Origin of the sequence: Cyclobacterium lianum (genome assembly GCF_900143075.1) — a bacterium.
Classification (GTDB): Bacteria; Bacteroidota; Bacteroidia; order Cytophagales; family Cyclobacteriaceae; genus Cyclobacterium; species Cyclobacterium lianum.
Genome location: NZ_FRCY01000015.1, coordinates 1 through 57,551 on the forward strand (window position 1 = coordinate 1; position 57,551 = coordinate 57,551).

Here is a 57,551-nt window from a genome sequence, read left to right on the forward strand (position 1 = left end):
GATTGTGGAGTTGTTCAGCCGGGAAAGTGTGGAAAAAATACTGGAAATCCTGGTCAACAAGATAGCCCGAAAGCAGGTAGCGGTAAAGAAGGGAAGGAAATTTTCTAGAAAGGGTCTGGGAAAATCGGCAAGGACCAACCAATACTATAAATAGCAAAAAAGGGAAGGAAAGAGAAGAAAATACAACATATCGCACCAAAAATTGACACCTGCTTCAGGAGTAAGGAAGCCTATGCCCGAAACCTGATAAAAAGCTCGCCAAGATACCGAAACCGGCAGGGAAAAATCAAAATTATTCCATTTTGAAACCAAAATAACAAACCAAAAAGCTTAACTTAATAGCATTGGGGAGGAGGCCGATGAATAAGAGGCAGGCAGTATGGCTACCGAAAAATTGTATCCTGAAGAGGGGGGAAATCCTGCCGGATAATGCCGGCGGGATTTTTTTTTGGGTAACGGTCAAAAGAAGTACCTTTCTTTGAAGATACGCCATTGAATTTTTTAGAGTATCAGAAGGATATAAAAACTAAAAGGGCGGTTGAAAGAAATATTGAAATTATTGGGGAGGCTGTAAATCGCATTCTTAAAGTGGAAAAAACTGTAGAAAGAAAAAAGCATCACATATCGACCACGAAAAGTAAAGTAAGGAAAAGGTATACCTTCAAACTTACAGAAAGTCGGCTTTTCGAATCCTAAAAACTAAAAAATCAATTTAAAAAGGACGAATAAGCCCCAAAAATGCTTAACTTAATAGCATTGGAGCCACCCCTTAGCGATGCCAACCATGCGATTACCTGGGCCAGTAAACCAACCGGATAGCTATTTCCAACCACCGTTTAGTGGATATATCCCCTGCTCGCGTTACTTTCCAGGCCAAATTTACCGCGACAAAGCCAAAACCAAGCCGGTACGTTTGCCGGGAATAAAGTTTTTGCGGCGTTTCCGCCATTATGTGTTTCCATAGAGGATGATACGCATCAGGCGTTATTTCTCGATATTAACTGTATTTACAATAATAACATTAAACAATTAAATTAATTTAGTATTTTGTTCTCGTGGTCAAGTATAGGTAGTATCATACGGCATCACATACCCTTTTTAATAAACAATTCAGGCAAATGATGAAGAAAAAGTGATGACATTTGATACAATAACCGATATAGTTATATAATCATAAATGACGAGCATATGAAACAATTAAAACTTCTGTTAGGGGTAATAATTCTAATGGGATGGTCTTGTAATAATGACGAAACAAAATATGTAGGTACAGTGAATTTGGAAGCCAGTGGACTAAGCGATGGCAAGTTAGCTATTAACAATGTGGCTACTTTTACAGCAACCGTAACCGACTATTATGGAGATGTTGCTAATCTTAACTACCGATGGACCTTGGATACCGAAAACGGTGAACTCTCTGACGGCGTAAACACACTTGCTAATTCCACCATTGCAGGGCACTCCATGCGATGCATTGGAAGAATTAGCGGCGATGAGCGCATAATTGTAGAAGTAATTACTGAAAACAATACGATTATTGCCTCGGCATATGTTGATTTTACTATTATCCCTTTTGCTGATACTCCCGATGGCCTGGGCTGTTATGACCAACCTAAAATTATTTACCAGTATGGAAATTCATCCTTTTATGTTTGTAATTTTGATGGATCTAATGCTGAATATATGGGATTTGGTGGTTTAAGTGTAGCGATATCGCCAAATGGCAAATGGATTGCTTACAACAAATTTGATGATGACCGAATGGGCTATTTTGCCTATTTAAGGAATTGTGAAACCAACGAAACAATAGAAATCCCCGGAGGAGATGGGGACGATTATTCACCTGAATTTTCATACGATAGTAAGATTTTATATTTTTTAAGGCCGGAACCTTCGCTTGAGGAGAATCATGCAGGGGGCCGCCCGGAAGATATTGCAGCATACAATATCGAAACAGGAGAGGATTATTTCCTAACCACATTGCATCAGTCCGATGAGCGTGTTTCCAAATTTACGGTCTCTCCGGTATCTAACGAAATTGCATTTATCCGAGCAGGTGAGGATATACAACCACGGCTTTCTATTCTTAACACGGAAAGTGGTTTAATTACAGATGTGTTGACGTTAAGTTTTACTCCAAATAGTAGTATGGATTGGTCTCCAAATGGTGAAGATATTATTTTTTCAAGCTCCAACATCCAAGCAGGAAAGGGCATCTTTCGCATGAGTCTTGTTGATGGCATAGGGCCACAGTTGATATTTACCGATCTTTCGCCACAATCACAGGCGCCTATAAATCCGCATTATTATGCCAATGGCACTCATATTGCCTGGACTGGCCAGGAAAATGGTCAGAATAACTTCAATATTTGGAGCATTGATGTAAATGGCAATGACCTGGAACAGATAACCAGTACCAGTGGAAATGATCTTGTACAAGGTGTATTGGAGTAAAGTCTTTAATGGAGATTATTAACTAGAACCCTGTAACCAACGGATATGTGGGGTAGTTGCACAACGCTCCTGCGCAATTACACCTCAAATGACTGTGTTCTTTCCATGAGCAGATGCAGCAGGCGTACGCTACTCCCTGCGTGGTGTTTGGCGAGCATCCCCTCAGCGATGCCCGCCAAGTAATTCATTACATGGGCCAGTACAGCCACCGGGTGGCTATTTCCAACCACCGCATAAAGGATATATCGGACACCCACGCTACTTTCCAAGCCAAAGATTGCCGCGACAAGGCAAAAACGGTACGCCTGCCGAGGGTGGAGTTTCTACCTATCCGGCCGATAAACCCCATCTTCCAGGAATTCTAAATAATGACTATAGGAAAAGCCATCGCCTACACACATAAAAGATGGGCAGGATTGAGTGCATACGCACTGCACGGGTAAATGGAAATTGATAATAATTTAGTTGAAAATGCAGTGAGGCCCCTGGCTGTCGGCAGGAAAGCCTTTTTGTTCGCAGGATCACATCAGGCAGCAGAAATGACCGCAACCATGTACTCTTTCATGGCGAGCTGCAAAAGGAACAAGGTAAATGAATTTGACTGGCTTAAGGATGTGTTCGAAAGAATCCAGAGTCATAAACAGAAGGACCTCTACCAGCTACTGCCCTCCAATTGGGAGCCTGCCTGCCGATAGGCAGGGAATACAGAACCAAGGCATAAACATTACCTGCTATAATTCCTAGATAAATCTAATGGGGTCCTCGGATGGATACCAAGCTTTGCCACTTGCTTTGCTTCGGGTAACAGCTTGTCCAGATTTTTATCGGGAACCCCGCGCGTAAGGGATACCGAGAAATCGGCACAGGCGTTTCACCCTCTGGAATAATTTGGTATCTTCGATACCAGATGCTCATGCCGGACACACACAGCGATTATAGCAAATGGGGGCTGAATGCCAAAAAAATTAAGATATTACAACTAAACAACATTCGGTCGGGCGTACAAAGATTCGGTTTCAAAATGCCACAGCCAGGGCCGTTGCAGGGAAGTTGAAGAAGAACCAAGTATATTGGAAATCAGTTCTATGATGTAATTTCATATAATTATTAAAATTTAGGTTTTGACACATGCAGAACGCCATATCATTGAAACTCATTCTGAGCTTTTTGAAAGTTTGAGTTCAGGAAGCAAATTAGAGCTACTTGAACGACTTGCGAAATCTATAAGGAAGGGCAGAAAGTCTAACGAAAAGGATTTTTTCAGTTCCTTCGGTGGATTTTCTACAGAAATTCCCGCGAAAGAAATCATAAAAGGTATCAGAGAAAGTAGGAAATTCAGATCAAAAGACTTGAAAATTTGATAAATTCAATATTTGCTTGATACAAGTACATGTGTCTTTTTTTTGAGAGGGGAACTCCATCTTGATAAAATTATCAGGGAAAAAGGTCTTGAGAATATCTTCATCTCTGAAGTAACAGTTTTTGAACTGAAATACGGAGCAGAAAACAGCGCTAATCCAAAAAAATCTCACAGAGCGGTTGATAAATTTGTAAAAGGGTTGACCATCATACCGATTTTTGGAATAGTAGACCAATATACCAATTACAAAGTCTTGCCAAGAAAAAACGGAAAACCGATGCATGTTGAATTTGATTTGATCATTGGAGTTACTGCACTTGCAAACGAAATGATTTTGGTAACTGACAATAACCACGATTTCAGGTACTTAGAAAACCTGAAATTGGTAAACTGGTTGGAAAGAAAATAACCTTCCTGTAATCGAGAAGCCCGACCTTAGCCATTTGGCTCAGGATGAGGCGCTCACATTTATCTGTCGCTGAAATGACCTGCGTACGTAGGGGTCTGGTATACGGTAGTTCACTGAAATGTACCGCGCATAAGGATACCGATTATAATCAGCACAGGCTTCCCACCCATTGTACAGGTCAACTTTTTGACCTATATTCACCTTTGCAGGCGTACAAAATGGATGTTAACAGAATGCTTGCGGTGACTTCCTGAAAGATAAGGTTTATCGGACGGCCACGAGCGATGGATATACCGGGGCATATTGCCCCCCTGAAGTTGATTTTGGCTTCTTGCAGTAAACAACCCGGTAAGGAAATCAGATCTGCATCTAACTGCGCACAATCAAAACACAAGGTGTAGCTCTGTGAAAAAATACCTATTACCGCAACTCAAGCCCTGCAATAGCAGAAAATATTTCCCTACCCTGCTAAAAGGGATTCCGTTGTCAGAATCCGAATCACAGATAAGCCGGCTCCTGCTGGCTCAGGCAATGAAAGGATCCTAAGCCCCAGATCAAATCCCAGGAATCTACCCCCACTACCTCCCTGTCCGGAAAACAGCGGCTGAGTATATCCAGTGCTTTTTCATCATTTTTATCCCGGAAGGTGGGCACAATCACATGTTTGTTGGCGATGTAAAAATTGGCATAGCTGGCGGGTAGGCGGGTATCTTCATAGATCACCGGAGCAGGCATGGGCAACTCAACAATATCCAGCGCTTGCCCATCCGGCAGGCGAAAAGCCTGCAGGAGCTCCAGGTTTTCCTGCAATACCTGGTAATTCTCGTCCTTCTTGTTTTGTTCCACCACCGTCACGACTTTTCTTTCACTGACAAAACGGGTGAGGTCGTCTACGTGCCCGTCTGTATCGTCTCCCACTATGCCATCCTTCAGCCAGAGCACCTGTTGGATACCGTAATACTCCATTAAAAAATGTTCGATCTCTGCTTTGTCGTATTGGGGGTTCCTGTTTGGATTCAGCAGGCAGGCTTCTGTGGTGAGCAAGCTGCCCTTTCCGTTGAAGTCTACCGAGCCTCCCTCCATAATGATGCCGGGCTTAAAGGAGGGTATTTTAAGGAGGAGTGCTACCTTTTCCGGGATCTGGTTATCGAGGTCAAAAGGAGGGTACTTATTGCCCCAGGCATTGTAGCCCCAATCCACGATGGCCTTTCCCATTTCCTGATGCTCATTCAATAAAAAACAGGGGCCATGATCCCTGCACCAGGCATCGTTGGTCGGGAAATGGTAAAAAAACACCTGATTCAGATCTGCTCCGGCCCGTGCCAGGTGAGCAGTGGCAAAGTCCTGCATTTTTTGATTCGCCAGCATGATATTTACTTTCTCCCCCTGTGCCAGGTAAGCGACAAACTCACTGTAGGCCGGATAGATGCTTTCAATTTTTCCGGGCCAGGAGGCTTCCTTGTGTGGCCAGCTCAGCCAGGTGGCCTCATGGCGGTGAAATTCCGCCGGAAAGAAATAGCCCAACGCCGAGGGACATGCGGGGTCGCTGCCTGTACGGGTCTTAAAGTTAAACCGGGGATCAATTTTCATCCAGATAACGCTTTAATATTGGATCATAGCTTTCAATCCTCCTGTCCCTGAGAAAAGGCCAGTGCGTCCGGTACCTGTCGGACTGCGCCAGGCTCACGGGCACTACTTTGATGGCCTCATCCAGGTGTGGTGCCTGATAGGTTACTTTTCCAAAAGCATTGGTAACAAAGGATCCGCCCCAAAATTGCAATTCACCTTCTTTTCCGGTGCGGTTTACTGCCACTACCGGCACCCCGTTCGCTACGGCATGGGACCGCTGTATGGTTTGCCAGGCCTGGTATTGCTCTTCATTGGTGGCTGGATCCTGCGATTCGTGCCAGCCTATGGCTGTGGGATAAAACAAAACATCAGCCCCAAGCAGGGACGTAATTCTCGCTGCCTCAGGGTACCATTGGTCCCAGCAAATGAGTATGCCCAGTCTGCCGTATCTGGTAGGAAACACCTTGTATCCCAGATCTCCCGGTGTGAAATAAAACTTTTCGTAAAATCCCGGATCATCGGGAATGTGCATTTTTCGGTATTTGCCCAGATAGCTGCCGTCGGCATCCAATACTGCCGTGGTATTGTGATAGATTCCTTCAGCCCGCTTTTCAAATAAAGAGGCGATGATCACGACTTTCAGCTCTTCCGCCAGATTAGAAAAGATTTCCGTACTTGGTCCCGGGATAGCCTCTGCAAGAGAAAAGTTTTCGTAAGCCTCTACATCACAAAAATAAAGCGACCTGAAGAGTTCCTGAAGGCAGACTACCTGCGCTCCCTGTGCGGCAGCTTCTTTAATCGCGGCAATCGTTTTTTCAATATTTGCTTCGGGATCGGCACTGCAAGTCAGTTGGACCAATCCAATATGTAAATTCTTGTCTGTCACGAAAATGGCATTAATGGTTAACTTACTACAAAAGTATCAAAAAAATCCGTTCAACGCGAGACTGCTAGGTGGCCAAAAGCTGCATCTTCTCCTTGTGAATGACCGGATTGGCATACATGGCCAGAAAATTCTTTACCGCTACCGGATTGTTCAATGCAAGCCCGGCGCTCATTCTCTCCTCAAATTCCATTTTCTCCTGTAAGCTATATTGCCCTTTGTGAGCTTCGGACTGGTTGAGCAAATCCAGTGCTATATAGTTGGTAGGCCATAAGCGATAGTTTTTTACAATTTCTCTGTCCAAGACGCCTGCCAATGCCTGGAGTTGCTTGTTGACGGTTTTTTCTTCCTTGAAAATCGACCTGATTTCATCGTCCAGAAAGTCACCTACTGAAATGTGGATGCGTTTTTTCTGCCCCATGATCCCGCTCATCAGGGTCCTGAAGTCCTCATTTTTCTGTTTGACATAGGTTTCTTCCCTGGCTTTAGCCAGCAGCTCCGGCATTTTCAACATATCAGTGGGGTCATTTTCGTAGGAAATGGACACCGGAACGATTTTTAGTTTGATCAGGTAATCTTGTAAGGGCAGATCTCCTGCTGCCTTGGAAAGCATCTTCAACACCCCCTTCTGGGTCAGGTCCATACCATCCTTGGTCCTCCCTTCACGCTGGGCGATCCATACAGACCTGTTTTGCGAAAATATTGCGTCCCGTATATATTCCGAATTTAACAGGGAATATTCCAGCATGGCTTTACTACTGAGCCCCCTGTGCACGATAAAATTTCTGGTGAGCCTGGATAGGGTTTTCAAAAAGGGCTTTTTCACCAGATTATCGCCAATAGCAGAGGTAGTCATGAGCAGCCCATGCTCATAGAGGGTAGTATTGAGTAAGGAGGTGTCCAGGATTATATCCCGGTGATTGGAAATAAACAGATAAGCCGTATTGGGCTGCAGTTTTTCAAAGCCAGAGGTCGTCAGGCCACTGGAACTTACTGCCAGTACTTTCTGCACGGAATGGTAGATAAAGTTAATCTGGAAATCCCGTATTGAATGGGTTTTTAACAACTGGCCGGTCCATTCTTCATCCTTTTTCTCCGGAAAAGTGAAATTCATCATTGCCTTCATCATGGGATGGGCAGCCACTTCCTTTAAAGCTCCGTTGACTTCACTATCGTAAAAAGGTCTTATCGAATCGAATTTGGACATACTTTTTGTATTAACAGCGTGCAAATTACAAAAAATGGCCCAAAGCTCCCTTCCTTTTGTCAAACAATAGTAGGGAACGCAAAAAAGCCCCGCTTGATACAGGGCTTTTCTGTGTTAAAGACTCATCAGGGTCAATTTCCTTACAAAGTTTCTTACAGGGTTTTTACCTTGATATCTTTCCAGGAAATTTTTAGTCCTCCACCGCTATGGATCTGCAGGGCGATCTGGCCCTCGCCGTCTCCTATCTTCTCATCGGTATAGTCGACCATTTCCACTCCATTTAACCAGGTGGTCACATGATCTCCCTGCACCCTGATCTTGATATCGTTCCATTCGCCGAATTTCAGGTTTTTGTCCTTCTCCGGATCAGGCTTGATCAGCCAGCCCCTGCCGTAAGATTCGTAGATCCCTCCGGTATCATTGCCGGGAGGCGCCACTTCTACCTGCCATCCGGACACTTTGGTACCCTCAAAGGTGGATCGGAAAAATATGCCGCTATTTCCATCCTGATCTTGCTTGAATTGTGCTGTCAACTCAAAATCCTTGTAATTCTCCTCCGTGCCGAGATATCCGTATTCGGCATCAGGGCCACTTTCGGAGACCAGGATCCCATCTTCGACATACCATTTCTCAGTTCCATATACGGTCCATCCCGACAGATCTTCCCCGTTGAAAAGTTCCTTTTCGTTTGAAGAAGTGCAGGACAATATCAATGCCATGGCCAGCATCAATGCGCTGTTTTTTACGATTAATTTCATCATTTGCTATGGGTTTTATTTATCTGTTTGAAGGTTAAACCAATTTCATGTTTACAGGATCCCATTGGATAAATTTGTCCTGAAAATAGCTGTCATTGCACAGCAAAGCAGGTGCAGCGGCACGAAACGCAAAGACAGGATCCTCGGTCACCTGTCCGCCCTCGCGAATTGCCCGGAAGAAGTTTCCGAAATGATCGTAGTGCGCGCCTTTGTAGCCAGGCTCTACTTTATATACCATTTCATTGGGAGGCAGAATTCTCTTTCTGTCGGCTGCAGCCCCCCGCATCCTGGCCTGGGCCTCCATGAAAGGATCGTCGCTAGCGGTCTGCTGATTGGTCTTCACCACTACCTCATCCCATTTCACATCCATAGATCCCTTACTACCTACAATCTTCAGGTAGGTGGACCCGCTGGTACCGTCTACGAAGTTGCACCGCAGTGAGAGATTAAATCCGGGATGCTGCTCACTGTCTGGGTATTGAAACATGCCCAGCAATACGTCCGGTACTTCCCTTCCGTCCTTCCAGTATCTCAAGCCACCCATGGCTGAGATCTTGTCCGGACCCAGTGAATTGGTAATGAAATGTAAACTGGTAAACAAGTGTACAAACAAATCTCCCGACATGCCCGTACCGTAATCCAGGTAGTTTCTCCACCTGAAAAAACGCAGCGGATCGAAATCCCTACTCGTGGTATTGGAGATGTACCGCTTCCAATCGACGGTTTTTTCCGATGCATCATCAGGCACCAGGTACTGCCATGCGCCCTCAGGGGAATGCCGCGCCCAGAATCCCTCAGCATAATTGATATCCCCTATCACACCGGCTGCCAGAAGCTCCTTTGCTTTTTCATTCCCTAAACTGGAAATTCCCTGGCTGCCCACCACAAACACTTTTCCGGACTTCCTCCAGGCATCAATTACCTCTTTGCCTTCGCTCACATCATGTACCATCGGTTTTTCGCAGTAGACATGCTTGCCTGCATTGAGTGCATCCACGCTGATCTGTTTGTGCCAATGGTCAGGAGTCCCGATCAGCACGGCATCAATATCAGCTCTCTTGAGTATTTCCTTGTGGTCTTTGGTCAGAAATAAATGATTCCCCCACTTTTCTTTGGCCGATTCCAGGCGCCCGTCATACAGGTCGCACACAGCCGTAATCTGCACATTATCGTGCTCAAGAGCCGTATTCATGTCCTGTGTACCCATGATGCCGGCACCGATCAGCGCTATTTTCAGCTCCCTGTCTGCCGGCATGGGATTCTCTCTTCGCATGGACTCAAATTCTCGTGCCTCCTGACGCGCAAAGGCTGCAGGCGCAAGCGCTGAGGCCGCCCCTGCCATACCCAGTCGTCTCAAAAACTTCCGTCGGTTATTTTCCATTTTTTATAGTTTGATCGAAACAGGCAATAAATATAACCAATTATTAAGACATATTTTTACTCAATAAAATAAACTTAATAAATAATTTTGGCTATCTCAGCGGCAATCGACATTTATTGTACTCCTACACAAAAAAATCTCTTTCCGGTAGAAAGAGATTTTCATCTTATAGTTAAGTTGGTTTAGCTTGTCTTTTTCAAGACTACTAGCCCAAAAACGGTGCCAGAGATGTGGATGATGCCTCCTTATATATGAGCGCGCTGTCGAGACAGCATGCTCAGAGCGCCAGCCGATGGGGCAATCCCATTGCCTGGCTATTACCGGTTTGGCCGCTCCTGATTGGGCTGGTTCTGATATCGGTTGTTGTAATCCGGGTTATTCGGATCCATGATCCGCTGCTGGGGCCATTGAGGAGCCAATTCCTTTTCCTCGAGACTTACAAGCTCATCGTTTTCGAAGGTAGCCAGCAGATAAAAACGCTCATCTTTATTGATCCGGTACACTTTTTTTTCATTGTTGAGCTGGCTGATGACCGCATCTTTGTTTTGCCGCAGAAATTTGCTTTCAGACATGCCCAATTGGTAGGGAATCCTCGGCTGAAACAAAGTACAGGATCCCATTAAAAATATCAAACTCAAAATTCCCAGTTTTTTAATCATTTTGCTCAGTTTTAATTAAAGAAATTTTATCCTTTTACTGCTCAGGTCACTGACCGGATTGTTTGGAAAGTAAATGCATCGACTACCCCGTGAAAACAACAATAATACTGCCAATAAATTTCCCCCTGATACCAAAGAGTTTGCTCTGCCCTATTTATTTTTCTTTGCAGATGAAGTTATTTTATTTACCTTTGTGGTGAGCGGCACGACCAGCTCCTGCTAAATCCCCCAGGTCCGGAAGGAAGCAAGGGTAGGCGGTTGTAGCGGTGCGATGCCGCTTATTTTTTTATCCTTTTCCCAATCGGATCCTGCTTTTAATTTATTTTGCATTAAATTTACCGGCAAACCAAGACTTAAATTATCGGACATGAGGCAAACGACAGCGGGGATGGTTTTTGAAAGTTGGGGAATACTACATTTTACATCTTCAAGAATCGCTCTGAATTACGCCTTTGCAGTCAATGCAACAACAAATAAACACCTATACACACATGAAATTCTTTATTGATACAGCGAATTTAGATGAAATAAAAGAAGCCTATGAATTGGGGGTATTGGACGGAGTGACGACCAACCCATCCCTGATGGCCAAAGAGGGCATCAGCGGAGAGGAGCGCGTCAATGCCCACTACAAAGCGATCTGTGACATAGTAGATGCAAACGTAAGCGCGGAAGTGATCGCTACGGACTTTGACGGCATGATCAGGGAAGGAAAAGCGCTGGCTAAAATCGATGATAAAATCGTGGTTAAGGTTCCCATGATCAGGGAAGGGATCAAGGCGATAAAGTATTTTTCAAGTGAGGGCATCCGGACAAACTGCACCCTGGTTTTTTCCGCCGGGCAGGCCATATTGGCGGCAAAGGCAGGAGCAAGTTACCTTTCTCCTTTTATCGGTCGCCTGGATGACATTTCTTTCGATGGCCTGGACCTTATTGCACAGATCGTACACATTTACCAGAATTACGGATTCGAAACAGAAGTACTGGCAGCTTCTCTGCGCCATACGATGCACCTGGTCAAGTGTGCAGAGCTAGGTGCAGATGTGGTGACCTGTCCTTTAAAAGTCATTACCGGATTATTGAACCATCCACTTACCGATAAAGGGCTGGCACAATTTCTGGCAGACCATGCCAAAGCCAATAAATAAACTGATCGGAGGGCAGGATAAGTACCTGCCCTTTTTTGGCTGCCGTTTGTTCAATAGCTGCATATATTTCAAACTAATCCACTGGCCATGTATATCATTAAAGTAAAGGGTAAGGCCAAAATCCCGGACTACATCCAGATCAGAGACGAAAATTTTGTGCTGGTAGCCTATTTCAGGGCGGACCGTCCATTGAAAAACATGGAAAAGTTTGGCCTGGAAGGAAAAGAAGCGGCGTTGGAACAACTGATCAGGGAACTCCCCTTTGGTAAACTCAAAAAACTCAGCCTCTGATATGATTTTCTCCAACGAGCCTGTGGTCAAGGTGAGCAATGCCTGTATTTTTCAGGGCATCAATACTATCCTGAAAAATGTAAATTTTAATATTGAAAAGGATGAATTTGTTTTTTTAATCGGACGTACCGGTAGTGGCAAAAGTTCTCTGCTCAAAACCCTTTATGCGGACCTGCCATTGATCATGGGCGAAGCCGAGGTGGCGGGGTACAGCATTTCAAGCATTAAGAAAAAAGAGATTCCTTTTCTCCGGCGCAAGCTGGGTATCGTTTTCCAGGATTTTCAATTGTTTCCCGATCGCAGCGTAGCAGAAAACCTCTACTTTGTACTACGTGCCACCGGCTGGAAGGACAAGATAAAAATGAAAAACCGGATGATTGAGGTATTGATGGGTGTGGGCCTGGGGGGAGCTGCCACCAAAATGCCGCATCAGCTTTCCGGTGGAGAACAGCAGCGTGTGGTGATCGCGCGGGCCCTGTTGAATGAGCCCTCTATTCTTTTGGCCGATGAGCCTACAGGAAATCTTGACCCTGATGTTTCAGATGGAATTTTCAAACTGTTCCAGGAAATCAACAAAAAAGGCACGGCTATTCTGATGGCCACCCATAACTACGAACTGCTTAAAAAATATCCATACCGCATTCTTAAATGCGAAAACGGACATGTATTGGATAGCAAAACTGCGGATATTTCCCTCTCTGGTAGCGGCCTCTGATCCGCACCGTTATGTACCGTAACTTATTTTCCCCTGTTTGCCTGCTCTGAGCATTTCACCATCGCCGGTAGCTTCCTGCGCTACCCTGCAAATCTATTCCTTCCACAAATATCCTTGTTTCCGGCAACTTTTGACCTCCCAATGGAGTAGTAAACAATAAGCAACCCAGATATACCGATGGAAATTGAGCATTATTTTCAGTGCCCCTACTGCCTGGCCGAAATCTCCATGTTGTTGGATCCAAGTGTAGCGCAGCAAGAATATATAGAGGATTGTGAAGTTTGCTGCAATCCGATACAGGTAGCTTATGGAATAGAAAATGGAGAACTTCACTGGTTTAATGCATCTGGCATAGAACAGTGAAATTTTATTGAATTTAGCCTTGAAAATCCTGTTCTAGCCCTTATTTTAGGTGAAAAATCGGATAGGGATATGGTTAAAATTTTACGTTTTTTATTCATTTTTGTAAGTTTTTCACATTCCATTCAGCTCTATGCTCAGATCGAGGAAGAAATCAGAACAGCCGGACAGATTTACGCCTATGCGCAGTTGCACGGGGATCATGAGATCCTGCTGGATTTTACCTACCCCACGCTGATCGAAAAAGCAGGCGGAAGAGATGCCATGAAAAATATACTGAAGCAAATTCAGGAAACCAAAGAGAAAAAAGGGCAGCATCTGACCTCAGTAGAATTCGGAGAGCAGATCGAGGCCGTCACGGTTGCGGATGAAATCCATGCAATCGTACCCATCACCCTGGTCACCAAGGTACCGGGAGGCACCCTCACCAATACCAGCAACCTAATCGCCGTGGGTACCGAGAATCGCGGAAACTGGTACTTCATTGAAACCACTTCGCTGGAGGAAAGAAATATCAAAAAGGTTTTGCCCAATTGGGACCATAGCCTAACGCTTCCTTTTAAAAAACCCCCGGTATTTAAAGAGGACAAGCGCTAGTCCGGAACAGCTGATTCTTGCTACCGGTTCTTTCTTTTCTTTTCCATGTCGTCCCAGACGCTGTTGCTGACCGCTTTGAGTCCATTAAACTGACCTGCACCCTGCAGCCACTCCCCACCGTCAATGGTGATGATCTCCCCATTGACATATGAGGCATACGGAGAAATCAGGTAGGCAGCCAGGTTGGCCAGCTCCTGGTGCTCACCTACACGTCCCAGAGGCACGCGCCTGGCAGGGTCAAACTGCGCTGCAAACTCGCCGGGCAAAAGCCTCTCCCAGGCACCCTCAGTGGGAAATGGTCCCGGGGCAATGGCATTGCTCCGAATCCCATAGGAAGCCCATTCTACGGCCAGGGATCTGGTCATGGCCAGCACGCCGGCCTTTGCCGCCGCACTAGGCACCACATAGGCGGAGCCGGTAAAAGCATAGGTGGTCAGGATATTCAGGAACACTCCAGCCTGTTTCTTTTCTATCCAATCTTTTCCCGCAGCAAGGGTCACATTCGCAGTTCCTTTTAGTACGATGTCCAGGATAGTGTGAAAGGCATTTGCGGAAAGCCTCTCGGTAGGGGAAATAAAATTGGCAGCGGCATTGTTGACGACCACGTCAATATTCCCATAATGCTGCCTGCCCGTTTCGAACATCTGTTCCACCTGACCGGTATCTCTGATATCACAGGACAGGGGCAGTACTTCTCCCCCTGTCTGTTCCCTCAACTCTGCTGCTGCCCGTTCCAGAACGTCCATCTTCCGGCTGCTGATGAGCAGCTTTGCCCCCAAACTCAAAAAATATCTGGCCATAGATTTACCAAGTCCGGTACCTCCCCCCGTCAGGAGCACCACCTGGTCTTTGAGCGCATCGGGTACAAGCATTCCTTGATTTGATTTCATTTATTGACAATTAGTTAAAGACCGTCAGATGTCCGCCCGGATGATACCCGGTCGATGGACAATATGTAACGATTAAACCTATCTTTTCACTGTATATTTGAGGATGATATTAATCGTACAATATCCATAAGATTTCGGTGTACCTGTCAAATTTTCCTTAAAATAGCTAAATTTGTGGGCATTAAAATGATATGCCGCTCGTTTATTTATCTTTGCAGCAGAGTATGGTGCCGAGAACACAACACAAGATTGAGGTGTGCTTTTAAAAAGTGTCTGTCTCAGGCAGGCAGGGCACAGTATGGGATGATTGCCCAACCCAGTATATGTTTCTGACTATCAAGGCCTTCATACCGGCATAGAGACCGGGGCAGATTATGCCTTTAAAATACAAAACATTAACAGATGAAGTCTTTTCTCAGGTTCAGTTTTTGCTTTCTTTTTCTTTCCTGTAATCTGGATGTAAACCGGGAATTGCAGATCGATCAGTCGTATGAGGGGGAGGAGGCTTATTGGGTTTCAAAATCCCTGGATGAGCACCTGCACCTGGCTTTTTACGAACCGGGTGCTTACAAAAAAAAGTCATTCACAGATAGTCTTCCGGGATGTCCGGTGGTTTCCTTTTCGGAAGATTCCCTGAGCATTACCCTTGATTATGATCAAAGCAATTGTGAAGATACCGGTTTACCAGACATAGAAGGGTCCATTCTGCTGCAATACAGCCTGCCGTCACCCGGCAGCACGGACACCGTCCACATGGTCTTTCAGGATTTCCGGCAAAGCCAGACTAGCTTTAACGGAACCCGTCGTTTTCGCGTTGCTCAAAAACGGATCGACAATAAATTGATGGTAGAATTTACGGATTCGCTGTTGCTGAAAAACAACCTTGGTTCAAGCACCCGGCTGAAGCCCCGGTTGGAACACCAGGTCAACTATGAATCTGGAATGGTATCGCAAATAAACACCAGGGGGGCCATGGGTGGCAGAAACTGGAGTGGTAACGAGATCAGTGTAGACCTGACCAAAACCCTGGGGGCCGAATGTCTGGCCAGTTTTATTTTCAGACCGTCTACCGGCATTGAAACCTGGACAGTGTTGCGGACGGGAGCACAAGCCGTTGACCATGAGTTAGTTTATTCCAAAACCGGCGTTTGTGACACCAAAACTACCATTCGGCTGGCGGAAGGAGTCGTGATGGAGAAAAAACCCTGATAATGCATTAGGGCGCCCGCAGTGCTTTAAGCAGGGCTTCTTTTTTTCGGGTAGACACCTCTATCTGTGACCCATTGTCCAAAACCAGGGTTCCACCCTTACCTTTTCGAAATTGTCTGACCTTTGACAGGTTGACCAGATGGCTGTTGTGCACCCGGAAAAAGCCCAGGCTATGTAACATCAGCTCAAATTCCTTCAGGGTTTTCGCTACCGTCACTTTTTGTTTGTTTTGGAAGTGAATAACAGTATAATTCACGTCGGCCTGTAAATGGCTGATTTCGTCCGGATCCACAAAATTCAAGCCTTCCTGGGTGGGAATAGGAATTCGCTTTTTTGGGCCATAAAGCAGATCCGGCCCATCATTATTTCTGGTCCCTCCGAAGGGTTCCTTTGCCCTTTTAGCCCTGATCCTTTCCAGGCTTAGCAGGAGTTCATCGGGATCTATAGGCTTTAACAGGTAATCCACCGCATTTGCTTTGATTGCTTCTATAGCATACTTTTCATGCGCAGTAGTAAATACCAGCTCAAAAGGCCAGTCCGCTCTGCTTCCTAACCAGGTAAAAATAAGCTGGTCGTCCAATTCTATGTCCATGAAAACAACATCGGGCAACTCGCCTTTCAGGACCCTGTCCAGGTTATCGGTATTTGCATAGGAACCCAGGACCTTTACTTGCCCTCCGGCATATACATCAAGGAGCGTTACCAAGCGACTCCTGCAGTGATCTTCATCGTCAATGATTATTGCCTTCAGCATAATTCAGGTATTTGCAATTCTACGCGGTAGCCTGTATCCAGCGCACCATGATTTACACTAGCCTTCATTTTTTGAGATTGGTTCCATACAGCGATTCGGTCTTCTGTAAGGCGCATGCCCATAGAATGTCCATTTTTGGTCTTCGCCAGGTTCGCCGATGCCTTTATACCCCTGCCATTGTCCTCCACGACGAAGGTGATGCCATTTCCCGTTTTCCTGATGAGGATCTTTATTTCTCCGGAAACTTTATCCTGTGTAGAAAAGCCATGCCAGATGCTGTTTTCCACATAGGGCTGTAAAAGCAAAGGAGGAACCTGGATTTTTTCGGGCTCAAGCTCCTTATCTACGGCTATGGTGTAGGAAAACTTTCCATTAAACCGAAAAGACTCCAATTGCATGTAGATCTCGAGCATCTGCAAATCCTCCTTTAGCGAAATGGTTTGTTCTGCACTTTTTTCCAGGATCATCCGCATCAGCCGGGCAAATTTTCCCAGATAGTAATCGGCTGTAATGGGATCATGTTTCAATATAAAATCACTGATTGCATTCAGCGAATTGAATATAAAATGAGGATTGAGCTGGGCTTTAAGCCATTTCATTTCCGTCTCGGCGATTTTCTGCTTAAGGGCGGCTTCTTTCTCTCTTTCCCGGGCATCCCGTTTCTTCTTGTACAATACAGCTACTATCAGAGAAAAGAAAACAAAAAAGGCGAAAGTCCCCGCAATCAATTGCTTTTTGTAAGCCTGTTCCTCGAGTGCGGTCTGCCCTATGGACAGGGCTTTTTCATGGGAGGCCTTTAGAATAGCCTCCTTTTTATCAAATTCAAATCGGGTCTGCTGTCTGAGCAATTCCTTTTGTTTGTCGTCATTCATTACGCTGTCTCTGAATTCGAGGTGCTTTTTGTGCCAGAAAAGTGCGCTTTCATAATTGCCCGCCAGTGCATAGGTGTCACTCAGCCCCAGGTAAACATCCTGAAGCAGCGATTTTGCACCAGATTGCAAAGCCAGTTCTTTGCCCTTTTGCTGGTATTCCAAAGACTTTCTGATCTTGTTTTGTGTGGTAATGGACGCATAAGGCAGGAAATCGACCGGCATGGCAGCGATCAACATCCCCATCAGGTGCAAATTCATGGCAGCATTTTCCAGGTCGTTTGTCTGGGCATAGACATCTATGGCCTGCAAATGAGATTGATAGGCCTCATCAAAACGACCCAGATTTAAATAGGCCTTCCCCATATTGCTCAGGTCGCTACCAATCCTCCGCTGGTTACCGATCTGTTCGTTGATCTCCAGGGCATTTTTGAAATGTACCAGCGCCTGCTCGGGCATCTTCTTCTTGTCCAGAATCACGCCCATATTTCCCAGGGCATTGGCCATTCCCTGCCGGTTTCCTGCTTTTTCAAACCAGGCATAGGCGCGCTTTTGGTAACTCAGTGCAGTATCCAGCTCCCCGGTATTTTTATAGACCAGACCAATGTTTGTAGCGAGATTGGCCTGCAACATTTCTTCTTCCTCAGGTATCAATTTCAGGGCATCAAAAAATGTCTCCAGCGCCTTGGGGTAATCGGCAAGAGACAGGTATACTACTCCTAAGTTGGACAAATTATAATAGCGTCCCGGCGGATGATCAAGGGCTGAAAATCGGGATATAGCCTCTTCATGACTGCGGATTGCCTCAAGAAATTCAGATTGATTGTATTGAATCAATGCCATATTGCTCAGCGCCTTCGCCGCTCCCAGTTGATTATTTAGTGTGGTATGCCGGTTCATGGCTTGCATGTAGGCATACAGGGCCAGAGAATCATCGCCCCTGGCCCAATAATTTGAGCCCAGGTTGTTCCAGGAGACCGCCTGGTAATGCTCATGGTGCATCTTTTCTGCCAATTCGAGTGCTCTTTGCGCATAATAGATACCAGAGTCGGGTTCGATACTGTAAAAAGCATAAGCCATTTCATTCCAAAGCATCAGCCTGACAGAATCCGCAATTGCAGGCTCGCCGACAATTTGCCTGAGACTGTCCAGTTCCCTGCCCTGCCCCGATACCAGGCAGGGAGCTATCAAACCTATCCAAATAACAAATAACCTCATGATGCGATTAAACCAATCACAAAATAATCCTTTATTGGATCAATTACTAAATAATAGCGTGCAAAAAATAAATGATTGCCGGCAGTTAATCAATAGTGTTTTCGATTAAACTGCCATAGCAGTACATTAGAAGCAAATCAACATAAAACTTCCCGGATATGAAAATCAAAAAATTTACACAACAAAATAGTCTCCTTTTATTTACCTTTTCCTGTATATTCTTGCTGTCCCTGTATTTTTCTGATGCGAAAGGACAGGCATTTGACAAGGGGACGAAAGTAATCAGCGCTGGAGTAGGGATCGGCAGCTCGCTGGGCAGTTTTTCACACAACTCACAAACTCCCGCCCTCAGTGTGCAATATGAACAGGGAGTATGGGATGCCGGAGAAGATGGAGTCATCAGCCTTGGCGGCTACGCCGGATACAAAAGTTTTGGCTGGGATACGGAAACCTCCGGATTTAATTCTTCTGCCAGCTGGAAGTATACCATTATCGGCCTGCGCAGTGCCTACCATTATCAGGGCCTGGACAATGAAGACCTTGATGTGTATGCCGGTCTGATGCTGGCCGCCAACCTGCTCAACTATACCTACACAGATTCACAGGGAAACCGGCAGGGATCCGGAAACTTCGGCAACAGTACAGGACTGACCATCTATCTCGGCGGGCGCTATTATTTCTCCCCCATGGCCGCTGGTTTCGCAGAGATCGGATATGGCATTTCCTACCTCAACCTGGGTCTGGCCCTCAGGTTTCAGTAGGAATCGGTCAATGCACTCCCTCCACTTCTTCCAATATGTATCAGTGCATCTCCGGCATTGACTACCGGCTGATTGTTAATGCCAATCACATACCCGGATGAAGCGCTTTTGACAGGTACCTTTACCTGTCCATACGGATCGGAGATTTTGGCCAAAACCTGACCTTTCCTTACTTCATCTCCCAGAGATACAGAAGCATTGAAAATACCAGAGATCCTGGCCCTGACCCAGCCGCTTTCCTGGATTTTCAAGGTTCTGACAGGTGGAAAATCCCCCTCAATCATGTCCAGGTGCCGGAGTAGCCTTCCGGTACCCACTATCCCCTCTCGTACCACCTGCTCGTCAAGGCGCATGGACTCTCCTCCTTCAAATACCAGAATATGCTTCTTGTTTTTGTAGGCTTCCTTGCGGAATGACTTGTCAATATGAGGAGAATTGACCGTAAAATGTGCGCCAAAAATTTCGGCCAGTTTCAATCCCACCTTGTCTTTGAAATCTACCCGTACCTGTGGGTAATTGGACAGCATCCTTCCTCCGGTATGAAAATCAATGCCAAAATCGATTTGGGATATGATCTCATGGGTTAGAATATAGGCAATCTGGGAAGCAAGAGAGCCTTTACTACTTCCGGGAAAGCTCCTGTTCAGATCCCTGCCATCCGGAAAAGTCCTGGAATTGCTCAGGAAGCCATATACATTCACCAGCGGTATGAAAATCAAGGTTCCCTTTCTGGGCTCAAACATGTTTTCCTCAAGCATTCTCTTTACGGTGACAATTCCGTTGATTTCATCCCCATGGACTCCCCCGCTGATCAATACAGTAGGGCCTGGTTTACTCGAACTGCGGATAAATACCGGCAGATCGATAAGGGTGTGGGTAGGAAGTCTGGCTATGGCTATCTCAATATTCAGGGATTGCCCGGGTCGGACCCGGATACCATTTATCACCATCTCTTTCATAAAAAAGCCGATTTTTTCAATTATTCCACGAAAATTAACCCCAACCCTTCCGCGCTAAATTATGAGGTTAATTTTTTCTATTTGACCAAATAACCGTTAATTCGTGATATATAATAGAGGATGAAGATACAAGAAAATATTTCATTAAGCGCTTACAATACCTTTGGAATAAACAAAAGGGCCAGATATTTGATGAAAGCAGAAAGTAAGGAGGATATCCTGCTTGCTTTCAAACAATCCCAGCTTCTGGGCAAACCACTTTTTATCCTGGGAGGTGGCAGCAATATTCTACTCCTCGAGGACCTGGATGCCCTGGTGTTGAAAATCAGTATCCTGGGGATAGATAAAATTAGCGAAGACGATCAGCAGGTGATCCTGAAGGTGGGGGCAGGTGTAGTCTGGCACGATCTGGTCCTGTATTCTCTCGACCAAAATTTAAGTGGGCTGGAAAACCTTTCGCTTATCCCGGGTACGGTGGGTGCCGCGCCCATGCAAAATATTGGAGCTTATGGTGTGGAAATCAAATCCGCATTTGAGCACCTGGAGGCAATTGAGATTTCCACCGGAACCACCCGAATATTTCAAGAAAAGGACTGCAGGTTTGGATACAGAGACAGCATCTTCAAAAATGAATTGAAGGGCAAATACATCATTACCCACGTAGCATTCAGGTTAAACAAAGACCACCAACCCAATATCAGCTATGGGGATATTCAAAGCACCCTGCAAAAAATGGGAGCCATACGGCCCAGCCCCCTGAACATCAGCAAAGCGGTGGTGCAGATCCGGCAACAAAAACTCCCGGATCCAAAAGAGCTGGGAAATGCCGGAAGTTTTTTTAAAAACCCAACCATCTCGCTGGAAAGATACAATCAACTCAAGGAAAAACATTCGGAAATCCCGGGGTATCCGATAGCAGGTGACAGGGTGAAAATCCCCGCCGCCTGGCTAATCGATACGCTGGGTTGGAAGGGCAAACGTATGGGACCCGTGGGTGTGCATGAAAAACAACCCCTTGTTTTGGTCAATTACGGCGGAAGTAACGGGTCCGATATCCTTGAATTGGGTAGGAAAATCCAGGAACAGGTATGCACTGAATTTAATATCCGGCTCGAAAGAGAGGTCAATGTCATCGGCCGGGAGCAACTCATTCAGCTCTAGCCACCATTATTCTATTGCTCCGTGAAACGCCCAGAGATCCACCAGAAAGTGGTAAATGAGGAAGCGTATATGCCGAGCCTACAGCAAACCAGCTTGTGGAATTGCAGCTACGCTAGCCAACAAATTGACCAGTTGAACCCGAAATGTGCATCAGGAATTCTATCGCAGGCCGAAATCACCTCAATGTAGTTCCCAACCTCATCAGGGCGGTGAAGTTTCGAAACTACCTGATTTTCCTGCAATCCCGGCCCTCACACCGAAATCCGGGCTAAACCAAAGAGTCGCTTATTTGCAACACTTTCTGGTAATGTTCTACCTTGACACCGAATTTTTCCAGAAAAGCCAGCCCTTCATCAATGCCGATACCTTTATAATCCGCATAAGAATACAGGTAAACCACTTTACTGATACCCATGGAATAAATGATTCTCGCGCAGGGCAGACAAGGCGCCAGAGTCACATACAGGGTAGACCCGTCTACCGAGGCTTTGTTTTTGACCGCATAGAGGATCGCATTTTGCTCTGCATGCAGGGCCAGCGAACAACTTCCCTTGCTATCCCTGCTACAGCCCTCTTCCGGAAATTCTTCGTCACAATTGTGCGTACCGGAAGGAGGTCCGTTGTAGCCTATAGAAATGATGCGGGTATCTTTGCTGAGTACAGCGCCCACATGCTTTTTGATACAGTGAGATCTTTGCGCCAGGCTCACCGCCAGCTCCATAAAAATATCATCAAAATCTGGTTTGGCCATGAGAAGGAATTCTTGGTCTTGGGAGTAAAGATGGTTTTTTACATTCAAAAGAGGCCTTCAGGGAAATAAAATTCCCGGACAACCCTGCACAAATCTAGGCCTTTTTAACGTTTTCTCTGATGGCTTGCCGCTTTTTTTATAGCACCCGCGAGGTTGTTCCGGATGCGCCCTGGAAGCAGGATTTGCTTGCTAGCCGGTAAGATTTACCGATTACCAGGGCCCGATCATGCAGCCTGGTAATCGGTAAAAAATTTGGGCAAAAAAAATATTTTGTGTCAAAATTTACTAATTAAAAATTTTACTCTACTTTTGTAGTGCTTTATTTGCTTTTCAATAACACGTTTATGCATTTCAATGGTAAAAATAGTTTTAATTGATGATGATCCTATCAGTATCTTTGTCACAGAAAAATTGATACAAAGAAATATTACAGAACCATGCAAGGTTTTCACCTTTGACAATGCTATGGATGCCTTAAAGGACATCTATCAAATCAATCCTCATTATCTTTTTCTTGATCTCAACATGCCCGAAATGTCCGGTTGGGATTTTCTGGAAATTTTCGATCCGGTAAAGCAGGACCCTGAAATTTACATCCTGAGCAGCTCGGTAGATGAACGCGACATCAACAAGGCCAATCAGTACGAAAAAGTAAAGAAATACCTTTCCAAGCCGCTAATCAAACAGTATATCCATTTAATTTTTGGAAAAAACAGGCAAGACATCCATTGAAAAATCCGATTTTATTGGGATGATCAGAAACTACTTTTGCCTAAAATGGTTTATTACATAAAAAACCAAACCATGGCAACAGCGAATCCCAAATTGATATTTGACCTGCGTAAAACGGTAGCAAAACTCAAAAAAGGAGCACCTTACCAATGGGGCCATATGGGCGCGTGCAATTGTGGCAACCTTGCGCAGGAGATCATTCAAATCAGCAAAGCAGAAATCCATCGGCTGGCCATGCAGCGCTCCGGCGACTGGAGCGAGCAATTGGTCGATTACTGTCCGAGCAGTGGCATGCCCATGGATCTCATGATCACCAAATTACTTGATGCAGGCCTGGACCGGGATGATTTGATTCACCTGGAAAAATTATCTGATCCGAAAATACTGGCCCTGATCCCCAAGGACCGCAGGGATAAAATGAAAAAAAACAGCCTGTCAGATCTGATTATCTACCTGGAAACCTGGACGCAATTGCTGGAAAACCAATGGGCTGCTTCTCAGGCAATAAGCATTTTTGACAAGGAGGAAAAAATAAATGTTTCTGAGGTCTTGAGTTAATTCGGGAAATTTCATTATTTAGCCCCTAGTTGTATAATAAATAAATACCTGGGGCTTATGAACGATGATTTTGACGATGATTTCGAGTCTGATTCCGAAGAAGACGAGTTTGATGAGGAATTCGATGATCTGGTTTTTGACGAAGAAGAAGACAATGGGCTGGAAGATGACGTTTTTATGGATTTCGACGCGGACGATTTCGAAGAACTTGACGATGATTTTGATGCCGAAGAGGACTATGAAGACGAGGATGATTACGAGGACGACGATTTAGATTAAAATTTATTCCGGCTTACTGCGTGAGCGTAGCTTTCTGCGTGTAAATGATGTAGTGTGGGGCAGATTTTAGCTGGAACAGGTAGAGTCTTATCTGGTTACCATCTCTTGGTCCCGTATTTGAACGCGTTTCATTCTACCTGTCAGAAAATTGAGCAGTACAGCCTGGATATATGTTTTGATTTTCACGCTTCACTTGCTAAATTGCGCCTTTATTTGATATCAAAACCTTTATGCATATGTTGTTAGAAATATTCAGTTCCCCGATTGCTTCCGGAGCACAAACGTTTTGGCTAATTGTTTCCATCCTGGTGGGTTTGGGAGCCGGATTATCGGCAATTGATTTCAGAAGCACCCTATTCAAGAAAAACGAAAAGGAGCATTAAATAACGCGCTTCAAAGCTGAATCCGTAAAAATATCTTCAGGGCTTATTCAGACGCCGAAAACACCAAAGGTATCCGGGTAGATTTCCTGAAAACTTCAGGCGGTTTCAGCTTTTATTTTTTTTATGATGTATCACGCGTTGCAAAGAGAATGCTAACGCACTTTCCCCATTAATTTTCTGATAGGACCGGCGATAGCCATCAACACCAATCCCGCTCCCATTACGGTGTAAACGATCAGCAAGTACTGTTGCGGCATCTCAGCCAGTGCTTCAGACGTACCTCCACTGGCACTTCCCGCAATCCTACCAGCCACCAGATTGCCCATAGCAATTGAAAGAAACCACATGCCCATCATCTGCCCGGAAAACTTCTTCGGTGCCAGTTTGGTGGTCAAACTCAAGCCGACCGGGCTGAGGCTAAGCTCCCCGAAAGTGTGAAAAAGATAGGTAATGACCAACCAGGTGGGTGCTGCCAGGTCTCCGGAGGCCGCAATCTTGGCAGCAAAGTACATCACCAAAAAGCCGATACCGAGTAAGATCAGCCCGAAGGAAAATTTAAGTGGAGAGCTGGGTTCCAGATTTCTCTTTGCGAGACCCACCCATAGGGCTCCAAAAAAGGGCGCAAAAATGATGATAAATATACTGTTGACGGACTGGAAATATCCGGCGGGAATTTCCCATCCCATCAGTGTCCTGTCCGTAAATCGCTCAGCAAATAAATTTAATGAAGAGCCTGCCTGCTCAAAACCCGACCAGAATACTGCGGAAAAGACAAAAAGGATCATGATCACAAGTACTTTCTTTTTCTCCCCAGTATCCAAACCTCCCAGCAACAACACATATCCAAAATACACCAATGCAACAATAGCGATAACGGTATTTGAAACCCCCGCAATGGAGACCGGATCCAGCTTGATAATTTGAAAAAAGAACAGCAACAATAACACCAGGCAAAGTCCCAGAACCGACCACATTCCTTTAAAGGCACGCTTTTGCGCTGCCTGCTCTGCTGTGTCTTTTGGCTTCACAGCCTCGCCTACTCCGTCCAGGTACCTACCGGTGAGCCTGTACTGCACCAGTCCCATCAACATGCCAAATCCAGCAAGTCCGAAGCCCAAATGCCAGTTATAAACAGCCAGAGTACTGCAAGCAATGGGTGCCAGAAAAGCACCCAAATTGATGCCCATATAAAAAATAGAGAATCCGGCATCCCGCTTGGTACTGTTTTCCGGATACAATTGTCCTACTATCGAGCTGATATTGGGCTTCAGTAGTCCCGTACCGAAAACGATCAACACCAGCCCCGAAAAGAAGGCCGGAAGGTCTATTCCGGAAAGACTATTGACTCTGCCTATATCTCCACTCCACCAGTGGAATAACCCCGGCAATGCCATGGTAAAGTGTCCCAGAGTGATGATGATACCGCCAATCCACACTGACTTTTTGAGTCCAATCAACCTGTCGGCTACCCATCCTCCGGGTAGGGCAAGCAAATATACTCCCATGGAATACAGTCCATAAATTGCACCAGATGTCTGGTCATCAAGTCCCAACCCTCCGGTAGCAATGGGTGCTGTCATAAACAGGATCAGCAGAGCTCGCATGCCATAGTAGCTAAAACGCTCCCACATCTCGGTAAAGAATAGCGTCATCAGACCTTTGGGATGACCAAAAAGTTGGGGTCCTTCATATTCAAGTATATCTTCAGGGGCGTTATGCTTTCCTAAAAATTTGTCTTCCTTTTTCAAATCTATGGGTGTAAGTGGTGAAATATTCCAAAAAAGCCAATGCTTCGGATACAAGTATAACATGATACTACCATTATTTCAGTATTATTGCAAAAAAACAACTGATAGCTTTATGAAAACAGGAGAAATCCATACTGAAAAGGGCACCATGCTGGTAGATTTTTATGAGGAGGATGCCCCCAAAACTGTTGCAAATTTTATCCAGCTAGCGCAAAAAGGATTTTATGATGGATTAACATTCCATAGAGTGATCCCTAATTTTATGGTACAGGGTGGCTGTCCGAAAGGCAATGGCACTGGTGGTCCCGGCTACCACATAGACTGTGAGCTGGATGGAGAACTACAATACCACGACCGGGGCGTACTTTCCATGGCTCACGCCGGGAGGAATACCGGGGGTTCTCAATTCTTTATCTGCCACAACAGAGACAATACCCAGCATCTGGACAGAAACCATACTTGTTTCGGGAAGGTAAGTGAAGGCCTGGAAACGCTGGACCAGATCAGGCAGGGAGACAAAATCACAAAAATTATCATTCACGATTAGGCAATGATCGCCTAAAAATTAAAACAATGCCCCGGCAACGGTGGCAGTCATCAAACAAGCTACGGTAGCCGCAAGTAAGGCGCGCATCCCCAGCTTTGAGAGATTGCCCTGCTGCCCGGGTGCTATACTGCCAATACCGCCCACCTGAATAGCTATGGAACTAAAATTTGAAAATCCGCAAAGGGCGTAGGTGGCGATGACGATAGATTTTTGAGTCAGGGATCCGGCAGCCTGCATTTCTGCCAGTCCGAGATAGGCCACGAATTCATTGATTACTGTTTTCTGGCCCAAAAGGGAACCCACCGCAAGGGTATCTTTCCATTCTACTCCGATAATCCAGGCAAAGATCCTGAAAATTTGTCCCAGCAGGTATTCCAAAGACAATCCGGGGAAGGTCCCTTCCGTACCGCTAATTACCAGCGCATTGAGTCCGGAGAAATCGCCTATGATATCGGAAAGCAAATAGTTTACTGCCGCGATCACCGCAATGAATGCCAGCAGCATGGCACCGACGTTAAGGGCAAGCCTGAGTCCCTCCGAAGCTCCCCTGGACATGGCATCTATCAGGTTTACATCAGGAATCTGATCACTGATTTCCAGATTATCATTCAACGCGTCTTTGTTTTCTTCCGGGATAATGATTTTGGAGATCACAATGGCGGCGGGGGCATTCATGATACTTGCACCCAGCAGGTAGGTAGCAAACCTGGTTTTTTCTACCGGATCATCACCTCCCAGGAAAGCCACATAGCCCGCAAGTACACCCCCGGCTATAGTGGCCATCCCTCCTGTCATCAAACACATCAGTTCAGACCTGCTCATCGTAGGAATAAAAGGTCTTACCAATAAGGGTGCTTCGGTCTGCCCCAGAAAAATATTCCCGGCAGCCGACAGGCTTTCGGCTCCGGAAAGGCGCATGGTTCTGGCCATCACCCACGCAATTCCGAAAACGACTTTTTGCAAAATACCCAGATAATAAAGTCCAGCCGAAACGGTAGAAAAAAAGATGATCGTGGGGAGCACCTGAAAGGCAAAAATGAATCCAAAGGAACTTGTAGCCAGATCTCCGAAAAGAAATTGAGCGCCCTCTTCCGAGAAACTCAGAAAAGTCACAAATCCCGCACTGATACTGGAAAACACACCCGCTACAAACTCTACCTTGGTGATAAGCACTCCAAAAATTACCTGCAGCCCTATCCCAATGGTCACGAGGCGCCAGTCTATTACTTTCCTATTGGATGAAAACAAGGTGGCAAAAAACACCAACACCAGGATACCGAATACGCCTCGCAAATAATCCATACCGATTTATTAATTGTAAGCTACAGGCTCTCTGGCAGGGTATCCTATCTGTGGCGAAATGCGCCTTACCTGGCTAGATTTGGATAAATAAGAGCGATCCGGCATCAATTCCTTCTGTTGATCTCGTCTCTCAGTCTGGCAGCCTTTTCATAATCCTCATTACTGATGGCCTTCTCAAGCATTTGATTTAACTTATCCAGGCTAAAATCCTTCAGGGAAGCTTCCTGAGATTTGGTTTTTTCCCGACCAGACTTTCCCGAACCAGTTGCTGCCGACGCCTCCTGTTCTCTTTTTTCATCCTCTTCAGTAAACTCAATTGCGGCCTCTGCCATGACAGAACTTGCACAAAATATCGGCGCATCAAACCTGACTGCGATGGCAATGGCGTCGGACGGACGGGCGTCAATCTCCACTTTTTTAAAAGAACTGTGACACATGATCTTGGCGTAAAATACTCCCTCCCTCATGTCTGAGATCAGAATATGGTCTACGGAAAACTGGAAATTTGAGGCAAATGACTTGAAAAGATCGTGTGTCATTGGCCGATTGGGAATGATCTTCTCTATTTCTATGGCGATTGCCTGAGCCTCAAACATGCCAATCACAATAGGAAGTTTTCGTTTTCCTTCAGACTCACCCAATATGAGCGTAAAGGAGCCTGATTGTGCGCTATTTGAAGATAAGCCCAGGATTTCTAACTCTATCGTATTGTCCACCGTCTATTATTTTAATGCCTTAATCGCTTCTGTAAGCTTGGGGACAATATCAAATGCGTCCCCCACTATTCCATAATCCGCTGCTTTAAAAAACGGAGCTTCGGGATCTTTGTTTATAACCACAATATTCCTGGAGCCGTTCACTCCCGCCAGGTGCTGGATGGCACCGGAAATGGCGATTGCTATATACAAAGAGGGCGCCACCTTAACTCCGGTTTGCCCTACGTGCTCATGGTGAGGTCTCCAGCCCAGGTCAGACACTGGTTTGGAACAGCCCCTCGCAGCCTGCAAAACTTCAGCCAGGCCTTCGATCATGCCCCAGTTTTCAGGACCATTCAGCCCTCGCCCCCCGGACACCACTATATCTGCTTCTGGAAGCAATACTTCCCCACTGGCTTTTTCCACCTCAGTAATCCTGGCGGCAAACACTGATTCGGGCAGGTCAACAGTCAGGCTTTCAACCGAGACCTCTTCCCCGTCTGTTTTTATGGGCTGAGTATTTTTTTTGATTGCCAATATTTTGTTTTCTGCCGGAATAGCTGTTTCTACAAAGGCTTTACCAGTAAAAATACTTCTTTTTACGACAAACCCAGCGTTCATATCGGGCAATCCAACTACATTTGACACCAAGCCCGCATTCAATTTTATGGCCAACCTGGAAGCAACCGCATCTCCAAGAGCAGACTTTGCCAGTACTAGGATACTGGCGTCCACTTTCGCAAATACCTGAGCGATAATATGGGCATGGGCCTGAATCACCCCCGAGTTTAACCTTTCATCAGCTACATGATAAATGGCGTCCGCACCGGCCTTGCCCAACTGATTCCAGTCTGCATCTTCAATTGTACCACAGCCCAATACATTGACCTTATCTCCGGACTTTTCACTTAAAGCGGCCGCATAGGATACCGCTTCCAGTGAGGAACTCTTAATTTTACCCTGGTCCTGTTCTATATATACTAATATTGACATTTTCTTTAGCTATTTAAAGTACTTTGGCCTCATTTTTTAGCAGCTGCACCAATTCGTCCACACTCCCGACAATCTTAACTTCAGCTTTTGGCGCCGGAAGTTCGTAGGTTTTTGTCTCGGTGCGGGTATCCGCCTCAACCGGATCAACCACCTGAAGGGGCTTGCTTCTGGCAGACATGATCCCTCTCATATTGGGAATTTTCCATTCTGCAATGGGCTCCTGGCATCCTGCAATGAAAGGCAATCCTACCTCAATAAATTCTTTCCCCCCTTCAATCTCTCTGGCCAATTTCGCCTTAGTGCCCTCAAGCTCGAGTTTCATTACCGGAGAGATAGAGGGCAGACCTAATATTTCTCCTACCATACCATGTACCATCCCCCCGTTGAAGTCTATAGACTCTCTTCCCATTAAAATCAGGTCGTAGGATTTTTCCTTTGCCCGCGCGGCGATTTGCTGTGCTACAAAATGGGCGTCTTTGGGAAAGGCATTTACCCGGATGGCCTCATCTGCGCCTATTGCCAGAGCCTTTCTCAATGTGGGCTCGGTTTCTGCCTCCCCTACGTTCAGTACGGTAATCGTACCGCCAGTCTGCTCCTTGAGCTCTACTGCTCTGGCAAGCGCATAGTCATCATACGGACCGATGATAAACTGCACACCCGTTTTATCCAATTGTGTATTTCCCTCAGTAAACCTGATCTTTGAAGTGGTATCAGGCACATGCGTAATACATACCAATATATTCATTTGATTTTTTTTAACTTTGTCTACAAATTATAAAAATAAATGTAATCCGTCACCATGAACCACGCTGATAGGGTAAGTCTCCTACTGCAATACGTTAAAGAAGAACCCGAAAATCCCTTCAATATTTATGCCCTGGCTTTGGAATACCAAAATCAAGACAAAGAAAAGGCTTCTTTTTATTTTAACAAACTATTGAAAGAACATAAAAGCTATCTGCCCACGTATTATCACGCAGCTTTGCTGTTTGCAGCACTGGACCAGGCCGAAAAGGCAGAGAAAACATTCCTTGACGGTATCGCCCTTGCCGACAAACTGGACGATAGTCATGCAAAAAGGGAGCTGCAAAACGCCTACCTGAATTTTCAGCTCGATGAGGACTAACCGCTTTAATAAATGCCCGACAACTTTTTTTAATTCCCGGAATCAACCCTTTGCTTTTAACGCCAAAACTCAGGTTCAGTAGATTTTCAATACCAGTTTTCCCAGTTGCTTGCTGTTTTTCATCTTGTCGAATGCGGCTACAGCGCTGTTCATTGGAAATACTTCATCTACCTGAGGCGATATTTTGTGTCGGGAAACCCATTTCAGCATTTCCTCAAAATCGGAATCCGAACCCATCGTTGAACCCTGAATGGCAAGTTGTTTCCAGAAAATTTTCCGGGCATCAATTTGCTTCGGATTACCCAAAGTAGCACCATAGACCACTATCCTGCCGCCTGGATTGGCCAGGTCGATCAAACCATTCAGTGTATCACCCATAGCGCTGTCGACGATAAGGTCAAAGCCTCCCATTTCAGCCTTTGCCTGCCCGACCCAGTCTGAGCGATAATTGTATCCGGCTGCAACGCCCATTTCCAATGCTTTGTCCAGCTTCCACTGTTCGCCGCTGCTCACACTTACCACAGCACCAGACCGCAGGGCAAACTGGCTGGCAAACTGGGCCACTCCTCCTCCAAATCCGGTCACCAATACCTTGTCTCCACGTTTCAACTTCCCCTGCCGGGTCAGGGCACGAAATGCTGTCAATCCTGCCAACGGCAGGGCTGCGCCCTGATTTGCATCCAAATGAGCCGGTTTTTCGTGTACCCTATCTGCTTTCACACAAATGTATTCTGCAAAGGTACCATGATGGGGCATGCCAAGAATGGTGAATTTCCCTGACTGGGCCGCGGGGTCATCCCCCCAGTCGTTGCCCGGATTGATCAATACCTCTTTTCCGAGCCAATGCCTCTCCACATCTTCTCCAACTTCGGAGACAGTTCCGCAGCCATCTGAACCGAGAATAATTCCGTCTTTCAGATTCGGATATTTTCCCTGCCGGCACCATTGATCCCTATGGTTCAGGGCTGCCGCTTTTACCTTGATTTTCATTTCTCCCGGCCCGGGTACTGGTTCCTTCATTTCCACCAGGGCAATTCCATCGGAATTGTGGCTGTCTAAAATGATACACTTCATAATTTCTGATTGTCTGGTTAAATTTTAAAACGCAGGATGCATCCTCCTGTGCTGTCGCTCCAGGAGATTCTTCGCCGGGATTAGCTTCCGAGCTGAAACTCTTAAAATCCAATCCTGGTAAAGCATTTCATTCTGCTATAAGGAGTTCGAAAGGTTTGAACACAGGATTTTAATTTCCATCAAAAGGGAGCATCTTCCTCACCTTTTGGAAATGGATTGCCGCCCGGCTCATCACCATTGGCGCGGCTGCCCATTCTCACCATGCTGCCATCATCAAATCCCTTGCCTCCGGCACTGCTGGGAAACCGGCTGCCATAGAGTGCATCCTGTGGCTGGTAGGGGACATTTAAATCCAGGTCCGTAAACTTGGTGTATTTGCCGATAAACCTGAGCTTGACATTTTCCAGGGAGCCGTTCCGGTGTTTGGCTATGATTACTTCGCCTACGCCAGAGGTGCTGTTTCCATCTTCGTCTTCGGTAATGCCATAGTATTCCGGCCGATATAAAAACATCACGATATCCGCATCCTGCTCGATTGCCCCCGATTCTCTTAAATCAGATAGTTGGGGTCTTTTGTCTCCTCCCCTGGTCTCCACAGCTCTCGAGAGCTGTGACAAGGCGATTACCGGAACATTCAATTCCTTGGCTATCTTCTTCAGGGCTCGGGAAATACTGGAAATCTCCTGTTCCCTGTTCCCGCTGTTATTGCCCTTACTATCGCCGGACATGAGCTGCAGGTAGTCCACCACGATTAGCTGGACGTCATTTTGAGCCTTCAGGCGACGGCATTTGGCCCGCAACTCAAGGATTGAGAGGGCGGGCGTATCGTCTACAAACAGAGGTGCCGAGGTAAGCTTGCCGGTTTTATGAATCAATTGTTGCCATTCGTAGTCTGCCAGATTACCTTTCTTGATTTTCTCAGAATCCAGCTCGGCTTCAGAGCTGATCAGCCTGTTGACAAGCTGTATGGAAGACATCTCCAACGAAAAAATCGCTACCGGACGGTCATGATCGACTGCGGCATTTCTAAGCACGGAAAGCACAAAGGCCGTTTTCCCCATTGCGGGGCGGGCTGCGATGATCACCAGATCCGACTTTTGCCAGCCGGAAGTGACCCTGTCCAGGGCTGTAAATCCGGATGGGACGCCCGTGAGGCCGTCTTTCTGGCCTTTCTTGCTTTCCAGCTCCGTGATGGCCTCCCGCATGATGGAGCGCATGTCCACATAATTTTTCTTGATGTTGTTTTCCGAGATCTCAAAGAGGGACTGCTCCATCTTGTCCAGTAGCTCAAAAACATCGGTTGTATCTTCAAATGCCTCCTTTTGTATCTCAGAGGCTATCCGGATCATGTCCCGCTTCATGGCCTGCTCGGTAATGATCCGGGCATGGTACTCAATATTTGATGCAGAAGATACCCGGGAGGTAAGTTCAGTAATGAAGTAGGCACCCCCAACCAATTCCAGTTTACCATTCCGCCGAAGCTGATTGGTGACAGTGAGCAAATCAATAGGTTCACCCGCATTGAATAAATCCAGAATGGCTTCATAGACCGTTTTGTGGGTATCTTTGTAAAAGCTATCCGGCAAAAGGATATCCACAACAGCCGTCAGGGCATCCTTTTCAAGCATCAGTGCTCCCAAAACCGCCTCTTCCAAATCTATGGCCTGTGGAGGCAGCTTGCCCAATGCCGCCGCAGGATCCCCTGTACGTCTCCGCAATGTCCCTATTCTTTCAGACTTATTACTGCTTTTTTCTGCCATATAAACAAAAGTACCCCTTTAAGGTCAAAGGTTTTGAACAAGTTTTACACTTAATTATCCACAAACTGCTAACCCATACCTATACAACCCTTTGCGTTCAAAATTTATTCCAGAGATGGCATTTATATTTCATATCCTGGCAGCAGCAGCCTGCAGCAAAATGAAAATTACCCGTAAAATTTGCTATATTTGCCCTGTCGGCAGGGCAGGAAATTGTGCGGCATTGAGACGATACTCCCTACCAGACTGCTTAAGAAAATCATCTAATCCTTACCTTTTTTGTATTGAAAGCACAATTGAAATGAAATTAAATTTAAGAAATCCCATTGCATTTTTTGATCTGGAAGCTACTGGCGTCAATATTTCTTCTGACCGCATCGTAGAAATCTCCATTTTGAAAGTTCACCCCAACGGTAGAGAAGAAATTAAAACCATTAAGGTGAATCCTACGGTACCCATTCCACTGGAGTCTTCGCTTATACATGGCATCTATGACAAAGATGTGGCAGATGCACCGACCTTCAAGGACGTGGCCCGTGACCTGCAGCGATTTTTTGACGGCGCTGATCTGGCTGGCTTTAATGTGTTGAAATACGATATCCCGCTTTTGGTTGAGGAGTTTTTAAGGGCAGGGATAGATTTTGACCTGGAAAAAAGAAACCTGCTGGATGCACAGAAGATCTTCTTTATGATGGAGAAGCGAAATCTGGCAGCAGCATACAAATTCTATTGTGGCAAAACACTGGAAAACGCCCATAGTGCCGAGGCCGATACACTGGCCACCTATGAGGTGTTCAAATCGCAGATCGAAAGGTATGCCGGAACGGAAATGGAGGATTTGCAGGGAAACATCGTAGGAGTCATGGAGAATGATATGAAAAAGATCCACAACATGATCAACGAAAAAATGGTGGATCTGGCCGGAAGATTCGTCTTCAATGATAAAGGAGAAGAATGCTTCAATTTCGGAAAACTTAAGGGAAAACCCATTACTCAGGTCCTGAAAGAAGAGCCTGGTTATTACGACTGGATGATGAAGGGAGATTTTCCGCTGGATACGAAAAGGAAACTCACTCAGGTAAAACTTCGCGGCTTTAACCAATGAAGCTAAAAGCACCACAACCCGGCTCCCGTATGGACTGTATAATGCAATGCGGACCTTTGCTCAGTTCCGGGCCACCCCGTAGCATGTTCTACATTTGAGCTTGCAGCGCAGCATTCTCCAATAATATACCCGATCAATGGTCCAGATAACACCTGCCCACCGAAGTCATCTACCCCAGATTCAGGAAATGGCCAAAGTCATCTGGCCCCTGACGTTTGGTGCCATTCTTAGCCAAAAGCAACTGGCCTACATGCTGGAAATGATGTACAGCCTACCCTCGCTGCAACAGCAGATGGAAGAAAAAGGGCACCGTTTTCTGATTGCACAAAAAGACAGGAAGGCGGTAGGCTTTTGTTCCTACGAACTACACTACATGGGATCACCAGACCTGAAAATCCATAAACTATACCTACTCCCGGAGGCGCAGGGCAAAGGTACAGGTCGAGAAATCCTGACCTATCTGGAAAAAACAGCTAGAAAAAACGGCATGGAGAGCATGCTGCTGAACGTCAACAAATTCAATCACAATGCCTATGGCTTTTATATCTCTCAGGGATTCAACCAGATCGCGGCAGAAGTCATCCCTATTGGTAATGGTTTTGTAATGGATGATTTTATACTGGAAAAAAAGATTTGACTGGATTTTTGCCTAAAGATCCGGTAAATCAATTTTTCTGGTTTTGGAATTGATCTCTTTGATCACTTCATCCAGCTCTGATGCGGACACCAAAACGTGGTCCAGTAATTCCTTTTTGTCTTTTGGCAGGTCAGCGAACTCCAAATTCAATAAACTTACCAGACCCATCAGGCGGGCCAGGGGAGCACGGACAACGTGCGATTGTACCCATGCAATGTCTTTCAGCCTTTTATTTTGTTCCTCTATTGTTTCGATATAGGCCTTTTTTAAGGTAATGTCATTAGCCAGAACCAGCGTGGCTGGACGACCGCTGAAATTGATTGGGTTGGAACTGATTTCTACGGTTATTTTCTCTCCATTTTTCTTAGTGTGAAGAAATGTACCGGCTTTCCTGTAGCCCTGATGACTCCTCCCTGATTCTATGGCCTTGAATAATTTCTCTCTTTCTTCTCCCGGCCGTATATCTGCGACGGTCATGGAAAGAAACTCCTGCCTGGAGTAGCCATAAGCACGGATAGCGGCATCATTGACATCCAGAAATTCCAGGGAAGTTTCATCAAATACCCACATAGGCAGAGGACTCAGGTGAAAAAGTTCCCTATACCTGTGTTCTGACTCCTCGAGTCTATTGAATACTTTTTTTCTTTCTATGCTATATATGATGCTTCGTGATAATATGTCCGGATGGAGTTCGTCTTTGATCATGTAATCCGACATGCCCAAATGGATGGATTTGACCGCAAAACTACGGTCTGCATAACCTGTCAACACCACAATGGGGACCCTCGATGCCAGGGACAACATTTCTTTGATCAACGGCTCTCCGCTTTTGTCGGGCAAACTAAGATCCAGTAAAATGACATCGTAGTCTGAGGGTCCTTTTGCAACAGCATCTTTAAACGTGCTGACCCACTCAATGGTGGAAGTGGGAAACTTCTCTTCCAAAGCCTCTGATACCAGAACATAATCGCCTTCATTATCTTCTACTACCAGAATTTGATTGATATCTTCTTCTGAGGACATTTTTTTAAACCTGTGTAGGGAGCTTTACCAAAGAAAACCAGAAGCTTTCTATCTTTTGCAATATGTCCTGATAACTTTCCGGGCCCATTGGCTTGGATATATAACTGTTGGCATGGTTGTGATAGGACTCCAATATATCTCTTTCGCTGGAGGATGTTGTCAACATGATGACCGGAATCTGCTTCAATCCATTTGAGGTCTTAATAAATTGTAGTACCTCCTGCCCGTTCTTCTTCGGTAGATTGATATCTAGCAGGATCAGGTCAGGAATATTTTCAGGAGAGGCACATAGACAATCTTCCAATACCTCAACTGCCTCATGACCATCTTTCGCATAGGAAACTTCCAAAGGAATATTGAGTTCGGCCAATGCATCTGAAATCAGCAATACATCCCCTTCATTATCCTCAATAATAAATATTCTCAACATACTCATGCTCAGCCAGGTTTAATTTTGGTTAGGATCATCCCCCCCTTAGTAATCAGGTGGAGTTAGAAAATAAGCATATAAATTATTCAAATCCAAAGTTTGACAAACATATTTTCCCTGATGCCATAGCTGATTGGACGATTATTTTATGATTAGCCTCTTTTGATATATTATGTTGGTTTACTTTGAGATTTCCCCTGATTCATGGAATAGGTGCCGTTTTCGGATCATTCGCCCCGCCCTTTGCCGGTAGAATTATTCGCCAATTTTGTTGTGTCAATCTCTCTAAGCATAATGTAAAAAGTACTTCCCTCGCCTAAAACTGATGTAGCCCATATTTTCCCACCTGCATCCTCGACAATTTTCCTACAGATGGCCAGGCCCATTCCGGATCCTCTTCTGATCATTCCCCGATCGTATTGCTGGAGTATGTAGAATATACTATCCAGATGCTGGGCCTCTATGCCCACCCCATTGTCTTTTACCGCTATGGTTTTATAACCATCCGCTCTGGTAACCTCGATTTCAATTTTTAGTGTCCGGGAGGGATCCCTGAAATTAAACGCATTGTTGAGCAATTGATCGAATAGCTGTAGAAATCGCTTATAATCCCCTTTCGTTCCGGTTAGGTCCGCTTTCCTTAAATCGATTTTGCCCAATCCGAATTTTCTGGAATTTAAGTGAATGGCCTTTTCCAGCACCACATTCAGATCAACGATTTCCTGAGACTCCTGATCATTTGTCAGTTGCGAAAAAGCCACCAAATCCTGAATTACATCCTTAATTTTATAAAAGTTTTCTAAGGTCAGCTCGAGAAAAGAGATCGATTTGTCCGGGAGTATCGCTCTATTTTTCCTAATGAATAGCTCCAGGAAACCATGGCTCTGCCGGACTGGCTCTACCAGCTCATTGGACGCGACCATGATAAATTGATCCAACTGGTTTTTGGCATGTTCGGATTTTGCTCGCTCTCTCTCAATTTTCTGATTGGCCAATTCCAGTTCCCTGACTTTTCCGTCCAAATACAGGTAATGCCTATCCATCAGGTAATACACCAACACGCCGGTCAATACCACAAAAAAAACTCCCTTAATAAATTGATAGCTGTACAAAACTGTGCTATCTGCCCCATCAAAAAGATACAATATCAATGAATCACTCCCAAAAACCCAAATTATCCCTACAGCTACATACAGCATAGCTATTTTTACACTCATCTTCATTTCTACCGGTCCTTCATGCTGTCGAAACTCACCACAAAATTTATTTTAAATGTTTAAATTACGAAACAAAATTGAATCGCAGCGGAATCAGAAGCAAATAAATTAAGCCAATTATCACTACCTTTAGCACATGGACCAATTTCCAGGATCAGTTAAATTGGTGAAATGAAAAAAGTTGGTGGTTAAAAGCAGATTTTCATGTTTAAAGTATCCCACATTATCATTTTCAGCTTTTTGCTTAGTTATATTTCCTGTACTTCTCCTTCGGAAAAAATTTACCCCGCCAGACAAGACATTACCCTTTCGGTGTATGCATCGGGAAAAATAAAGAGTAAACAGCAGTATGTAGTTCAGCCAATCGGCAATGGGTACATTCAGACCATTCATGTAAGTGAGGGGCAAACCGTCCGGGAAGGGGAACTGCTCTTTACTTTATCCAATGAAGCTTCCCGACTCAATAGAGACCTGGCGCGTCTTTCCCGATCGTATGCAGAACAAGAAAATAACGAGGCACGATTAAAGGATCTTGAGGAAAAGATAGCTCTGGCCCGGGATAAAAAGCGCCACGATTCTGTACTCTGGGAGCGTCAGCAAAATCTTTTTGAAAAGGGTATTGGATCAAAACTTGAACTGGAGCAGAAACGCCTGCAACAGGCACAATCTCAGACAGAATTCAATACGCTTGTACTCAACCGGGAAACTTTGATCAAAGAACTGGAATTCAATGCTAAAAATGCCCTAAAAAACTTTGAAATTGCCAGTTCAATGACCGAGGATCTGTTGATCAAAAGCAAAATAAAAGGAAAGGTATATGCCTTACTAAGAGAGGAGGGCGAGTTGGTAAACCAGCAAAGTAACCTGGCCGTACTGGGTGATGGAGATGAATTTCTTTTGGAGCTGCTCGTAGATGAATACGACATCGCCCAGATCGATATTGGTCAGCAAATAAAAGTCCACCTGGACAGCTACCGAGACCAGATATATGATGCTGTAGTCACCAAAATTCTACCTCTGATGGACGAAAAAACCAAGAGCTTTGTAGTAGAAGCGGAATTTACAAACGCACCTCCAAAGCTTTATCCCAATTTGACCCTGGAGGCCAATATTATCCTGGAGGTAAAGGAAAATGCTCTCATTATTCCCTCTGCTTACCTGATCGGGGAGCGATACGTGATCGCAGAGGAAGGAGATACACTGGAGGTAAAAACCGGAATAAAAAACTATCAAGACGCGGAAATAATTGAAGGAATTGACGAAAATACAGCCTTGTTAAAACCATAGCGTAACGCAGTTGCCTGCCGGAAACGGTGGGTGCAGGGTGTATCCTCCTGGTCGGTCTGAGCCGACCGCAGCAATATCAGAAGATAGAAGGAAGGGTAACATTTGAAAAGAAATAAATCAATCATATAAACCCCGTACTGCCACAGGCAAGGATACCTATGGCCGAAGTAAGACTGGTCGCAGTAAGACAATAACAAACCTATGAAATACGGTTTATTGCTGGAAATAGCCTGGAAGCTCATGCTTGCGCGGTTTAAGCAAACCCTCATCGCTGCCGTCGGGGTTACTTTCAGCATTACCATGTTCGTCGCTCTTTTGGGATTTATGAATGGTTTGAATCTGATGCTGGATAGTCTTGTCCTGAACAGAACGCCCCATATTCGCTTTTATAATGAAATCAAACCCAATCCTAACCAACCGATTGACCGATCGGAAACCTATAGCTCATTTAATAATACCATCAGGTCAATCAAGCCCAATAATAGCCGCAGGAGCATCTACAATAGTGCTGCAATGATCGAAACGCTGCAGCAAGATGAGCGGGTCATGGGAGTGGCACCAAAGGTCAGCGCACAGGTATTTTATAACGTAGGCAATATAGACATCACGGGATCTATAAACGGGATCGATGTGGACGCTGAAAATGAACTTTTCACCTTTAGTGATTATGTAACGGCAGGAAACTCCACCGACCTAAAAAACACCAATAATGGCATTATTCTTGGTAAAGGGGCGGCAGATCGAATGCTTGCCCAAATCGGCGATGTGATACAGGCCACCTCCGCTCAGGGAAATACAGTACAACTTAAGGTAGTCGGATATTACCAATCCGGACTGAGTGAATTGGATAACGTACAAAGCTATACCTCACTCGAAACAGCCCAGAAGATAGTGGGTGAACCGGCATCTTTTATCACTGATATACAGGTAAAGTTAAACTCCCTTGACCTGGCGCCATCCATGGCGGTGGAATATGCTGATCTGTTTGGCATAAAGGCTGACGATATACAAACCGTCAATGCGCAGTTTGAAACCGGCACAGAAATACGTAACCTGATCAGCTATGCTGTAGGCATTACCTTGCTCATCGTTTCAGGGTTTGGAATTTACAACATTCTAAATATGATGATTTACGAAAAAATGGACACCATCGCCATATTGAAGGCTACCGGATTTTCAGGACGGGATGTCAACCTCATATTTACCCTTATTGCACTGATCATTGGCACGGTCGGAGGTACGATCGGGCTGGTGCTTGGCTATCTGGCTGGGCTGGGTATTGACCGGCTGCCGTTCGAAACGGAAGCCCTGCCCACAATCAAAACCTTTCCGGTCGACTTTAATCCACGTTATTATATTATTGGAGGTGTTTTTAGTCTACTGACCACCTATATGGCGGGGTATTTTCCTGCAAAAAAGGCCAGCGGTGTAGATCCGGTAGAGATCATAAGGGGGAAATAAAATGAAAGAGCGTACGGTACTTGAAGCCAGAAACATCAACAAATTTTTTTACAATCCGGTGAAGACCCAGGTTCTTAAGGACATTACTTTCGAGGTCAATAGAGGAGAGTTTGTTTCCATCATGGGCAAGTCAGGGTGTGGCAAGTCCACTCTGCTGTATATCTTATCTACCATGGACACCAGCTACGAGGGAAATTTGTTAATTGATGGACAGCCCGTTACCGGCCAATCGCATACTTTTCTTTCCCGGATCAGAAACGAAAAAATTGGCTTCGTTTTTCAGTTTCACTATTTACTGGCAGAATTTTCGGTGCTCGAAAACGTCATGATACCAGGGCTCAAGCTGGGAATCGTGGATCGGAAAGAACTGGAATACAAAGCCATGGAAAAACTTCGGATTTTTGGAATGGAAGACCATGCGCTGAAGAAAGCCAATCAGTTATCCGGAGGCCAGAAACAAAGGGTGGCCATAGCCCGGGCCCTGATCAATGATCCGCTGATAATTATGGGCGATGAACCCTCCGGAAATCTGGACAAGAAAAACAGCGATATTGTTTTTGAGATATTCCAAGAACTTGCCCTGTCATACAGGCAGACCTTGTTGATAGTAACCCACGATCCTGAATTTGCCGCCGGGACTGACCGGATCATCGAGATGGAAGACGGGAGAATCATTTCCAGTTGAATCACTTCCCTTGTAATTTTCCCGGGTCCGGAAATTTGATCACGGACTGAAATGCGAAGTCGCCCCTGCAGGTGGGGAGATGTACCTGACACCTTCGCATCTATGTCCAACTCGACAAAAATCATGATTTGGCATGATCGGAATCATACTACAGTAAATCGAGTGGAATTACCTTAGTGGTGTAAACAAACATTACCAACTAAAATCAAAAACCCATGTTGACACTAGCAAAAAGAAACGGAAGCTTTTGGCCAAAGGTGGTTTCGGATCTTCTGGGATCTGAAAACTGGCCCGATTTCGACAATCGGTTTTACGATTGGGATGAAAAATTTGAAATCCCATCCGTAAATATCAAGGAAACAGATAAAACATTTCAGGTAGAGGTAGCGGCACCTGGATTTGAAAAGAAGGATTTTAAGATCGAAACTTCAGAAGGGGTGCTGACCATACAAGCCGAAAAAGAGGTTCGGAAGGAGTCGGATAAAGAAGAAATGAGAAGACAGGAATTTTCTTATGCATCTATCAAGAGATCATTCAGTCTTCCTGAAAATGCAGAGCGCGATAAGATAGCTGCCAAATATGAAAATGGCATTCTTCATCTCGAAATTCCGAAGATCAAGCAGGTCGTAACCCCTCCCCGAAAAGAAATTAAAGTTGGTTAGGTCTAGTAAAAAGGCTCCGGTCGCCTGACCGGGGCTTTTTTTATACTGCAGATCCACTTAGATTTGGTGTGAGGATTTTCTCCGGTTGGCAGACGGGGCTTTTTTATCCGATTTCCATTCCTCAGGTCCAGAGAAAACTGGGTCCTTATTTACAGCGCATCAGTGCCTTTTTTCAGATATAAATAAGAGATGGCAGCCGCACCGGTGTCTGCCAGAGGAAAGGCATACCAAATACCTTCCAGGCCAAACAGCATGGGCATAAGAATTACCAAAGGAACAAGAAAAATCCCCTGTTTGCTAAGCGCCAGGAGCAGGGCAGATTTTGGCTTACCTATAGCCTGAAAATAGGCACTACCTATCAAACTAAAAGCCAGCAAGGGAGTAGCCAGAAAAGCCTTGCGCATAGCCGGGATCGTTTCCAAAATCAATACCTCGTCTTCGGTAAAAATCTGAATCAACGGTCCGGTAAAACTCATGATCAACACAAAGATTACAAGAGCTATCAAACTTGAAGATCTCAGCGCCAGTCTGATTGCCAGGTGCACCCTTTCGCTGAACCTGGCGCCGTAATTGTATCCGGCTATGGGGACAAATCCCTGAGTGATCCCCAAAACCGGAAAATTTGCAAACATCATTATCCGATTGATCACACCGTAAACCGAAAGGGCCATCTCACCACCATAAGAAAACAGTTCATTGTTTAAGACGATGGCGAGTATACTGACTGTCCCCTGCCTGGCCAGGGTAACTGCTCCCAGAGCCGAAATTTCCCTGGCTATTGACAAGTCAGGCCTTAGCCAGTCTGCTTTAAACTTCATTGTAGATTTGCCAAACATAAAAAACCACAGGGTGTAGGCCGCGCTGGCAACATATGAGATGCTCGTTGCCCATGCAGCACCTTCCAGCCCCATGTCCATCCAAACGATGAAAATAGGGTCCAGGATGATGTTAAAAACAGCAGGAACAATAAGCGTGTACATGGCCACTTTTGGGTAGCCTTCTGCACGGATCACATTATTGCTCATCATGGCCCATGCCAGGAAAGGTATACCGATCAGGATAATGGTGAAGTAGTTTTTGGCAGGCTCTAATACCTCGCCTTTACCACCGAAAAGTTTCAGAATCTCTTCTGAAAAAGCATATCCCAACCCTACAAAAAACAGTGCGAGGGTGAGGGTCATACCGATTTGATTGCCAAATGTGGCAAAAGCCCGCGAATTGTTATTGTCCCCAAATGCACGGGAAATAATCGATGCTCCTCCCACACCGATCGACATGCCTATACTGGAAATCAAAAAAGTAATGGGTAGGACCACGGTGATTGTAGCTATACCCAGTGATCCCACAAACCTGCCAACAAAAATTGTATCTACTATGCCATAGATGGACAAAACCAATATCCCTACTGCTGCCGGGACTGCCTGCTGTACCAGTAATTTTCCGATGGGGGAATGACCAAACGCATGGTTATTTTTCTCCATAATGAATGAATCCCCAACAAGCAGGGAAACTAAGAATTCGGTTTATCCCGGCAAAGTACCCAATTTATCCCAATGGATAAACTTCATTTACATGAAGAACTCAAAAAGTTTTGGTAAATTCAATCTTAACCTTTAGCTGTAAATCCCGGATTACCTTAAATATTTCTCTGATCGTCACTACCTGCACTTTGGTCAGGCTATTGATTCGGATATAATTTACCGGAGCTCGCTTGTTTTTTATGATGTCCACTGCTTGTTTTTCCAGCCTTAAACTCATCAGGTAATAATACGCCTGATAGAGCTCTGCTGAAACATCAGCAGCAAATACTCCTTTGTCAGTTAAAATTTTCAACCGTTTTCCCGTATTGGTTTCAAAAATCCTGTTGGCAAGTGCATAAAGCCGTATCGCATCCACCATAGGTGTCATGGCCTTTTTGATATCAAAAACCTGCTCTTTTTCTACTTTGAAGGTCCTGATGTTCTTCAGCCAGGTGAGTTGGGTATCGTACTGCAGCGCATTCTGCGCCATGTTGAAGAAAAACCGTTCCAGAGGATGCTGAAGTTGTTCATCCATATAGGCTTTAAGATCCTCCAATAGCGTAAAATCACCATAAATGGGTCTACAATCAAAAAATGTTCCATAGCTCATTACCGTCTCGATGGAAGATTCCTGAAACCAGGTGGCATAGTTTTTCTTCCAGTGGGAAAGCGAATGGGTCCACTTTGGGTTGCTGGCCATAAATCCGCCCTGACAAAAGTTAAAACCGATCTCATTAAGCCGGTCGGAAACCTCTTTGGCGAAGCCCAGAAAATAATCCCTTACGAGGCTACGCTGTTCGTTGGCCTTGTCTTCGTAGATAATGGCATTATCCTGATCTGTTTTCAGGGTTTGTTCTTTTCTGCCTTCACTTCCCAATACGAAAAAGACAAACCTGGCTGGCGGCTCTCCCTGCTCCTTTACCACCTGCTCGATCACACGCAGTGCTATGGTGTCTGCAATGGTTGAAATGATCTGATTGATGATTTCAGCCCTTACGCCCCGTTGGATCAATTGATCCACAATTCCCGGTACCTGCTGCCATTTGAGCTTCAGCTCTTCTTTGTCCAGTGCCAGCTTTACCGATTGAATGAAAATAAATGGGGATTGTGACTGTATCGTCAAAATTCTGTTTCGGCTGGTCACTCCGATGTAAACACCCCCCTCAGAAACCAACAGGTAGCGGGTTTTGGTACGAAACATCAACAAAAGAGCTTCATAAACAAAAGCCTCTTTTGGAATAGAAACCAGCTTTTTGTCCATGATTTCCACCACAGCCCTCTCCGGAGAAACCCCCTCAGCCAATACATTATCCCTCAATGTAATATCTGTGATGACCCCGACAATATTACTTTTATCTCTTCCTACAAAAAGGCAACTGGACATTTCCTTACGCATGATCTGCGTGGCGGCAGCAATGCTGGTTTCTGGCGGGCAGAATAAAATTTCCCTTAGCGGAATCTCACCAATGGTTTTGACATAAAAATCATCCAATACAGTCAACGGATCAGCGGGCATGCAAACAGATTTTTTGCAAAGATGAAAAATCATTCTGAGTTAATAAAAAGTAATTGCGAAATAGAGTTTGTAATTAAAAAAAACCGCCTTACATTTGCACAAGCTTTTGAAAAAGCTCCATTAAACAGGCTGAAAAGCCTGTTTCTATTTTAATTGAAAATTGCTTTGGCTTTTCCGAATAATGCATCCCGACCTTTAAGTCGGGGAGGTTTCAGGAGGGAAGTGAGAAATACCGATTGCGAGAAAACAAAAAGAATGGTCCTGTAGCTCAACTGGATAGAGCATCCCGACCTTTAAGTCGGGAAGGTTTCAGGGGGACGAGGGAAATCCCAATAAGGGGAAAAATAAATAGAATGGTCCTGTAGCTCAACTGGATAGAGCAACTGCCTTCTAAGCAGTAGGTTTCAGGTTCGAGTCCTGACAGGATCACGGAAATTTCAACGGTTGGAATTACGCGGATGACATAACGAAACGCGATAGAGCATCCCGACCCTAAGGCGGGAAGGTTTCAGGTTCGAGTCCTGACAGGGTAACAAAAATAGTGGGGTTAGCAATATTTATGATTCCGTAGCTCAGCTGGTAGAGCATAACACTTTTAATGTTAGGGTCCTGGGTTCGAGCCCCAGCGGGATCACAAAAATGAGAAATCTTGTTCTTCAGAGCAGGGTTTCTTTACTTTCAGACATCTGGTGTAGGCGAGAAGTTTATCCCGATGCAGGGCCGGTTGCGGGCTGATTCGGGAAGCCCCAGCGAGGACAAGCCGTTAATAAAATGTCCCCAAGGACATTTTTAGGCTTGGGCCAGGATGCAGGGTAGGTACATATACATATTTAACCATGTTCTTCGGAGCAGGGTTTCTTTGCTTTCAGACATCTGGTGTAGGCGAGAAGTTTATCCCGATGCAGGGCCGGTTGCGGTCTGATTCGGGAAGCCCCAGCGAGGAAAAGCGGTTAATAAAATATGTCTAAAAGCTTTTTTCAGGTATTGGCCAGCATGGAAGACAGGTTTCATTTTGATCGCATGCGAAGACTCTGGAAAGGCGAATCTATTATTATTCCTTCATCACCTTGAATGTCTGCACCTCTTTGCCCGCCTGAACCTGAATAAGGTAAAGCCCCTGTGTATAAACGAAATCCAGAACAAACTCCATTCCTTGCCTTTCCTTATCAAATTTTACCTGTTGCTTCAAGCGTCCTGCACCATCAAAAACGCGGACATCGATCTCTCCCATATACGAGTTATTTACAAAAAGAGACAGTTTTTCAGCGACTGGATTTGGGCCTATGGCATACCCTGATCTGCCTGAAAAAATATCCTCTCCGGAGCTGGAGACCACCACGACTGCAGATAGTCTGTTGCATTGATCATCAATCACAGCTACCTGATATGCCCCACCATCAGCCACCATATAACTTCTTTCCCTTGCACCTTCTATGGGCTCGCCGTCCCGATACCATTGGTATGAGCTTGCCGGGATCCTGGAGCTCAGTTGGGATCCATTGGCGACAATTTCAGGCCTTCTGAGTGAATTGGGATTGATCACAACGCTTTTTTCATAGCGATTTACACCACCCGGTCCACTGATCTCAAGGGAAATGGTATAGGTTCTGGGATTGTTGAAAATAAAGGTTGGATCGGTAGCGGTGGATGTTCCCAGGCCACCAAAATCCCAGTTATAGGCCGTAATATTTCCTTCAGAGAGGTTCTCAAATTCAGCCAGGCCGCCTGCACAGTTAAATGCCACGTTAAAATTGGCCAATAAAACATTTTCGCATAAGATATTGCTCCAGTTTGCGGCATTAATTACAGTGGATTGCGGGCCCAGATTGATTACCGACTCCCCTTGCAAGTCGACATTCTGCACATTTAGGCCTTCAAAACAATACTTTCTATAGGGCTCATGTATCAGAATCGCCTTTCCGGGCGAACTGATTATTGTCTGCCCACCTGGGGCATCACCGTGCTCGATCCCCTCCTCTACGAGCAAAGATAGGCCATCGCCGATCCTCAATGCAGAGCCGCCTGTCAAATCCAATACACCGACATGGGTCATGTCCTGATTGAGCTGCGTCTCGCCATTCAATTCGAGTCTTGCAATATTACCGCTCGCATTGACCTGAAGGTTTCCTCCCAGGTTTACCAACCGCCGTATTGGGGAAATAGAAAAGTCTTCGTAAACCCCATTTTCTCCGGTAAAAACCATATTCAGGGCTGCCGGCAATTCTACTCCCGGATTAGCCCTGAACAGGGACTTGAATTCAACGGTAGTAAGGCCGCCTCGAATTCTGGTTCCTGAGGACAATTCAACTTCATTTACGAGCAATCTTTCCATTCCGAATTCAACAACTGCCTCGCTGATTTCCAGCTCGTTTATTCCCGGCATGGAAAGTACCCGCCATCGTCCCTCGTCAAACCAGACATTTACATCAGAGAAATCCAGCTGACCAAAATCAAGAATGTTTTCATTTTGGTCCGTTCCCTCGAAATGTATCAGCCCATTCCGGACATTGGTAAGGTTGTTACTTGACCTGAATCCATTGCGAATCAACAGCTCGTTTTGATTTAAATCCAATACCAATGGTTCTTGTCCAAAAATATTCAGGCTAAAGACGTCGGTATTTTCTGAAAGACTGATCGTCTGTCCTGCCAGCGGCCTGTCTATCACAACTCTTGTTCCTTCATCAGGAATAATATTGGCACTCGGCCCGCTGCTGTTTTCAGACCAATTGTTCGGATTATCCCAGTTGCCATCTGTTCCTATCCAGTACAATGTGTTGGCCTGTCCGTCGGAAACGCCTGCAGAGAAAACGAGGCTGTAGGGTTGCTGGGAGTTGGCCAGATCTCCTTTATGGCTCACGCGCACGGTATACCTCTGAGGATTGGGGTTTTCAATCGACACCTGCTCAACGTTATCCCGAAAATTGTCTCCGTTCCTGCTGGCAATAGCACTGGAGCCATCCCTGGGGTTTAAAGTCCAGGGAAAGAAAGTATTGCCATTTTCATCAATGATACGCAAGTCGAGATCATTTACCAGCATGAGATCTGTGGGATTGACACTCAGTGCAGGGGAAGTGCCTGCAGGGTCGGTCCAGGCGATAGTTGTTTTGATAGGATCCACCCCATTGGAAATAAATTCAAACTCATAGGTTTCCCCCTGCTGCAGGTTTAGCTCTCTGATGATTTTTGAACTACCATCTTCATCGATGATCATGTTGGCTGCCGCTTCGGTATCCAACAGGCCCCAACCGTGCATGTAGTCTGGTCCGGGGTTCATACCCGCTTCCCTGGCCGTCTGTATGGCTAGGGCTTTGAGGGTAGCAGAAAGCATGTATCTGCCGGCATTTCTATTGCGGTACAATTCCTGAACGAGCAGCAAAGAGCCAGAAACATTGGGGGTGGCCATGGAAGTACCACTCAAGGTAGCGTAACTGTCGGCTCCATTTTCACCTTGTATGGCTGAGCTAAACACGTTTACCCCCATCCCTACCAAATCTGGTTTGATTCTGCCGTCGTCTACCGGTCCCCAGCTGGAAAACGAGCTCATGTTTACATCGGAAGGACCTGTATAATCCCCCTGCAAGCTGACTGCCCCAATGGTAAGGCTGTTTTTCGCTACTCCCTCAGGTCCAATGGAGTCGTCCGGTCCGTCTGCATCCCTGGAGCCATCCCCTACATCAGACCGGTCATTGCCCGCCGCCCAGATAATGGTGTAAAAGGGTTTTGCGAATGCGAGTTCATCGATTTGTCTGGATTTGTTGGTATAAAAACCAAATCTGTAATCTTCACTTGCGCTTATGCCTTCATTCCCCGCCCAGGTCCAGTTGTTGTTACTGTCTCTATACCAGCCCATCAAAAACCCGTAAGAGTGGTTTGAAATCAAGTGTCCGCCAGGATTGAGGTCGGGGTCATAGCTGTTTTGAGTCATTTTTGAGATATCGGCGTCCCAGTTAAAAGCCCAGCCGATGGCCTCTCTGGCCATTCCTGCCGCATTTCTGTTGTTGCCGGCAGCTAAAATGGTTCCGGTCACGTGGGTAGCATGATTACTGATTTCTTCCGTCGACCCGTCGATCTGGGTCACCCTGTTGCCAAATTCGTTGTGATTGGCTTTGGGCCTGGTCTGGTCGTAAATACCGATAATCATGTCCGTCCCGGACAGATTAAGATTCAAATTTCCTCCTGCCTGTAAGGAATTAGTACCCGTAGCAGCTGCAGCATTCAGGTTATGAGTGGTATAATATACCGGATGGTTATCGTCATCAAGGTATTGAAATACAGCAACCCGCTGATCGGCCAGATCCATGACGAGGGGAATGCCCATGGCCTCGGCTATCACAGATTTTTCCTCCGGCTTCAGGCTATATCGCCGGACATTGTCCTGCAAGCGCTGAAACACCTCAGACCTGACCTGCCGCATGCCTTCCTGGGCCTGGATAAATCCCGCTTTAGCCACTAAAAGAAGAAGGGTCAAAGCAATTAGTTTTCTCATCCTGTCGCTACATTTTTTTCGGGATCTGGCCATTGGCCATGATAATATAAATCAAGTCCCGGTTTTTTTACTCAATGATACGGGTCAATGTGGTGACGCCACTTTCTTCGGTCTCCTCTGTCCTCCAGCTTATTCTGATGGTCCCGTCGGCATTTACCCTGCCGGTACCATTGAAGGTATCTCCTCCGAAAACAAGGTCGGGCTGATCGGTGATGGTAATCTCTCCACACAGCTCTGTAAATACCGCCGGATTATCTTCAGCTCCAAATACCTGGGAGTAAACACCACCTGTGATATCCGAGATTCTATAGGTAAAAGGCTCCAGCTCTGTGATGACCACCTGATAATTCACAGTCCCCCCGGTGCCAACCGTAACGGTACTGTATTCACCCGCCAGATCAGAAGGGCAAGACAACCGGATCTCAATGGTGAGTCGGTTGTAGTTGGTGCTGATCTTCATATCTCCCGCATCCAATATGGTCAGGGTCAGATCTGGCGTCTCATCAGTACCCAGATTACCTGTCAGGATTTCAATCGGCATGTCCACATAACTACTATTTGCGGGAATGGTTACTTCATTTTCCAATAGCCGGTAGTGCACACCCGCTATCGCGGATGATTCAGGATCTACCCCTACCAGAATCGTCACAGGCTCGGAAAGCTGCTGCCCCACCAGATTCAGTCTCACCATTTCCTGATCTATCTGGTTGTTACTTGTTTTGGTCAGGATTTTCCGAACCGTTCCATTGGGGCGGGAGGCATCTTCAAATTCCACTTCCAGCCCCTCCCACACAATATTGAATCCTGACTCTTCCATGCAGGCAGCCAGCCCGAATGAGATTATCAGGAAAAAAGCTGCAACTATTGTTTTACTGATGGTTACCATACCTAATATCCCGGGTTTTGCTCTAAATTTTCATTCAATTGAATCTGTTCCAACGGAAGGTTTCCTAAAATCCTGTAGTCCGTGTAGGGCACTTCCAAAAACTCTCCATGTTTGCTGATATCCCTTCCGTTTCTTTTCAGATCAAAAAACCGATGCCCCTCCAAAGCAAACTCCAGCCGCCTTTCGAGCAAAATACGGTTCAGCAAAGCTTCTCCGGAGAGCAGGTTATCAACCGGACCCAGGCCTCGTTTGGAACGCACGGCATTGATATCCTCCCGGGCGCCGGCGGGATTGTTCTCATACCTGGCCTCAGCTCTGATGAGGTACAATTCCGCTGCCCTGATAATCGGCAGGTTTTCCAGAAAATCTCCCTTGTATCCGGTCCATTTCCTGCTGGCGTAAACAGGGCCCTCAATGCCCTCGCGGGTCGTCTCTCTCCAGCAATCTCTCCTCACATCCCCTTCTTCATAGGCAGCAATCAATTCATTTGAGGCGCCGATGATAAATTGGGCGGCAGGTTCGTTGTCAGCAACAAGGGAATTGAGGGAGTTATTTACCCCATCCACACTGCTCCAGTCCACCTGCCTGAGCTCCAGCTCAAAGAGTGATTCGGGATGTGGTGCTCTGGAAAAACCCTGAACATATTGGCCCGCTTCGAGCAAACCGTCTCCGTTGGTTCTCAGTCCGAGAAAATTCATGGCGGAGGTAGCTGCCGCCTCCGCATCTTCCATCCGTCCCCAATACAAATACAGCCTGGCCAGCAGGGTAAGTGCAGCACCTGCATTGGCATAGTAAACGCCTTCAGATCCCAATGGCGCTCCACCCACCAGCGGTATGGCAGCCAACAAATCACTTTCTATCTGCTCATAAACTTCAGCTACTGTCGACCTGCTTCTGAAATCTGCATCAGAAGCTACCAATGTAGGGTTTAACCGCAATATCGGACCTAAATTGAAGCCATCTACCTCCCGGCCGGGTTCATAACCATAGACCCTGCAGAGGTCAAAGTAGAACAATGCCCGCATGAAATACGCATCCCCCTTGATAAAATCCTTTGTCTGAGTATCTCCGGACACACTTTCATCATCAATACTCGCAATGATAAGGTTGGCATCATTGATACCGCCGTACACCACGCCATTCCAGATGGAGATATGATCCCTGTCTCCGTTGGATTCTTCTCCCTGGTAGCGCCCGGTGTTGGCCACCAGCCTTAAATTATCCGCCAGAATTTCCGGAGCAATCATCATCGTCTGCCCGTAATAGCTGAAGCTGGTCGCACGGTTGTACATGGAATTGGCTACCGACTGATAGCCCGACACATCGTTAAACGCTACCTCTGGGGTAAGACTTTGCCGGGGTGTGGTATTCAGGTCTGTACATGAAAATGCGGCAAACAGACCTGAAAGAGCGATATATTTATGGAAAATTTTCATTTTTTTTATCAAAATGTAAGGTTGATACCTGCTGTCACCTGTCTCGCAATAGGATAGGTCCCATAGGTATCCCCTATAGAATTGACCTCGGGATCCAAACCATTGTATTTGGTAAGTGTCCACAGGTTGAGTCCCTGCACAAAAACATTCATTTCGTCAATCTTCGCCCTGGAAAGAAGGTTTTGGGGCAAATTATAGTTGAGCGTTATTTGTTTTAACCGGATATAGCTGCCGTCAGAGATCTGCTTGGTCGAAAACTGCTGGTAACCGGAGTGGCCCGGGATTCTACCCCCTTCATAGGGCTTGGGCACATTGGTAATCTGACCGGGCGTTCGCCAGAAGTACAGTTGATCAGTGGTCTGGTTGTCCTGTCCTATAGATCCGGCCTGGGCCATATTGTACAAATCCTGATTAAATGCCAGGTTTCCGTATTGGTATTGGAAAAAAACCTCCAGGCTGACCGGCCCGAAAGAAAGCGTGTTGGATAGCCCCCCGTACGTCCAGGGAAGTGCACTCCCGATGTATTTCTGGTCGTCATCGCTTAGCAGATAGGTGTATTCTCCATTTTCATCGTAGTACATCGGCGCTCCATTGGCAGGGTTGACACCGGCATACTCGTAGGCATAATAAAAATCAATCGGCTTGCCCACAATCAGGTCATTACCCAGGCGGTCCAAACCTTCGTAGAGTTCCAGCAATTCATTGGAAAATATGGAGGTATTAAAAGCGGTGCTCCAGCGAAATTTACCATAGATTAGGTTGGTGGTCTGGAGGTCAAAGTCAATGCCCTGATTCCTCACTTTTCCGGTATTTCGGGTAATGGATCCAAACCCAGAGTCTATGGGCAATTGAGTTTCAAAAAGTAAGCTGCGGGAATCCTTGCGCCAGAGGTCTACAGTCGCAATGATCCGACCGTTAAAAAATGTCCCGTCCACACCGAAATTCATCGATAACGACTCTTCCCAGGTCAACTGGTCGTTACCCAATTGTACAAATCTCAGGGCTCCGCCGCCGAGATATTGTCCGGCAGATCCCACCAGGGTCCTGGACTCGAAATTCCCTATGTTGGAATTACCGGTAACGCCATAGGAGGCCCTCAACCTCAGGTTATCCACCCAGAGGGCATTCTCCATAAATCTTTCTGACGAAATTCTCCATCCGGCAGATACAGCTCCGAAGTTACCCCAGCGCGTATTGGTACCGAATCTGGAGGAGCCATCCCGCCTCACCGTCAGATCAAAGGTATACTTGTCATCGTAGTCATATTTGGCCTGTCCAAAGAAACCTGTCCTGATAAACTCGGTATAGAATCCACCCACCTGAAAAGGCTGGGCTGCATTCTGAAGGTATCTCAAAACAGGATTGGGAAAGCCTCTGCCTGTGGCCGAAGTATTTTCCTGGGTTTCCATCTTGTATTCGTATCCCAGAATTCCGGATAGGGTATGGATATCGTCAAACTTCCTGTTGACATTAAAGTTGGCATTGGCATTGGAATTGATGATTCGCCTATCTACAAATGTTGAGGACCCGCCGTAGCTTGCGAATGCGGGGATGGTAGATGGCCGGTTGTTTTCGTCCCTGTTGTCTGAGAAATCAATACCACCGAAGGCAGTAAAGCCCAGCCAGGGCAGAAACTTGTAATTCAATTGCAGATTAGATACGGATTGGTAGCTGGTGCCCTTCCGGAGTTCCTGTCTGACTCCCTGAACGATATTGTATCCGAACAAGTGCTCGGAGGGATACTCAGCGAAAGTACCGTCCTCATTATAAATAGGAACATTTGGCCTTGCTACATAGCCAGCCACGAAGGGGCTGTTGACAAAATTACCACGATCAATGGAGCCATTGGTGATTTGTCTGGATAGGGAAAGATTGGCATTGATACTGAATTTATCATTAACCCTGTGCGTAAGGTTCAGGCGCCCCGTAGTCCGGGAATAATCCGACATGATAATTTGCCCCTGATGGAAGGTGTGTGATCCGGATATGAAAAATTGGGTACCTGCGTCTCCTCCGGACAAGGAGACATCGTAGACACTCATCCTGCCATCCCTGAAAAGCTCTCCCAGCCAGTCTGAATTCTGCAAACCGGAATCGGAAGGGCTCCCGAAAATATTTTCTGCATCCTGGGGGTTTAATCCCGCATTGATGTAGGCCTGTCTTTTAATGGATGCCAATTGATTTGCGTCCATGACATCATAAAAGCCGAGTGGTTGTACCAAACCCTCCTGTGCCGAAATCCTCACTTTGGTCTGGCCTTGCTTGCCTCTTTTGGTGGTGATCAGGACCACGCCGTTTGCAGCCTGTGCACCATAAATGGAAGCGGCCGCCGCATCCTTAAACACTTCTATGGATTCGATATCGTTGGGATTGATGGATGCAAGAGCGTTTTGAGGTCCTTGTCCCGACAGGCCTCCCGAAGCGACCTGTACACCATCTACGATATAAAGAGGCTGGGTACCCGCATTGATGGAGCCTACTCCCCTGATCTGTACATTCAACGTACCCCCGGGCTGACCGGATCCGGAAGTCACCTGCACACCTGCCACCCTTCCCTGCATGGCCCTGTCAAAGGACTGCATGGGTAAGTCCTGGAATATTTCTCCTTTCACGGATGCAATTGACCCGGTTACTTCCCTTCTGGTCTGGTCCCCGTAGGAGGTTACTACTACCTCATCCAGAGCAGTGACATCCGGACTGAGCACCACGTCGATATCAGTACGATTGCCTATGGGCACCTCTTGTTGTTGCAAACCTACAAAACGAAACACCAATGTATTGTCACCTTCAAATACCTCAATCTGGTAATTCCCGTCTATATCTGTGATGGTTCCGGTGTTGGTTCCCTTCACCAACACCGTCACTCCGGGCAGGGGTAAGCCGGCTTCTGCATCCGTAACGGTACCGGTGACAGTCCTGCTTTGCGCTCTGGCCCAGGTGGAAAGGAGGATTAAAGCTAAAACCAGTGGTAGGACTTTATTCATAAATTTGATTTGAAGTGAACAATCAATCAATTTTATACAAATTCCGTGGATATTCCAATCGAAGGCGGTAAGTTAAGCGGGAGGACGGGAATTATCAACAGATAATAAACGCTTTAAATCCAATTCAGTTTATACAAAACCGTTTTTTCTGAAGGAAACTATTGGATCACCACTTCAATTCTTCGATTATAGGCGCGGTTTTCCTCTGTATCATTTGGCCGAATGGGAGATGATGAGCCTTTTCCTGCCGTAGCGATGCGGTCAAGGGATATCCCGGAACCAATCAAAAATTTCTTAACCTCCTCTGCCCTTTTTCTGCTGAGATTGATATTGTACGCATCACTTCCCACATTGTCGGTATGACCAGCGATCAGGATAGAGACTGCCGGATGCTTTTCTAGGAATTTGACCAGTCTATTGAGTGAACTGACAGAGGAAGGCCTGAGGCTCGATTCATCAAAATCAAAAAATACATTCTCAAAAACGAAGTAGTTTCCGGGAGCTATTGGTTCCAGCTGAACTTCCAGGTTTTTCCTGTTTTTCAAACTATCCCGGTCCACATTGTAGATCTTGGGCATAAAACCTTCCTTCTCCACATAAAGTCCGGAAAAAGCCTTGTCCGGATAGATCATGATAAACTCGCCCATTTCTCCTTCGGCCTTAAACCTGTAAAGCGTGCTATCATTATCCAGGTCAACAAGAGAAAGCAGGGCATCAACCGGCTCACCGGTTTCTTCATTGAGCACCCGCCCTTCGGTTACGATAATATTTTCCCCCAGGTCGATTTCCGGGGGAAAATCAAAACGGTACAGGAAGGAACTGTCCACCCTACCCGATGAGTAACTGTTTTCGGTATAATAGGCGTAATCCTTCTCCGCCGTGATAAAAAGCGCCACCTGGTCATTTTGATCATTGATCGGAAATCCAAGGTTTTCTGGTTCTCCAAATCCACGGTACCCTCCATAGCGGCTCAGGAAGATATCCTTTCCTCCATACCCTTCGTGCCCGTCTGAGGAAAAGAAAAGCACGGTATTGTTAAAAAAAACGAATGGGGACACCTCATTGCCACTGGTATTGACATTATCGCCCACATTCTTTGCCTCTGACCACAATCCATCCGGCTGGCGCTCAGCATACCAGATATCATTTTCTCCTTCACCTCCGGGCCGGTTGGAGGAAAAAAACAGCGTACTGCCGTCTGCCGAAAGCGAGGGTTGTGAATCCCAAAACCGTGAATTCACATTCCTTCCCATGTTCTCTGGTTTTTGCCAGGTGCCATTGACTTTTGCCGTCAGGTAGAGGTCACAGCTGCCGAATGAATCCGGCGTATCACAGGAAGTAAATATCAGGAGGTTTCCATCCGCAGAAATGGTGCAGGTCCCCTCGTTATAGCGGGTATTGATCATCAGAGAGATCGGCTCGGGAGAGCTCCATTGTCCGTCCTCAAGATTGGAATAAAAAATGTCTTCGTGATCCCTTGGCGATGTACCGTCCCGCTTTGTAAAAAAGATTCGCTGCCCGTCGGCAGTCAGCACAGGAAAATACTGCAGCCTGAATTGATTCAACGGAGTTTCCAGCTTTTCTTTTCTCAGTTGCAGGGGATTCTCCAACCCCTGCGCGATCAATTCAAGTTGACGCTTCTTTTCCCGATAGGCTTCTGAAGCCAGAAAATCCGTAGTAAAAAAAGGCTGGTTGTTTTGAATGGTATTTAATGCCTGCTGAAAAGCGCCCATTTTCAGGTGTATTTGACCTTCCAGCCAGCCCATCTTTCCTCTGAAATAATCACTTTTCGTGATCGCTAACCTACTTTGTCCCTTTTGGATCACTTCCAGGGCCTCTGAAGCCTGGCCGCTACTCAGCAAAACCTGCGCATGGCGGATGTAAGCCTCGTAAAAATCTTTGCTTCTGCTGTAGGCCTCGGCAAACTTGTCTGTAGCCTCGGCAAATTGCTTTCTCTGAAGAAAATCCTCCCCTTCCTCGAAATACCGGATGGCTCGCTTGTCTATGATAGAATATTCCTGCGCCTGACTTCGAACCAAAGCCAACGAAAACAACAAACCAAGCAGCACCAACCTCAGCATATCTTTTTAGGGTATTTCCATATATTTGTGGGTTTGCAATGAAACCCTCCACGCAGGATTTTCTTTTACAAAATCGATGATCAGGGGCGTCATTTCTGCCGCCCTGGACCACTCCGGCTGGAGCAGCAAGCGGCATTTCTCATTGACCAATGCAGCATGCTTCAGCGCAAAAGCAAAATCACTTTTGTGAAAAACGATCACTTTCATTTCGTCGGCCTGCTCGTAGATACCCCGATCCGGCGCTTTGAATTTCTTGGGAGAAAAACAAATCCAATCCAGGCTTCCCGACAGGGGATAAACGCCGGAAGTCTCAATATTGATGTGAAATCCCTTTTCCTTCAGAAGCGATGTAAGCAGGCTTAAGTCATACATTAGTGGTTCTCCTCCCGTGATTACCACCAACCTCGATGGATAGGCTGCCGCCTCTTCCACGATTTTTTCTACGGAAACCAATGGCCAGTGTCCGGCTTCCCAGGAAGCCTTGACATCACACCAGACGCATCCCACATCGCATCCCCCAAGCCGGATAAAATAGGCCGACTGTCCCGAAAATATCCCTTCTCCCTGTATGGTAT

General features: G+C 45.9%; 54 protein-coding genes, 2 tRNA genes and 1 other RNA gene (1 of these 57 running past the window's edge). 28 read left to right on the plus strand and 29 right to left on the minus strand.

The annotated features are described in order from the left end of the window. Positions 1-492: 492 nt before the first annotated feature. From BUB19_RS24565 to BUB19_RS18950, 5 genes are all read left to right on the plus strand, one after another. Positions 493-696: a HepT-like ribonuclease domain-containing protein gene (locus BUB19_RS24565; protein WP_245802904.1), complete on the plus strand. Its 204-nt coding sequence runs from the start codon at positions 493-495 to the stop codon at positions 694-696. A gap of 492 nt (positions 697-1,188) precedes the next feature. Continuing rightward, positions 1,189-2,454 (plus strand): TolB family protein, encoded by a 1,266-nt coding sequence (locus BUB19_RS18930; RefSeq protein ID WP_143156102.1) that lies wholly within the window; start codon positions 1,189-1,191, stop codon positions 2,452-2,454. A gap of 113 nt (positions 2,455-2,567) precedes the next feature. Further along, on the plus strand, positions 2,568-2,819 hold the full coding sequence (locus BUB19_RS24795; protein WP_073096822.1) for a transposase: 252 nt from the start codon (positions 2,568-2,570) through the stop codon (positions 2,817-2,819). 78 nt (positions 2,820-2,897) lie between these two features. Beyond that, complete coding sequence (locus tag BUB19_RS18940) at positions 2,898-3,149, plus strand: transposase domain-containing protein (RefSeq protein ID WP_073096825.1); 252 nt, start codon at positions 2,898-2,900, stop codon at positions 3,147-3,149. A gap of 678 nt (positions 3,150-3,827) precedes the next feature. Beyond that, on the plus strand, positions 3,828-4,223 hold the full coding sequence (locus BUB19_RS18950) for a PIN domain-containing protein (RefSeq protein ID WP_245802906.1): 396 nt from the start codon (positions 3,828-3,830) through the stop codon (positions 4,221-4,223). A 498-nt stretch (positions 4,224-4,721) separates the two neighbouring features. Here BUB19_RS18950 and BUB19_RS18955 read toward each other — a convergent pair whose 3' ends face one another. The 6 genes from BUB19_RS18955 to BUB19_RS18980 form a co-directional block, all read right to left on the minus strand. Further along, positions 4,722-5,813, minus strand: coding sequence for an agmatine deiminase family protein (locus BUB19_RS18955; protein ID WP_073096834.1), 1,092 nt, complete (start codon positions 5,811-5,813; stop codon positions 4,722-4,724). Continuing rightward, a complete protein-coding gene (locus BUB19_RS18960) occupies positions 5,803-6,678 on the minus strand; it encodes a carbon-nitrogen hydrolase (protein WP_073096837.1) in 876 nt (291 codons plus the stop codon). The genes BUB19_RS18955 and BUB19_RS18960 overlap by 11 nt, the downstream gene beginning before the upstream one ends. Positions 6,679-6,742: 64 nt before the next feature. Continuing rightward, complete coding sequence (locus tag BUB19_RS18965) at positions 6,743-7,882, minus strand: 1-acyl-sn-glycerol-3-phosphate acyltransferase (RefSeq protein WP_073096840.1); 1,140 nt, start codon at positions 7,880-7,882, stop codon at positions 6,743-6,745. Positions 7,883-8,034: 152 nt separating this feature from the next. Further along, complete coding sequence (locus BUB19_RS18970; protein ID WP_073096996.1) at positions 8,035-8,640, minus strand: 3-keto-disaccharide hydrolase; 606 nt, start codon at positions 8,638-8,640, stop codon at positions 8,035-8,037. A 34-nt stretch (positions 8,641-8,674) separates the two neighbouring features. Next, positions 8,675-10,021: a Gfo/Idh/MocA family protein gene (locus BUB19_RS18975; RefSeq protein WP_073096841.1), complete on the minus strand. Its 1,347-nt coding sequence runs from the start codon at positions 10,019-10,021 to the stop codon at positions 8,675-8,677. A gap of 317 nt (positions 10,022-10,338) precedes the next feature. Next, positions 10,339-10,680, minus strand: coding sequence for a hypothetical protein (locus tag BUB19_RS18980; protein ID WP_073096843.1), 342 nt, complete (start codon positions 10,678-10,680; stop codon positions 10,339-10,341). 194 nt (positions 10,681-10,874) lie between these two features. Here BUB19_RS18980 and ffs point away from each other — a divergent pair. The 6 genes from ffs (at position 10,875) to BUB19_RS19010 (ending at position 13,791) form a co-directional block, all read left to right on the plus strand. Next, an RNA gene (gene ffs, locus BUB19_RS18985) (signal recognition particle sRNA small type) lies at positions 10,875-10,967 on the plus strand. Positions 10,968-11,171: 204 nt separating this feature from the next. Next, the gene (gene fsa, locus BUB19_RS18990) at positions 11,172-11,828 is read left to right on the plus strand and encodes a fructose-6-phosphate aldolase (protein WP_073096997.1); all 657 of its coding nucleotides are present in this window, start codon (positions 11,172-11,174) and stop codon (positions 11,826-11,828) included. Between the two features lie 87 nt (positions 11,829-11,915). After that, entirely contained in the window at positions 11,916-12,119 is a 204-nt protein-coding gene (locus BUB19_RS18995; RefSeq protein WP_073096845.1) for a fructose-6-phosphate aldolase, read from the plus strand. A 1-nt stretch (position 12,120) separates the two neighbouring features. Continuing rightward, positions 12,121-12,834 carry a cell division ATP-binding protein FtsE gene (locus tag BUB19_RS19000; RefSeq protein WP_073096847.1) on the plus strand — a complete coding sequence of 238 codons (714 nt, stop codon included), beginning with the start codon at positions 12,121-12,123 and terminating at the stop codon, positions 12,832-12,834. A 177-nt stretch (positions 12,835-13,011) separates the two neighbouring features. Next, the gene (locus BUB19_RS19005) at positions 13,012-13,197 is read left to right on the plus strand and encodes a CPXCG motif-containing cysteine-rich protein (protein ID WP_073096848.1); all 186 of its coding nucleotides are present in this window, start codon (positions 13,012-13,014) and stop codon (positions 13,195-13,197) included. A 69-nt stretch (positions 13,198-13,266) separates the two neighbouring features. Further along, positions 13,267-13,791 carry a hypothetical protein gene (locus BUB19_RS19010; RefSeq protein ID WP_073096850.1) on the plus strand — a complete coding sequence of 175 codons (525 nt, stop codon included), beginning with the start codon at positions 13,267-13,269 and terminating at the stop codon, positions 13,789-13,791. Positions 13,792-13,811: 20 nt separating this feature from the next. Here BUB19_RS19010 and BUB19_RS19015 read toward each other — a convergent pair whose 3' ends face one another. After that, positions 13,812-14,681 carry an SDR family oxidoreductase gene (locus BUB19_RS19015; RefSeq protein WP_073096852.1) on the minus strand — a complete coding sequence of 290 codons (870 nt, stop codon included), beginning with the start codon at positions 14,679-14,681 and terminating at the stop codon, positions 13,812-13,814. Positions 14,682-15,083: 402 nt separating this feature from the next. On the opposite strand from BUB19_RS19015, the gene BUB19_RS19020 reads away from it, so the two are divergent. Further along, positions 15,084-15,890, plus strand: coding sequence for a hypothetical protein (locus BUB19_RS19020; protein ID WP_073096854.1), 807 nt, complete (start codon positions 15,084-15,086; stop codon positions 15,888-15,890). 7 nt (positions 15,891-15,897) lie between these two features. Here the strand turns inward: BUB19_RS19020 and BUB19_RS19025 are convergent, their stop codons facing one another. Both BUB19_RS19025 and BUB19_RS19030 read right to left on the minus strand, forming a co-directional pair. After that, positions 15,898-16,644: a LytR/AlgR family response regulator transcription factor gene (locus BUB19_RS19025; RefSeq protein WP_073096856.1), complete on the minus strand. Its 747-nt coding sequence runs from the start codon at positions 16,642-16,644 to the stop codon at positions 15,898-15,900. Continuing rightward, complete coding sequence (locus BUB19_RS19030; RefSeq protein WP_073096858.1) at positions 16,638-18,731, minus strand: tetratricopeptide repeat-containing sensor histidine kinase; 2,094 nt, start codon at positions 18,729-18,731, stop codon at positions 16,638-16,640. The genes BUB19_RS19025 and BUB19_RS19030 overlap by 7 nt, the downstream gene beginning before the upstream one ends. Before the next feature lie 158 nt (positions 18,732-18,889). Here BUB19_RS19030 and BUB19_RS19035 point away from each other — a divergent pair, with 158 nt between their 5' ends. After that, positions 18,890-19,492 carry a hypothetical protein gene (locus BUB19_RS19035; RefSeq protein WP_073096860.1) on the plus strand — a complete coding sequence of 201 codons (603 nt, stop codon included), beginning with the start codon at positions 18,890-18,892 and terminating at the stop codon, positions 19,490-19,492. On the opposite strand, the gene BUB19_RS19040 is transcribed toward BUB19_RS19035, so the two are convergent. Then, positions 19,486-20,451, minus strand: coding sequence for a succinylglutamate desuccinylase/aspartoacylase family protein (locus tag BUB19_RS19040; protein ID WP_073096862.1), 966 nt, complete (start codon positions 20,449-20,451; stop codon positions 19,486-19,488). The two genes, BUB19_RS19035 and BUB19_RS19040, sit on opposite strands and share 7 nt — an antisense overlap. 120 nt (positions 20,452-20,571) lie before the next feature. Here BUB19_RS19040 and murB point away from each other — a divergent pair, with 120 nt between their 5' ends. Beyond that, positions 20,572-21,612, plus strand: coding sequence for a UDP-N-acetylmuramate dehydrogenase (murB, locus tag BUB19_RS19045; protein WP_073096863.1), 1,041 nt, complete (start codon positions 20,572-20,574; stop codon positions 21,610-21,612). Positions 21,613-21,880: 268 nt separating this feature from the next. On the opposite strand, the gene BUB19_RS19050 is transcribed toward murB, so the two are convergent. Next, a complete protein-coding gene (locus tag BUB19_RS19050) occupies positions 21,881-22,363 on the minus strand; it encodes a deoxycytidylate deaminase (protein WP_073096999.1) in 483 nt (160 codons plus the stop codon). 354 nt (positions 22,364-22,717) lie between these two features. Between BUB19_RS19050 and BUB19_RS19055 the strand changes: the two genes are divergently transcribed. From BUB19_RS19055 to BUB19_RS24260, 4 genes are all read left to right on the plus strand, one after another. Then, the gene (locus BUB19_RS19055) at positions 22,718-23,095 is read left to right on the plus strand and encodes a response regulator (RefSeq protein ID WP_073096865.1); all 378 of its coding nucleotides are present in this window, start codon (positions 22,718-22,720) and stop codon (positions 23,093-23,095) included. 72 nt (positions 23,096-23,167) lie between these two features. Further along, positions 23,168-23,653, plus strand: coding sequence for a hypothetical protein (locus BUB19_RS19060; protein ID WP_073097001.1), 486 nt, complete (start codon positions 23,168-23,170; stop codon positions 23,651-23,653). Positions 23,654-23,710: 57 nt separating this feature from the next. After that, a complete protein-coding gene (locus BUB19_RS24255; RefSeq protein ID WP_073096867.1) occupies positions 23,711-23,932 on the plus strand; it encodes a hypothetical protein in 222 nt (73 codons plus the stop codon). 236 nt (positions 23,933-24,168) lie between these two features. Then, a complete protein-coding gene (locus BUB19_RS24260) occupies positions 24,169-24,315 on the plus strand; it encodes a hypothetical protein (protein ID WP_178371537.1) in 147 nt (48 codons plus the stop codon). A gap of 152 nt (positions 24,316-24,467) precedes the next feature. On the opposite strand, the gene BUB19_RS19070 is transcribed toward BUB19_RS24260, so the two are convergent. Then, complete coding sequence (locus BUB19_RS19070; protein ID WP_394333889.1) at positions 24,468-25,967, minus strand: peptide MFS transporter; 1,500 nt, start codon at positions 25,965-25,967, stop codon at positions 24,468-24,470. A 208-nt stretch (positions 25,968-26,175) separates the two neighbouring features. Between BUB19_RS19070 and BUB19_RS19075 the strand changes: the two genes are divergently transcribed. Further along, positions 26,176-26,610 carry a peptidylprolyl isomerase gene (locus BUB19_RS19075; protein ID WP_073096869.1) on the plus strand — a complete coding sequence of 145 codons (435 nt, stop codon included), beginning with the start codon at positions 26,176-26,178 and terminating at the stop codon, positions 26,608-26,610. Between the two features lie 18 nt (positions 26,611-26,628). Here the strand turns inward: BUB19_RS19075 and BUB19_RS19080 are convergent, their stop codons facing one another. The 4 genes from BUB19_RS19080 to BUB19_RS19095 all read right to left on the minus strand — a co-directional run bounded on the left by BUB19_RS19080 (position 26,629) and on the right by BUB19_RS19095 (position 30,345). Then, complete coding sequence (locus tag BUB19_RS19080) at positions 26,629-27,912, minus strand: NupC/NupG family nucleoside CNT transporter (protein ID WP_073096871.1); 1,284 nt, start codon at positions 27,910-27,912, stop codon at positions 26,629-26,631. Positions 27,913-28,016: 104 nt separating this feature from the next. Then, the gene (locus BUB19_RS19085) at positions 28,017-28,628 is read right to left on the minus strand and encodes a bifunctional nuclease family protein (RefSeq protein ID WP_073096873.1); all 612 of its coding nucleotides are present in this window, start codon (positions 28,626-28,628) and stop codon (positions 28,017-28,019) included. Between the two features lie 6 nt (positions 28,629-28,634). Then, positions 28,635-29,600, minus strand: coding sequence for an electron transfer flavoprotein subunit alpha/FixB family protein (locus BUB19_RS19090; RefSeq protein WP_073096875.1), 966 nt, complete (start codon positions 29,598-29,600; stop codon positions 28,635-28,637). Between the two features lie 13 nt (positions 29,601-29,613). Beyond that, positions 29,614-30,345, minus strand: a complete 732-nt coding sequence (locus BUB19_RS19095) for an electron transfer flavoprotein subunit beta/FixA family protein (protein WP_073096877.1) — start codon at positions 30,343-30,345, stop codon at positions 29,614-29,616. Between the two features lie 54 nt (positions 30,346-30,399). On the opposite strand from BUB19_RS19095, the gene BUB19_RS19100 reads away from it, so the two are divergent. Next, positions 30,400-30,726 carry an enzyme of heme biosynthesis gene (locus tag BUB19_RS19100; protein WP_073096879.1) on the plus strand — a complete coding sequence of 109 codons (327 nt, stop codon included), beginning with the start codon at positions 30,400-30,402 and terminating at the stop codon, positions 30,724-30,726. A 75-nt stretch (positions 30,727-30,801) separates the two neighbouring features. Here the strand turns inward: BUB19_RS19100 and BUB19_RS19105 are convergent, their stop codons facing one another. Beyond that, entirely contained in the window at positions 30,802-31,800 is a 999-nt protein-coding gene (locus tag BUB19_RS19105) for a quinone oxidoreductase family protein (protein WP_073096881.1), read from the minus strand. Between the two features lie 179 nt (positions 31,801-31,979). After that, positions 31,980-33,560, minus strand: coding sequence for a replicative DNA helicase (gene dnaB / locus BUB19_RS19110; protein WP_073096882.1), 1,581 nt, complete (start codon positions 33,558-33,560; stop codon positions 31,980-31,982). Positions 33,561-33,861: 301 nt separating this feature from the next. Here dnaB and BUB19_RS19115 point away from each other — a divergent pair, with 301 nt between their 5' ends. Beyond that, entirely contained in the window at positions 33,862-34,665 is an 804-nt protein-coding gene (locus tag BUB19_RS19115; protein WP_073097005.1) for a 3'-5' exonuclease, read from the plus strand. A gap of 136 nt (positions 34,666-34,801) precedes the next feature. Beyond that, on the plus strand, positions 34,802-35,302 hold the full coding sequence (locus tag BUB19_RS19120; protein ID WP_073096884.1) for a GNAT family N-acetyltransferase: 501 nt from the start codon (positions 34,802-34,804) through the stop codon (positions 35,300-35,302). 12 nt (positions 35,303-35,314) lie between these two features. On the opposite strand, the gene BUB19_RS19125 is transcribed toward BUB19_RS19120, so the two are convergent. The 3 genes from BUB19_RS19125 to BUB19_RS19135 form a co-directional block, all read right to left on the minus strand. Further along, positions 35,315-36,325 (minus strand): response regulator, encoded by a 1,011-nt coding sequence (locus BUB19_RS19125; RefSeq protein ID WP_073096886.1) that lies wholly within the window; start codon positions 36,323-36,325, stop codon positions 35,315-35,317. Between the two features lie 4 nt (positions 36,326-36,329). Next, on the minus strand, positions 36,330-36,761 hold the full coding sequence (locus BUB19_RS19130) for a response regulator (protein WP_073096888.1): 432 nt from the start codon (positions 36,759-36,761) through the stop codon (positions 36,330-36,332). Positions 36,762-36,982: 221 nt separating this feature from the next. Continuing rightward, on the minus strand, positions 36,983-37,972 hold the full coding sequence (locus BUB19_RS19135) for a sensor histidine kinase (protein WP_178371538.1): 990 nt from the start codon (positions 37,970-37,972) through the stop codon (positions 36,983-36,985). Positions 37,973-38,176: 204 nt separating this feature from the next. On the opposite strand from BUB19_RS19135, the gene BUB19_RS19140 reads away from it, so the two are divergent. The 4 genes from BUB19_RS19140 (at position 38,177) to BUB19_RS19155 (ending at position 42,067) form a co-directional block, all read left to right on the plus strand. Beyond that, positions 38,177-39,259, plus strand: coding sequence for an efflux RND transporter periplasmic adaptor subunit (locus tag BUB19_RS19140; RefSeq protein ID WP_073096892.1), 1,083 nt, complete (start codon positions 38,177-38,179; stop codon positions 39,257-39,259). A gap of 201 nt (positions 39,260-39,460) precedes the next feature. Further along, positions 39,461-40,720 carry an ABC transporter permease gene (locus BUB19_RS19145; protein WP_073096893.1) on the plus strand — a complete coding sequence of 420 codons (1,260 nt, stop codon included), beginning with the start codon at positions 39,461-39,463 and terminating at the stop codon, positions 40,718-40,720. Between the two features lies 1 nt (position 40,721). Continuing rightward, positions 40,722-41,405, plus strand: a complete 684-nt coding sequence (locus BUB19_RS19150) for an ABC transporter ATP-binding protein (RefSeq protein WP_073096895.1) — start codon at positions 40,722-40,724, stop codon at positions 41,403-41,405. 215 nt (positions 41,406-41,620) lie between these two features. Continuing rightward, positions 41,621-42,067, plus strand: a complete 447-nt coding sequence (locus BUB19_RS19155; RefSeq protein WP_073096897.1) for an Hsp20/alpha crystallin family protein — start codon at positions 41,621-41,623, stop codon at positions 42,065-42,067. A gap of 149 nt (positions 42,068-42,216) precedes the next feature. Here BUB19_RS19155 and BUB19_RS19160 read toward each other — a convergent pair whose 3' ends face one another. Further along, a complete protein-coding gene (locus BUB19_RS19160) occupies positions 42,217-43,548 on the minus strand; it encodes an MATE family efflux transporter (protein WP_073096899.1) in 1,332 nt (443 codons plus the stop codon). A 100-nt stretch (positions 43,549-43,648) separates the two neighbouring features. Continuing rightward, complete coding sequence (locus BUB19_RS19165) at positions 43,649-45,103, minus strand: DUF294 nucleotidyltransferase-like domain-containing protein (RefSeq protein WP_073096901.1); 1,455 nt, start codon at positions 45,101-45,103, stop codon at positions 43,649-43,651. A 355-nt stretch (positions 45,104-45,458) separates the two neighbouring features. On the opposite strand from BUB19_RS19165, the gene BUB19_RS19170 reads away from it, so the two are divergent. After that, positions 45,459-45,532: transfer RNA gene (locus tag BUB19_RS19170), tRNA-Arg, on the plus strand. Between the two features lie 132 nt (positions 45,533-45,664). After that, a tRNA-Lys gene (locus tag BUB19_RS19175) sits at positions 45,665-45,737 on the plus strand. 417 nt (positions 45,738-46,154) lie between these two features. On the opposite strand, the gene BUB19_RS19180 is transcribed toward BUB19_RS19175, so the two are convergent. From BUB19_RS19180 to BUB19_RS19205, 6 genes are all read right to left on the minus strand, one after another. Beyond that, the gene (locus BUB19_RS19180) at positions 46,155-49,589 is read right to left on the minus strand and encodes a S8 family serine peptidase (protein WP_073097007.1); all 3,435 of its coding nucleotides are present in this window, start codon (positions 49,587-49,589) and stop codon (positions 46,155-46,157) included. Between the two features lie 67 nt (positions 49,590-49,656). Beyond that, positions 49,657-50,475: a DUF4843 domain-containing protein gene (locus tag BUB19_RS19185; protein ID WP_073096903.1), complete on the minus strand. Its 819-nt coding sequence runs from the start codon at positions 50,473-50,475 to the stop codon at positions 49,657-49,659. A gap of 2 nt (positions 50,476-50,477) precedes the next feature. After that, the gene (locus tag BUB19_RS19190) at positions 50,478-51,911 is read right to left on the minus strand and encodes a RagB/SusD family nutrient uptake outer membrane protein (protein WP_073097009.1); all 1,434 of its coding nucleotides are present in this window, start codon (positions 51,909-51,911) and stop codon (positions 50,478-50,480) included. An 8-nt stretch (positions 51,912-51,919) separates the two neighbouring features. After that, positions 51,920-54,895, minus strand: a complete 2,976-nt coding sequence (locus BUB19_RS19195; RefSeq protein WP_073096905.1) for a SusC/RagA family TonB-linked outer membrane protein — start codon at positions 54,893-54,895, stop codon at positions 51,920-51,922. A gap of 158 nt (positions 54,896-55,053) precedes the next feature. After that, positions 55,054-56,976, minus strand: coding sequence for an OmpA family protein (locus tag BUB19_RS19200; RefSeq protein WP_073096907.1), 1,923 nt, complete (start codon positions 56,974-56,976; stop codon positions 55,054-55,056). Positions 56,977-56,982: 6 nt separating this feature from the next. Continuing rightward, positions 56,983-57,551 carry the 3' portion of a 7-carboxy-7-deazaguanine synthase QueE gene (locus BUB19_RS19205; RefSeq protein WP_073096909.1) on the minus strand. Its footprint extends 61 nt past the window's final position, so only the last 569 of its 630 coding nucleotides appear in the window; its start codon lies beyond the right edge, outside the window; the stop codon is at positions 56,983-56,985.

What these genes read in the sequence shown, in the direction of transcription:
- BUB19_RS19155 (WP_073096897.1), top strand. Translation starts at nt 41,621, where the DNA reads ATGTTGACACTAGCAAAAAGAAACGGAAGCTTTTGGCCAAAGGTGGTT.
- BUB19_RS18995 (WP_073096845.1), top strand. Translation starts at nt 11,916, where the DNA reads ATGTATATCATTAAAGTAAAGGGTAAGGCCAAAATCCCGGACTACATC.
- BUB19_RS19030 (WP_073096858.1), bottom strand. Translation starts at nt 18,731, where the DNA reads ATGAGGTTATTTGTTATTTGGATAGGTTTGATAGCTCCCTGCCTGGTA.
- fsa (WP_073096997.1), top strand. Translation starts at nt 11,172, where the DNA reads ATGAAATTCTTTATTGATACAGCGAATTTAGATGAAATAAAAGAAGCC.
- BUB19_RS19080 (WP_073096871.1), bottom strand. Translation starts at nt 27,912, where the DNA reads ATGGATTATTTGCGAGGCGTATTCGGTATCCTGGTGTTGGTGTTTTTT.
- BUB19_RS24795 (WP_073096822.1), top strand. Translation starts at nt 2,568, where the DNA reads ATGCAGCAGGCGTACGCTACTCCCTGCGTGGTGTTTGGCGAGCATCCC.
- BUB19_RS19060 (WP_073097001.1), top strand. Translation starts at nt 23,168, where the DNA reads ATGGCAACAGCGAATCCCAAATTGATATTTGACCTGCGTAAAACGGTA.
- BUB19_RS19140 (WP_073096892.1), top strand. Translation starts at nt 38,177, where the DNA reads ATGTTTAAAGTATCCCACATTATCATTTTCAGCTTTTTGCTTAGTTAT.
- BUB19_RS19180 (WP_073097007.1), bottom strand. Translation starts at nt 49,589, where the DNA reads ATGAGAAAACTAATTGCTTTGACCCTTCTTCTTTTAGTGGCTAAAGCG.
- BUB19_RS19185 (WP_073096903.1), bottom strand. Translation starts at nt 50,475, where the DNA reads ATGGTAACCATCAGTAAAACAATAGTTGCAGCTTTTTTCCTGATAATC.
- BUB19_RS19000 (WP_073096847.1), top strand. Translation starts at nt 12,121, where the DNA reads ATGATTTTCTCCAACGAGCCTGTGGTCAAGGTGAGCAATGCCTGTATT.
- BUB19_RS19040 (WP_073096862.1), bottom strand. Translation starts at nt 20,451, where the DNA reads ATGAAAGAGATGGTGATAAATGGTATCCGGGTCCGACCCGGGCAATCC.
- BUB19_RS19025 (WP_073096856.1), bottom strand. Translation starts at nt 16,644, where the DNA reads ATGCTGAAGGCAATAATCATTGACGATGAAGATCACTGCAGGAGTCGC.
- BUB19_RS19035 (WP_073096860.1), top strand. Translation starts at nt 18,890, where the DNA reads ATGAAAATCAAAAAATTTACACAACAAAATAGTCTCCTTTTATTTACC.
- BUB19_RS18930 (WP_143156102.1), top strand. Translation starts at nt 1,189, where the DNA reads ATGAAACAATTAAAACTTCTGTTAGGGGTAATAATTCTAATGGGATGG.
- dnaB (WP_073096882.1), bottom strand. Translation starts at nt 33,560, where the DNA reads ATGGCAGAAAAAAGCAGTAATAAGTCTGAAAGAATAGGGACATTGCGG.
- BUB19_RS19090 (WP_073096875.1), bottom strand. Translation starts at nt 29,600, where the DNA reads ATGTCAATATTAGTATATATAGAACAGGACCAGGGTAAAATTAAGAGT.
- BUB19_RS19095 (WP_073096877.1), bottom strand. Translation starts at nt 30,345, where the DNA reads ATGAATATATTGGTATGTATTACGCATGTGCCTGATACCACTTCAAAG.
- BUB19_RS19020 (WP_073096854.1), top strand. Translation starts at nt 15,084, where the DNA reads ATGAAGTCTTTTCTCAGGTTCAGTTTTTGCTTTCTTTTTCTTTCCTGT.
- BUB19_RS19195 (WP_073096905.1), bottom strand. Translation starts at nt 54,895, where the DNA reads ATGAATAAAGTCCTACCACTGGTTTTAGCTTTAATCCTCCTTTCCACC.
- BUB19_RS19135 (WP_178371538.1), bottom strand. Translation starts at nt 37,972, where the DNA reads ATGAGTGTAAAAATAGCTATGCTGTATGTAGCTGTAGGGATAATTTGG.
- BUB19_RS19050 (WP_073096999.1), bottom strand. Translation starts at nt 22,363, where the DNA reads ATGGCCAAACCAGATTTTGATGATATTTTTATGGAGCTGGCGGTGAGC.
- BUB19_RS19115 (WP_073097005.1), top strand. Translation starts at nt 33,862, where the DNA reads ATGAAATTAAATTTAAGAAATCCCATTGCATTTTTTGATCTGGAAGCT.
- BUB19_RS19005 (WP_073096848.1), top strand. Translation starts at nt 13,012, where the DNA reads ATGGAAATTGAGCATTATTTTCAGTGCCCCTACTGCCTGGCCGAAATC.
- BUB19_RS18975 (WP_073096841.1), bottom strand. Translation starts at nt 10,021, where the DNA reads ATGGAAAATAACCGACGGAAGTTTTTGAGACGACTGGGTATGGCAGGG.
- murB (WP_073096863.1), top strand. Translation starts at nt 20,572, where the DNA reads ATGAAGATACAAGAAAATATTTCATTAAGCGCTTACAATACCTTTGGA.
- BUB19_RS19190 (WP_073097009.1), bottom strand. Translation starts at nt 51,911, where the DNA reads ATGAAAATTTTCCATAAATATATCGCTCTTTCAGGTCTGTTTGCCGCA.
- BUB19_RS18980 (WP_073096843.1), bottom strand. Translation starts at nt 10,680, where the DNA reads ATGATTAAAAAACTGGGAATTTTGAGTTTGATATTTTTAATGGGATCC.
- BUB19_RS19125 (WP_073096886.1), bottom strand. Translation starts at nt 36,325, where the DNA reads ATGTCCTCAGAAGAAGATATCAATCAAATTCTGGTAGTAGAAGATAAT.
- BUB19_RS18940 (WP_073096825.1), top strand. Translation starts at nt 2,898, where the DNA reads ATGGAAATTGATAATAATTTAGTTGAAAATGCAGTGAGGCCCCTGGCT.
- BUB19_RS19200 (WP_073096907.1), bottom strand. Translation starts at nt 56,976, where the DNA reads ATGCTGAGGTTGGTGCTGCTTGGTTTGTTGTTTTCGTTGGCTTTGGTT.
- BUB19_RS19075 (WP_073096869.1), top strand. Translation starts at nt 26,176, where the DNA reads ATGAAAACAGGAGAAATCCATACTGAAAAGGGCACCATGCTGGTAGAT.
- BUB19_RS19120 (WP_073096884.1), top strand. Translation starts at nt 34,802, where the DNA reads ATGGTCCAGATAACACCTGCCCACCGAAGTCATCTACCCCAGATTCAG.
- BUB19_RS19070 (WP_394333889.1), bottom strand. Translation starts at nt 25,967, where the DNA reads ATGACGCTATTCTTTACCGAGATGTGGGAGCGTTTTAGCTACTATGGC.
- BUB19_RS18970 (WP_073096996.1), bottom strand. Translation starts at nt 8,640, where the DNA reads ATGAAATTAATCGTAAAAAACAGCGCATTGATGCTGGCCATGGCATTG.
- BUB19_RS18965 (WP_073096840.1), bottom strand. Translation starts at nt 7,882, where the DNA reads ATGTCCAAATTCGATTCGATAAGACCTTTTTACGATAGTGAAGTCAAC.
- BUB19_RS19055 (WP_073096865.1), top strand. Translation starts at nt 22,718, where the DNA reads ATGGTAAAAATAGTTTTAATTGATGATGATCCTATCAGTATCTTTGTC.
- BUB19_RS19160 (WP_073096899.1), bottom strand. Translation starts at nt 43,548, where the DNA reads ATGGAGAAAAATAACCATGCGTTTGGTCATTCCCCCATCGGAAAATTA.
- BUB19_RS19105 (WP_073096881.1), bottom strand. Translation starts at nt 31,800, where the DNA reads ATGAAGTGTATCATTTTAGACAGCCACAATTCCGATGGAATTGCCCTG.
- BUB19_RS19150 (WP_073096895.1), top strand. Translation starts at nt 40,722, where the DNA reads ATGAAAGAGCGTACGGTACTTGAAGCCAGAAACATCAACAAATTTTTT.
- BUB19_RS18955 (WP_073096834.1), bottom strand. Translation starts at nt 5,813, where the DNA reads ATGAAAATTGATCCCCGGTTTAACTTTAAGACCCGTACAGGCAGCGAC.
- BUB19_RS19165 (WP_073096901.1), bottom strand. Translation starts at nt 45,103, where the DNA reads ATGCCCGCTGATCCGTTGACTGTATTGGATGATTTTTATGTCAAAACC.
- BUB19_RS24260 (WP_178371537.1), top strand. Translation starts at nt 24,169, where the DNA reads ATGTTGTTAGAAATATTCAGTTCCCCGATTGCTTCCGGAGCACAAACG.
- BUB19_RS19145 (WP_073096893.1), top strand. Translation starts at nt 39,461, where the DNA reads ATGAAATACGGTTTATTGCTGGAAATAGCCTGGAAGCTCATGCTTGCG.
- BUB19_RS19100 (WP_073096879.1), top strand. Translation starts at nt 30,400, where the DNA reads ATGAACCACGCTGATAGGGTAAGTCTCCTACTGCAATACGTTAAAGAA.
- BUB19_RS24255 (WP_073096867.1), top strand. Translation starts at nt 23,711, where the DNA reads ATGAACGATGATTTTGACGATGATTTCGAGTCTGATTCCGAAGAAGAC.
- BUB19_RS19015 (WP_073096852.1), bottom strand. Translation starts at nt 14,681, where the DNA reads ATGAAATCAAATCAAGGAATGCTTGTACCCGATGCGCTCAAAGACCAG.
- BUB19_RS19010 (WP_073096850.1), top strand. Translation starts at nt 13,267, where the DNA reads ATGGTTAAAATTTTACGTTTTTTATTCATTTTTGTAAGTTTTTCACAT.
- BUB19_RS19130 (WP_073096888.1), bottom strand. Translation starts at nt 36,761, where the DNA reads ATGAGTATGTTGAGAATATTTATTATTGAGGATAATGAAGGGGATGTA.